At 65.1% G+C, this 57,053-nt stretch carries 49 protein-coding genes (2 of these 49 only partly in view); 27 read left to right on the top strand and 22 right to left on the bottom strand.

The window, feature by feature from the left end; genetic code table 11:
- A protein-coding gene (locus AC6H34_RS05815; protein ID WP_497538185.1) for a BTAD domain-containing putative transcriptional regulator crosses the window boundary here: on the bottom strand, positions 1 to 33 show its 5' portion. Its footprint begins 1,926 nt before the window's first position; 33 of the gene's 1,959 nt are visible here — the first part of the coding sequence; the start codon lies at positions 31 to 33; the stop codon falls past the left edge of the window.
- Positions 34 to 385: 352 nt separating this feature from the next.
- Between AC6H34_RS05815 and AC6H34_RS05810 the strand changes: the two genes are divergently transcribed.
- From AC6H34_RS05810 to AC6H34_RS05740, 15 genes are all read left to right on the top strand, one after another.
- On the top strand, positions 386 to 1,393 hold the full coding sequence (locus tag AC6H34_RS05810; protein ID WP_497538184.1) for a GlxA family transcriptional regulator: 1,008 nt from the start codon (positions 386 to 388) through the stop codon (positions 1,391 to 1,393).
- A 261-nt stretch (positions 1,394 to 1,654) separates the two neighbouring features.
- Positions 1,655 to 3,328 (top strand): ABC transporter substrate-binding protein, encoded by a 1,674-nt coding sequence (locus AC6H34_RS05805; protein ID WP_497538183.1) that lies wholly within the window; start codon positions 1,655 to 1,657, stop codon positions 3,326 to 3,328.
- A 119-nt stretch (positions 3,329 to 3,447) separates the two neighbouring features.
- On the top strand, positions 3,448 to 4,461 hold the full coding sequence (locus AC6H34_RS05800; RefSeq protein ID WP_497538182.1) for an ABC transporter permease: 1,014 nt from the start codon (positions 3,448 to 3,450) through the stop codon (positions 4,459 to 4,461).
- 3 nt (positions 4,462 to 4,464) lie between these two features.
- Positions 4,465 to 5,340: an ABC transporter permease gene (locus tag AC6H34_RS05795; RefSeq protein ID WP_497538181.1), complete on the top strand. Its 876-nt coding sequence runs from the start codon at positions 4,465 to 4,467 to the stop codon at positions 5,338 to 5,340.
- Positions 5,337 to 7,427, top strand: coding sequence for a dipeptide ABC transporter ATP-binding protein (locus AC6H34_RS05790; protein ID WP_497538180.1), 2,091 nt, complete (start codon positions 5,337 to 5,339; stop codon positions 7,425 to 7,427). The genes AC6H34_RS05795 and AC6H34_RS05790 overlap by 4 nt, the downstream gene beginning before the upstream one ends.
- A complete protein-coding gene (locus AC6H34_RS05785) occupies positions 7,424 to 8,683 on the top strand; it encodes an MFS transporter (protein WP_497538179.1) in 1,260 nt (419 codons plus the stop codon). Before AC6H34_RS05790 ends, AC6H34_RS05785 begins: the two co-directional genes overlap by 4 nt.
- 4 nt (positions 8,684 to 8,687) lie before the next feature.
- Positions 8,688 to 10,136, top strand: a complete 1,449-nt coding sequence (gene hydA / locus AC6H34_RS05780; protein ID WP_497538178.1) for a dihydropyrimidinase — start codon at positions 8,688 to 8,690, stop codon at positions 10,134 to 10,136.
- Complete coding sequence (locus AC6H34_RS05775; RefSeq protein ID WP_497538177.1) at positions 10,133 to 10,903, top strand: SDR family NAD(P)-dependent oxidoreductase; 771 nt, start codon at positions 10,133 to 10,135, stop codon at positions 10,901 to 10,903. Before hydA ends, AC6H34_RS05775 begins: the two co-directional genes overlap by 4 nt.
- Before the next feature lie 51 nt (positions 10,904 to 10,954).
- Positions 10,955 to 11,995 carry an NAD-dependent epimerase/dehydratase family protein gene (locus AC6H34_RS05770; protein WP_497538176.1) on the top strand — a complete coding sequence of 347 codons (1,041 nt, stop codon included), beginning with the start codon at positions 10,955 to 10,957 and terminating at the stop codon, positions 11,993 to 11,995.
- 31 nt (positions 11,996 to 12,026) lie between these two features.
- Positions 12,027 to 12,965 (top strand): polysaccharide deacetylase family protein, encoded by a 939-nt coding sequence (locus AC6H34_RS05765; RefSeq protein WP_497538175.1) that lies wholly within the window; start codon positions 12,027 to 12,029, stop codon positions 12,963 to 12,965.
- 2 nt (positions 12,966 to 12,967) lie between these two features.
- Positions 12,968 to 14,686, top strand: coding sequence for a thiamine pyrophosphate-requiring protein (locus AC6H34_RS05760; protein ID WP_448150919.1), 1,719 nt, complete (start codon positions 12,968 to 12,970; stop codon positions 14,684 to 14,686).
- Between the two features lie 18 nt (positions 14,687 to 14,704).
- Complete coding sequence (locus tag AC6H34_RS05755; RefSeq protein WP_497538174.1) at positions 14,705 to 16,069, top strand: dihydroorotase; 1,365 nt, start codon at positions 14,705 to 14,707, stop codon at positions 16,067 to 16,069.
- 2 nt (positions 16,070 to 16,071) lie between these two features.
- Complete coding sequence (locus AC6H34_RS05750; RefSeq protein WP_448150921.1) at positions 16,072 to 16,845, top strand: SDR family NAD(P)-dependent oxidoreductase; 774 nt, start codon at positions 16,072 to 16,074, stop codon at positions 16,843 to 16,845.
- A gap of 37 nt (positions 16,846 to 16,882) precedes the next feature.
- Entirely contained in the window at positions 16,883 to 17,656 is a 774-nt protein-coding gene (locus tag AC6H34_RS05745; protein ID WP_497538173.1) for an SDR family oxidoreductase, read from the top strand.
- 98 nt (positions 17,657 to 17,754) lie between these two features.
- Positions 17,755 to 18,201: a DoxX family protein gene (locus AC6H34_RS05740; RefSeq protein WP_448150923.1), complete on the top strand. Its 447-nt coding sequence runs from the start codon at positions 17,755 to 17,757 to the stop codon at positions 18,199 to 18,201.
- A gap of 23 nt (positions 18,202 to 18,224) precedes the next feature.
- On the opposite strand, the gene AC6H34_RS05735 is transcribed toward AC6H34_RS05740, so the two are convergent.
- From AC6H34_RS05735 to AC6H34_RS05725, 3 genes are all read right to left on the bottom strand, one after another.
- Complete coding sequence (locus tag AC6H34_RS05735; protein ID WP_497538172.1) at positions 18,225 to 19,466, bottom strand: DUF2778 domain-containing protein; 1,242 nt, start codon at positions 19,464 to 19,466, stop codon at positions 18,225 to 18,227.
- Between the two features lie 604 nt (positions 19,467 to 20,070).
- Positions 20,071 to 20,367, bottom strand: a complete 297-nt coding sequence (locus AC6H34_RS05730; protein WP_448150925.1) for a hypothetical protein — start codon at positions 20,365 to 20,367, stop codon at positions 20,071 to 20,073.
- A 64-nt stretch (positions 20,368 to 20,431) separates the two neighbouring features.
- Positions 20,432 to 21,265, bottom strand: a complete 834-nt coding sequence (locus AC6H34_RS05725) for an SDR family oxidoreductase (RefSeq protein WP_497538171.1) — start codon at positions 21,263 to 21,265, stop codon at positions 20,432 to 20,434.
- Positions 21,266 to 21,362: 97 nt separating this feature from the next.
- On the opposite strand from AC6H34_RS05725, the gene AC6H34_RS05720 reads away from it, so the two are divergent.
- Positions 21,363 to 22,265 (top strand): LysR family transcriptional regulator, encoded by a 903-nt coding sequence (locus AC6H34_RS05720; protein ID WP_497538170.1) that lies wholly within the window; start codon positions 21,363 to 21,365, stop codon positions 22,263 to 22,265.
- Here the strand turns inward: AC6H34_RS05720 and AC6H34_RS05715 are convergent.
- Both AC6H34_RS05715 and AC6H34_RS05710 read right to left on the bottom strand, forming a co-directional pair.
- On the bottom strand, positions 22,246 to 22,740 hold the full coding sequence (locus AC6H34_RS05715; protein WP_448150928.1) for a hypothetical protein: 495 nt from the start codon (positions 22,738 to 22,740) through the stop codon (positions 22,246 to 22,248). The genes AC6H34_RS05720 and AC6H34_RS05715 overlap by 20 nt on opposite strands.
- Positions 22,741 to 22,783: 43 nt before the next feature.
- Positions 22,784 to 24,190 (bottom strand): aminotransferase-like domain-containing protein, encoded by a 1,407-nt coding sequence (locus tag AC6H34_RS05710; protein WP_497538169.1) that lies wholly within the window; start codon positions 24,188 to 24,190, stop codon positions 22,784 to 22,786.
- Positions 24,191 to 24,352: 162 nt separating this feature from the next.
- Between AC6H34_RS05710 and AC6H34_RS05705 the strand changes: the two genes are divergently transcribed.
- Positions 24,353 to 24,772, top strand: a complete 420-nt coding sequence (locus tag AC6H34_RS05705) for a DUF983 domain-containing protein (RefSeq protein ID WP_448150930.1) — start codon at positions 24,353 to 24,355, stop codon at positions 24,770 to 24,772.
- 45 nt (positions 24,773 to 24,817) lie between these two features.
- Entirely contained in the window at positions 24,818 to 25,714 is an 897-nt protein-coding gene (locus AC6H34_RS05700) for a hypothetical protein (protein ID WP_497538168.1), read from the top strand.
- A gap of 31 nt (positions 25,715 to 25,745) precedes the next feature.
- Here AC6H34_RS05700 and AC6H34_RS05695 read toward each other — a convergent pair whose 3' ends face one another.
- A complete protein-coding gene (locus AC6H34_RS05695; RefSeq protein WP_448150932.1) occupies positions 25,746 to 27,203 on the bottom strand; it encodes a DHA2 family efflux MFS transporter permease subunit in 1,458 nt (485 codons plus the stop codon).
- Between the two features lie 262 nt (positions 27,204 to 27,465).
- Between AC6H34_RS05695 and AC6H34_RS05690 the strand changes: the two genes are divergently transcribed.
- Positions 27,466 to 27,789: a hypothetical protein gene (locus AC6H34_RS05690; RefSeq protein WP_497538167.1), complete on the top strand. Its 324-nt coding sequence runs from the start codon at positions 27,466 to 27,468 to the stop codon at positions 27,787 to 27,789.
- Positions 27,790 to 27,817: 28 nt separating this feature from the next.
- On the opposite strand, the gene AC6H34_RS05685 is transcribed toward AC6H34_RS05690, so the two are convergent.
- A complete protein-coding gene (locus tag AC6H34_RS05685) occupies positions 27,818 to 28,033 on the bottom strand; it encodes a hypothetical protein (RefSeq protein WP_497538166.1) in 216 nt (71 codons plus the stop codon).
- A 57-nt stretch (positions 28,034 to 28,090) separates the two neighbouring features.
- On the opposite strand from AC6H34_RS05685, the gene AC6H34_RS05680 reads away from it, so the two are divergent.
- On the top strand, positions 28,091 to 28,627 hold the full coding sequence (locus AC6H34_RS05680) for an HNH endonuclease (protein WP_448150934.1): 537 nt from the start codon (positions 28,091 to 28,093) through the stop codon (positions 28,625 to 28,627).
- A gap of 37 nt (positions 28,628 to 28,664) precedes the next feature.
- Here AC6H34_RS05680 and AC6H34_RS05675 read toward each other — a convergent pair whose 3' ends face one another.
- From AC6H34_RS05675 to AC6H34_RS05650, 6 genes are all read right to left on the bottom strand, one after another.
- On the bottom strand, positions 28,665 to 31,193 hold the full coding sequence (locus AC6H34_RS05675) for a cellulose synthase (RefSeq protein ID WP_497538165.1): 2,529 nt from the start codon (positions 31,191 to 31,193) through the stop codon (positions 28,665 to 28,667).
- Complete coding sequence (locus tag AC6H34_RS05670; RefSeq protein ID WP_497538164.1) at positions 31,190 to 32,284, bottom strand: family 8 glycosyl hydrolase; 1,095 nt, start codon at positions 32,282 to 32,284, stop codon at positions 31,190 to 31,192. The genes AC6H34_RS05675 and AC6H34_RS05670 overlap by 4 nt, the downstream gene beginning before the upstream one ends.
- On the bottom strand, positions 32,281 to 34,722 hold the full coding sequence (locus tag AC6H34_RS05665) for a cellulose biosynthesis cyclic di-GMP-binding regulatory protein BcsB (protein WP_497538163.1): 2,442 nt from the start codon (positions 34,720 to 34,722) through the stop codon (positions 32,281 to 32,283). The genes AC6H34_RS05670 and AC6H34_RS05665 overlap by 4 nt, the downstream gene beginning before the upstream one ends.
- Complete coding sequence (gene bcsA / locus AC6H34_RS05660; protein ID WP_497538162.1) at positions 34,719 to 36,917, bottom strand: UDP-forming cellulose synthase catalytic subunit; 2,199 nt, start codon at positions 36,915 to 36,917, stop codon at positions 34,719 to 34,721. Before bcsA ends, AC6H34_RS05665 begins: the two co-directional genes overlap by 4 nt.
- Entirely contained in the window at positions 36,914 to 37,792 is an 879-nt protein-coding gene (bcsN, locus tag AC6H34_RS05655) for a cellulose biosynthesis protein BcsN (protein WP_497538161.1), read from the bottom strand. The genes bcsA and bcsN overlap by 4 nt, the downstream gene beginning before the upstream one ends.
- A gap of 739 nt (positions 37,793 to 38,531) precedes the next feature.
- The gene (locus AC6H34_RS05650) at positions 38,532 to 39,569 is read right to left on the bottom strand and encodes an aldo/keto reductase (RefSeq protein WP_497538160.1); all 1,038 of its coding nucleotides are present in this window, start codon (positions 39,567 to 39,569) and stop codon (positions 38,532 to 38,534) included.
- 295 nt (positions 39,570 to 39,864) lie between these two features.
- On the opposite strand from AC6H34_RS05650, the gene AC6H34_RS05645 reads away from it, so the two are divergent.
- Entirely contained in the window at positions 39,865 to 40,911 is a 1,047-nt protein-coding gene (locus AC6H34_RS05645) for a zinc-dependent alcohol dehydrogenase family protein (protein WP_497538159.1), read from the top strand.
- Positions 40,911 to 41,804, top strand: a complete 894-nt coding sequence (locus tag AC6H34_RS05640) for an aldose 1-epimerase (RefSeq protein WP_497538158.1) — start codon at positions 40,911 to 40,913, stop codon at positions 41,802 to 41,804. Before AC6H34_RS05645 ends, AC6H34_RS05640 begins: the two co-directional genes overlap by 1 nt.
- On the opposite strand, the gene AC6H34_RS05635 is transcribed toward AC6H34_RS05640, so the two are convergent.
- Positions 41,782 to 42,675 (bottom strand): LysR family transcriptional regulator ArgP, encoded by an 894-nt coding sequence (locus AC6H34_RS05635; RefSeq protein WP_497538157.1) that lies wholly within the window; start codon positions 42,673 to 42,675, stop codon positions 41,782 to 41,784. The genes AC6H34_RS05640 and AC6H34_RS05635 overlap by 23 nt on opposite strands.
- A 90-nt stretch (positions 42,676 to 42,765) precedes the next feature.
- Between AC6H34_RS05635 and AC6H34_RS05630 the strand changes: the two genes are divergently transcribed.
- Positions 42,766 to 43,365 carry a LysE/ArgO family amino acid transporter gene (locus tag AC6H34_RS05630; protein ID WP_497538156.1) on the top strand — a complete coding sequence of 200 codons (600 nt, stop codon included), beginning with the start codon at positions 42,766 to 42,768 and terminating at the stop codon, positions 43,363 to 43,365.
- Positions 43,366 to 43,505: 140 nt separating this feature from the next.
- On the opposite strand, the gene AC6H34_RS05625 is transcribed toward AC6H34_RS05630, so the two are convergent.
- From AC6H34_RS05625 to gloB, 7 genes are all read right to left on the bottom strand, one after another.
- Positions 43,506 to 44,186: a response regulator gene (locus AC6H34_RS05625; protein ID WP_448150944.1), complete on the bottom strand. Its 681-nt coding sequence runs from the start codon at positions 44,184 to 44,186 to the stop codon at positions 43,506 to 43,508.
- 75 nt (positions 44,187 to 44,261) lie between these two features.
- Complete coding sequence (locus tag AC6H34_RS05620; RefSeq protein ID WP_497538155.1) at positions 44,262 to 46,934, bottom strand: DUF4118 domain-containing protein; 2,673 nt, start codon at positions 46,932 to 46,934, stop codon at positions 44,262 to 44,264.
- Positions 46,935 to 47,010: 76 nt separating this feature from the next.
- Positions 47,011 to 47,616: a potassium-transporting ATPase subunit KdpC gene (gene kdpC / locus AC6H34_RS05615; RefSeq protein WP_497538154.1), complete on the bottom strand. Its 606-nt coding sequence runs from the start codon at positions 47,614 to 47,616 to the stop codon at positions 47,011 to 47,013.
- A 163-nt stretch (positions 47,617 to 47,779) separates the two neighbouring features.
- Positions 47,780 to 49,831 carry a potassium-transporting ATPase subunit KdpB gene (gene kdpB / locus AC6H34_RS05610; protein ID WP_448150947.1) on the bottom strand — a complete coding sequence of 684 codons (2,052 nt, stop codon included), beginning with the start codon at positions 49,829 to 49,831 and terminating at the stop codon, positions 47,780 to 47,782.
- A gap of 12 nt (positions 49,832 to 49,843) precedes the next feature.
- The gene (gene kdpA, locus AC6H34_RS05605; protein WP_497538153.1) at positions 49,844 to 51,553 is read right to left on the bottom strand and encodes a potassium-transporting ATPase subunit KdpA; all 1,710 of its coding nucleotides are present in this window, start codon (positions 51,551 to 51,553) and stop codon (positions 49,844 to 49,846) included.
- Positions 51,554 to 51,764: 211 nt separating this feature from the next.
- Positions 51,765 to 51,851, bottom strand: a complete 87-nt coding sequence (gene kdpF, locus AC6H34_RS05600; RefSeq protein WP_448151413.1) for a K(+)-transporting ATPase subunit F — start codon at positions 51,849 to 51,851, stop codon at positions 51,765 to 51,767.
- A gap of 414 nt (positions 51,852 to 52,265) precedes the next feature.
- Positions 52,266 to 53,033, bottom strand: a complete 768-nt coding sequence (gloB, locus tag AC6H34_RS05595) for a hydroxyacylglutathione hydrolase (RefSeq protein ID WP_448150949.1) — start codon at positions 53,031 to 53,033, stop codon at positions 52,266 to 52,268.
- A 101-nt stretch (positions 53,034 to 53,134) separates the two neighbouring features.
- Between gloB and AC6H34_RS05590 the strand changes: the two genes are divergently transcribed.
- The 4 genes from AC6H34_RS05590 to AC6H34_RS05575 form a co-directional block, all read left to right on the top strand.
- A complete protein-coding gene (locus tag AC6H34_RS05590) occupies positions 53,135 to 54,637 on the top strand; it encodes an HAL/PAL/TAL family ammonia-lyase (protein ID WP_497538152.1) in 1,503 nt (500 codons plus the stop codon).
- Positions 54,638 to 54,757: 120 nt separating this feature from the next.
- Positions 54,758 to 55,615, top strand: a complete 858-nt coding sequence (locus AC6H34_RS05585; protein WP_497538151.1) for an amidohydrolase family protein — start codon at positions 54,758 to 54,760, stop codon at positions 55,613 to 55,615.
- 8 nt (positions 55,616 to 55,623) lie between these two features.
- Positions 55,624 to 56,790 (top strand): alpha-hydroxy acid oxidase, encoded by a 1,167-nt coding sequence (locus tag AC6H34_RS05580; RefSeq protein WP_497538150.1) that lies wholly within the window; start codon positions 55,624 to 55,626, stop codon positions 56,788 to 56,790.
- Positions 56,791 to 56,808: 18 nt separating this feature from the next.
- Positions 56,809 to 57,053, top strand: the 5' portion of a protein-coding gene (locus tag AC6H34_RS05575) for an RraA family protein (protein ID WP_497538149.1). The gene runs 442 nt beyond the window's last position; only the first 245 of its 687 coding nucleotides appear in the window; the start codon lies at positions 56,809 to 56,811; its stop codon lies beyond the right edge, outside the window.

Here is a 57,053-nt window from a genome sequence, read left to right as displayed (position 1 = left end):
CAAATGAAGAACTATGTCAGGCTCGGCGTCCATCGGCCTTCTTTGCCTCGAGAGGCTGGCCCAGCGGCCCAACCATGCTGTCGTGTCTCGCCAGGCTCAATACGATTTCCATACAAAGTTCGCTTGTTCGTATGAGAGCGTTCGGACTGGCCTCGATAGTTGTGCTTTATTTAGTGATGGTTTGCCAAGCGCATCCAAGTCAACAGGTGTGAGGCGCGTCTCGAGCGCGAGTCACGCTGGAATCACGGAAAGTGACGCGTACGATCCGGTGGCTTGAGGTGGCCCGCGGGGAGAGAAGGGGTCGATCATCGCCGCCCCGATATCGTCTTTCCAGATCCGCCGGGCTATTGATGATGCGAGACCCTGTCGAGACCTCGCTCGCTTCATGACACAGAGAAAGCCCGCAAACGCCCTCGAGGTCCTCGCCGCGGCCGTGGAGCCGATCAGCATAGGCATTCTTCTCCTGCGGAATTTTCCCTTCATGACCTTCGGCGCCGCGCTCGATCCGCTGCGCCAGGCCAATCGGCTCGCCGGCCGGCAGATCTTCAGGTGGACGCTGATCTCGATGGACGGCGACGGCGTCATGGCAAGCGCCGGGGTCATCATGCCGGTGGACTGCTCGATCGAGACGATGCCCCATTGCGACATGGTCATCCTTTGCGCAGGCCTGGATCATGTCAGTCACTACAGTGCCAGGCTGTTCGCCTGGTTGCGCCGGCTCCATCGGCAGGGATGCGTGCTCGGTGCCATCAGCACCGCGCCATTCCTGCTGGCGCAGGCAGGCCTGCTGGATGGGAGGCGGTGTGCCGTTCATTGGGAACTGCTGCCGCTGTTCCAGGAGGAGTTTCCCGACTGCATCGTCACCAACGAAATCTTCGCCGTCGACGGCCTGTTCATCACGTCCTCTGGCGGCACGGTTACGCTGGACATGATGCTCTATATCGTCGCGGCCTGTCGCGGACGGCCGCTGGCTGCCGCGATATCCGACCAGTTCAACCATCCGGAGATCCGGCAGCAGCACGATTTCCAGCGCATGAAGCCACAATCGCGCTTTTCCATCCGCCATGCCAAGCTGGCGGAGGTGATCACCGCGATGGAAGACAGCATCGAGAATCCGGTAGACCTGCAGGTGCTGGCACGCCGCGTGCATCTGTCCACGCGCCAGATGGAGCGCCTCTTTCTCCTGCACCTGGGCAAGACGCCGTCCGCCTTCTACACGGGACTGCGCATGGCGCGGGCCCGGGATCTCATCCTGCAGACGGACCTGTCGATCGCGACCGTCGCGCAGATCTGCGGATACATGTCGACGACGCATTTTTCCCGAACCTACCGGACGCATTTCGGCATGACTCCCCGGGCCATGCGCATCGAGGGCATACTGCCGCGAAATTGAGCACGCCAGCTGTTTGAGCAAATTTGTCGCGATCATGTCGCGTATTGTAGGCCAAATGTCGTATTAGTACGTTTCCTCATCCCTGGAAGCGACCTAGTTCTAATTCATGTGACGATCCTGCTTCGACATTTTCAGGCGGATTGTCCTGTACCGGCGAAGAATAGAATTAGAAAAAACTCAAGAAAATGCGCACCCGGAAGAAGGAGCGCAGGCACTTGAAACATAAATCCAGAATATTCCATCCAAGATGGGGGTCATCCCGTGACGAAGAACCTGCATCCACATATTCCGACATTGGTCGATGAACTCAAGGCTGGACAGGTCGGCCGCAGGCAGTTCCTGCGCGTGGCGACACTGCTGGGCCTTTCCGTGACGCTCGCCTACGAGGCGCTCGGCGAGATCGATCCTATCTCGACCGCCCAGGCGCAGGAGATGCCCAAGGGCGGCAACCTGCGCATCGGCATGCGCTGCATGGAGATCAAGAGCCCGCATCTGGCTGATTTTGCAGAGCGATCCAACGTCATCCGGCAGGTTTGCGAATATCTCACCTTTACGGGACGCGACAACATCACCCGCCCCTATCTGCTCGAGAAGTGGGAGGCGAGCGACGATCTCAAGACCTGGACGCTCCATATCCGCAAGGACGTCAAATGGCATAGCGGCCGCCCCCTGACCGCGGACGACGTGATCTGGAATCTGAAGCGAGTCAGCGATCCGGCCGTCGGCTCGTCCGTTCTCGGCCTGTTTACCGGCTATCTCGTGGAAGAATACGAAACCGGCGAGAAGGACAAGGATGGCAAGCCCAAGAAGTCCAGCCGCCTGTGGTCGGACAAGGCCATCGAGAAGGTTGACGACCATACGGTGCGCCTGAACGCCTTCGCGCCCCAGATCGCGGTGCCCGAGCATCTTTTCCATTATCCCATGTTCATCATCGATCCCGCCGAGAACGGCGTGTTCGGTCCCGGTTCCAATGGCACCGGCCCCTTCGAACTCGTGGAGTTCACCGTGGGCAAGGGCGCCAAGTACAAGGCCCGCAAGGACTACTGGGGGGACGGCCCGTTCCTCGACACCTTCGAGTTCGTCGATCTCGGCGACAATCCCGGTGCGCAGATCGCCGCCATCGCCTCGCGCCAGGTCGATGGCCTGTCGGAGGCGGACGCGGTGCAGATCAACGCCATGAAGAACTTCCCGCACGTGGCGGTGCACAAGGTCGATACGACGCAGACGGCCGTCGCCCGCATGCATCCCGACCAGAAGCCGTTCGACGACAAGCGCGTGCGCCAGGCGATGCGCCTTGCCGTCGATCACGACAAGGTCATCCAGACGGTGCTGCTCGGGGCCGGTACCCCTGCCGAGGATCACCACGTCGCCCCGACGCACCCCGAATATGCGGCGCTGCCGAAATACGGCAAGGACGTCGAGAAGGCCAAGAAGCTGCTCGCGGACGCCGGCTATCCGGACGGCTTCGAGGTGGACATGGTGACACGCCCCGATCCGATCTGGGAACTCAACACCGTCCAGGTCCTTGCCGAGCAATTCAAGGACATCGGCGTCAAGATCAACATCAAGGCCTTGCCCAGCGCCCAGTATTGGGACGTGTGGACCACGGTGCCGTTCAGCCTCACCGCCTGGGGCCACCGCCCTCTCGGCGTCATGACGCTGTCGCTCGCCTATCGCTCCAACGCGGCGTGGAACGAGTCCCGCTATTCCAATCCGGAGTTCGACAAGCTGCTGACACAGGCCGAGGGCATCCTCGATCCCAAGCAGCGCAGCGTGGTAATGGCCAAGATCGAGGCCATCATGCAGGATGACGGGCCCATCGTTCAGCCGTTCTGGCGCGTTTTCTCGACGGTGATGGACAAGAAGGTGGTAGGCTTCAAGCTGCATCCCTCGCAGTATATCTTCGCCAACGAATGCGCGGTGGCATCGGCCTGACCCCGGAGGCCCGCCGACGCGCGGGCCTGCTTCCGGATCCCAGTCGGAGGCAGGCCCCGAAATTCCTTTCCGTCAATCTTGGCCGGCGGCATCGCCCGAACCGGATATCGGCTTGTTCTATGGTTTCCTTTCTCGTCCGACGCCTGATCATGATGATACTCACCATGCTGGTGGCATCCTTCGTGGTCTTCGCCGTCTCCGAATTCACGCCGGGGAGCGTCGCCAGGAAATCGCTCGGGCCGTTCGCGACCCAGCAGCAGGTGGACATCCTGACGGAGCGCCTGAAGGCGAACGATCCCCTGCCGGTCCGTTATACGCGCTGGCTGGGCGTCCTCGTCGGCGCCATTCCGGATCCACTCCAGGATCCCGCCAGCGGTCTCAACTTCACCGATCCGCGCGGAGCGCGCTATTTCGGCAATTTCGGATATTCGACGCTCTATAAATTGCCGGTCAACGACGTGATCTGGGATCGGCTCGGCAACACCGCCATCCTGGCGGGACTGGCCTTCGCCTTCATCGTGCCGTTGTCGATCGTGTTCGGCGTGCTCTCCGGCCTGAAGGAGGGAGGAGCGCTGGATCGCACCTTGTCCGTGATCTCCATCACCTTTACCTCGATACCCGAATTTGCCTCCGGTGTGTTCCTCGTCACCCTGTTCGTCATCCTCTGGCCGCTCCTCCCGGGCACGAGCCCAATGGACACCAGCGGCGGGTGGTCGGTCGCCTCGCAGCTCGTCCTGCCGGTCGCCGTGCTCGTCATCTACGATTTCGGCTATGTGGCCCGCATGATCCGCGTCTCGATGATCGAGGTGATGGAGAAGCCCTATATCCGCACTGCCATCCTCAAGGGGCTCAGCCCGCGCCAGGTCATCCTCGGCCATGCCCTGCGCAACGCGATGATCGCGCCCTTCACCGTCCTGCTGCTGCAGCTCAACTTCCTGATCAGCGGCGTGGTCGTCACGGAACTCGTCTTCGCCTATCCCGGTTTCGGCCGCATGCTGCTCGAGGCGAGCCTGTTCGGAGACATCTCCACGGTGGAGGCGGCCACGCTCGTAACCGTCGCCGTCGCCATCGTCACCCAGTTCCTGGGGGACCTCGGCTACATGGCCCTCAATCCGCGCATCAGGGTGAAGTGAGCCATGGCTTCCGATCGCATCGAAACACTTGCCGGAAGCCAGGGCAGGCCAGTTCGCAGGACGAGCAACTGGCTCAGGATCCTTCGCTCCCGCACGGCCGTCGTCGGCCTCGTGCTGATCCTGCTCTGGATCCTGCTGGCCGTCCTCGCACCCGTCCTGCCCCTTCCGTCGCCGACCGACCAGGACGTCATGGCTATCGCCGATCCCACGCCTTCCGCAGCCCATTGGCTCGGCACCGACATCCTCGGGCGCGACATCCTCTCCCGCCTGATCTTCGGAGCGCGGACGGTGCTGGTGGTGGCGCCGCTCTCCGTCGCCGTCGCCATGACGGTGGGCATCGTCATCGGCATGCTCTCGGGCTATTTCGGCGGCATCGTCGATACGCTGGTCAGCCGCCTGTCGGATGTGATCCTCGCCTTTCCGGTACTGGTGCTCTACGTGATCCTGATCGCCAATATCGGCCCGTCTGTCCTCAACATCATCATCGCCACCACCATCGCTTCGGCACCGGGCATCGGACGCATCGTGCGAGGCCTCGTGCTGGACCTCAAGGAGCGCGAATACGTGGCCGCGGCCCGCCTCCGGGCGGAGAGCACGCTCTACATCATGGTGGTGGAACTGCTGCCCAATTGCCGGGGACCTCTCATCGTCGATGCCTGCCTGCGCCTCGGCTACACCATCATCACCATCGGTATTCTCGGCTTCCTCGGGCTCGGCCTGCCGCCGCCAAATCCCGACTGGGGCGGCATGGTGCGCGAGACCACAACCGTCATCAGTGTGTGGCCGCTGATGTCGGTCGCGCCGTCGATCGCCATCGTCAGCCTCGTGCTCGGCTTCAATCTCCTGGCCGACGGCATGCGGGAGGCCTTCAAGCCATGACAGTCCAGGAACAGCTTCAACCGGCCACTGCGTCAGGCGGCCCCCTGCTGGAAGTCCGCAACCTGCGCATCGAGTTCAGGGGGCGCGACGAGACGGTGCTCGCGGTGCCCGACGTTTCCCTTCATATCGCCCCGGGGGGGGCCTATGGCCTGGTGGGCGAATCCGGCTGCGGCAAGACGACCACGGCCATGGCGGTGATGGGTTACCTCGGCGCCAATGGCCGCGTGACGGCGGGTAGCATCCGCTTCGAAGGGCGCGAACTCGTCGGCGCCGGGCCCGAGGTGCTGCGCTCGATCCGCGGGCGGCGGATCGCCATGGTCTACCAGGAACCGATGAGCGCTCTCAATCCAGTGAAGACCATCGGCGCCCAGCTCGCAGAAGTGCCGATGCGCCACCTCGGCGCAGGCAGGGGCGAGGCCATGGACATGGCGGCCGCGATGATCGAGGACGTCCGCCTGCCGGATCCGCGCGACATCCTCAGGCGTTATCCTCATCAGCTGTCGGGCGGCCAGCAGCAGCGCATCGTCATCGCCATGGCCCTGCTTGCGCGGCCGGCACTGCTGCTGCTGGACGAGCCCACGACCGGCCTCGACGTGACCGTCGAAGCTGCGGTTCTCGACCTCATCAGCGACCTGCGCCATCGCTACGGCACCAGTCTCCTCTATATTTCCCACAATCTTGGCCTGATCGCCGCGACGTGCGACCGCGTCGGCATCATGTATTCGGGCGAGATCGTCGAGGAGGCGCCGACCGCCGAGCTCTTCCGGCATCCGCGCCACCCCTATGCGCAGGGGTTGCTGGGCTGCATTCCCGATATCCTTACCGACAAGCGTTCGCGCGCCCTCATGCCGATCCAGGGGCAGATTCCCATGCCGCAGGAGCGCCCGCAAGGCTGCTTCTTCGGTCCGCGCTGCGATCATTTCCTGGCGTCGCGCTGCGGCGCAGAGGCGGTCCCCCTGCAGGAGGCCGGCGTGCAGGGACACACCGTGCGCTGCGTGCGCTGGAACGAGATCGAGCCGCCTCGGCCAGCCGGTCATGACGACGGTTCCACGATCGCCGCACCGCAAAGCGCGCTCGATGTGGACGACGTCACCAAGCTCTATGCCCTCGGCCGGGGCGCCTCACGAACCGTCGTGGCCAACGAGGCGATCTCGCTGAAGGCGGGCAGGGGCGAGATCCTTGCTCTGGTCGGCGAGTCGGGCTGCGGGAAGTCGAGCCTCGCCCGCATCGTCGTGGGCCTCGAGAAGGCGACATCCGGCCAGATCCACTTCGCCGGCGACGACATTGCCCAGCTCGATGCCCGGCATCGTCCGAAGTCGCTGCTGCAGTCCATCCAGATGGTGTTCCAGAATCCGGACAGCACGCTCAACCCGTCGCATCCCGCCGCCTTCTCGATCCGCCGGACCATCAGCAAATTCGGTATCCGGAAGGGCAGGGCGGCGATCGACCAGCGCGTGCGCGAATTGCTGGAGATGGTCCGCTTGCCGCCCGCCGTGGCCGAGCGACGGCCAAGCCAGCTATCCGGCGGACAGAAGCAGCGTATCGCGATCGCCCGCGCTTTCGCGTCCGACCCCAGCCTCATCGTGGCCGACGAGCCCGTTTCGGCGCTGGATGTCTCGGTGCAGGCCGCGGTGGTGACGCTGCTGCTGGACATCCAGCGCGAGAAGCACGCCACGCTCGTCTTCATCAGCCACGACCTCGCACTCGTCCGGCATGTCGCGGACAGCGTCGTGGTCATGTATCTCGGCAAGGTGATGGAGCGCGGGCGGGTGGAGGAGATCTTCAGCCCGCCCTACCATCCCTACACCGAAGCGCTGCTTTCCGCCGTCCACAGCCCGGATCCCGACGCGGTCGCAAGGGAGCGCATCCGGCTGGCGGGCGAGACGCCGAGCCCGATCAACGTGCCACCCGGCTGCCGCTTCGCCTCCCGCTGCCACCGAAAGATGGGTACGGTCTGCGACACGGTCGCTCCGCCGGTGCGGACCCTTTCGGCGACGCACGAGGTCGCCTGCCATATCGAGCCCGATGTCCTGGCGGGGCTGCCACCGGTCTTCGCAAAGCCGGAACAGGATGCCCAGCCGTCATGAATATCGTGTCTCCCACGCCTCCGGGATTGCGCCAGACGCTCGCCCTTTCGCGCGAGATCATGCCCCTGATGGCCGCCATCTGCATCGCCGGGGCCGGTAACGGGCTGCTCACCACGGTCGTATCGCTGCAACTGGGAAGCGGCCGCTTCGGCGATGCCGCGGTGCGGACCACCTTGTCGGGGTTTCCCGCCGGCTTCCTGCTCGGATGCCTGGCGGCGCATGGCATCGTGTCGCGCCTCGGCCACGAGAGGACGTTTCGTGCCCTCGCCTTGCTGACGGCGCTTGCCGGTTTCGGCTTCGCCCTGGGCGAATTGCCGGTGCTCTGGTTCGGGATGCGTCTCCTCAATGGCTTGTCGATGGCCATCCTGTTCGTCGTGGCGGAGAGCTGGATCAACCTTTATGCGGGCATGCGCAACCGGGGCACGTTGTTCTCGCTCTACATGCTGATGACCTCGCTCAGCGTGCTGCTGGGGCAGTTGATGGTGAGGCTTGCCGACCCGCAGGGTATCATCCTGTTCGTTCTTGCCGGCTGTGTGGGCATTGCCGGCGTCCTGCTGTCGAAGCTGATGCGCGGCTGGCCGCTCCTGCCGCCTGCCGAAGCGACCATCGCATCTCACGTGCTACCGGTGGGAGAAGGCTTCGGATTGTGGCGTCTTGCCTGTCTCGCGCCGGTCACCGTGATCGCGGCGTTCCAGGCCGGCATGACCAACCTGAATGTCTTCGCCATGACGCCGCTCTATGGCGAGCAGATCGGCTTGCCGACCACCACCACGATCGGCCTGACGACGGCCTTCAGCATTGGCGGGCTCCTCGCCCAGCCGCCGATGGGCTGGCTGTCGGACCATTGCGACCGCCGCCTGCTGCTGGTGCTCGCCGGTGGCCTGGCGGCGCTCCTGTGCGGGCTGATAGCATTGGCCGGCAAGGACTCCCCCCTGCCGCTCTTCGTGCTCTTCTTTGCCTATGGCGCGGTGACTCTGACCATCTATCCGCTTGCCATAGCGTATGGGAATGCCCGGCTCGAGAGCCGGTTCATGGTCCTGGTCTCCGGCCGCCTGCTCCTGCTCTATTCCCTCGGCGGCGTCGTGGCCCCCCTGATATCGACCGACCTGATGGGGCGTTTTGGGCCGGAGACCCTTTTTATCTTCCTGGGCGGTGCTGCTTTCTGCGTGATGGTCGCCGCTTGTTTCAATCTGCTGCGTTCGCCGGCCCCCGCCGCTCGCGTCGAGCGCGCGCCGGCTCTCGACGTTGGGGATTAATGCTATGGTTCAGGTGTCCAGTCCTTGCGACGGTGATTTCGACCTGGTGGTCCGAGGTGGCACGGTGGTGCTGCCGGATGGCCCGGCGCGGGTCGATATCGGTATCAGGGAAGAGCGCATTGCGGCTCTCGCGCTGGAACTGCCCCGCGGACGCCAGGATATTTCCGCCGAGGGAAGGATCGTCCTGCCCGGCGGGGTGGACAGCCACTGCCATATGGATCAGCCACCCTGGGAGGGACGCTCCACTGCCGACGACTTCGCCAGCGGCACCCTCTCGGCATTGTGCGGCGGTACCACCACGGTCATTCCCTTTGCCATGCAGATGCGAGGACAGTCGCTGCGCGCAGCCGTCGACGACTATCACGAGCGTGCCCGCCCCAAGGCGCATATCGACTATGGCTTCCATCTGATCATCGGCGATCCCATGCAGCAGGTGCTGAAGGAGGAGATCCCGCGCCTGGTGGCGGAGGGTTGCACCTCCTTCAAGATCTACCTGACCTATGAAGGCCTGAAGCTGGACGACTACGAGGTGCTCGAGGTTCTCGATGTCGCGCGCAGCGAGGGCGCCATGGTCATGGTGCATGCCGAGAACGACGCCTGTATCCGCTGGCTCACCGAGCGCTTTCTCGCCGCACGCAAGACGCAGCTGCGCTATCACGGCCTCGCCCATCCCGAGATCGGCGACCGCGAGGCGACCTTCCGTGCCATCAGCCTCGCCGAACTGGTGGAAACGCCGCTCCTGATCAGCCATGTCTCCGCGGCGGGAGCCGTCGAGGAGATACGCCGTGCGCGGGCGCGGGGCCTGCCCATCCACGCCGAAACATGCCCGCAATATCTCTTCCTGTCGTCGGAAGACATCGATACCCCCGACCTCAGCGGAGCGATGTGTGTGTGCACGCCTCCGCCGCGCCACCGTTCCAACCAGCCCGAGATCTGGCGCGGCATTTTCGACGGGACCCTGGAGGTATTTTCCTCCGATCATTCCCCCTGGAATTACGCCGACAAGATCGCCGGCGGGCCAGATACGCCGTTCACGCGTATCCCCAACGGCATTCCGGGCATCGAGACACGATTGCCGCTGCTGTTTTCGGCAGGCGTCAACATGGATCGAATGACGCTGCACAAATTCGCGGAGCTGACGGCCGCCAATCCCGCGCGCCTGTTCGGCCTCTATCCGCGCAAGGGAGCGATCGCCCTGGGGTCCGATGCGGATCTCGCCATCTGGGATCCGCATCGAGAAGTGACGATCTCGAACGACATGCTGCACCACGCCACCGACCATACGCCCTATGAAGGGCGGGTGGTGCGTGGTTGGCCCGTCGTCACCATCTCGCGCGGCGACATCGTCTGGAACGAGGGTGAGGTCAGCTCGACGGCCGGCAGGGGCCGTTTCCTCGCCTGCGAGCGTCCCTTCACCCCCAGGCAGGACCTGCCGTCGGTGCTCGCCTCATGACTGCGCCGTCACTCCTTTCCGCCCGTCTGGCCGGGCGCGTCATCCTCATCAGCGGCGCCGCCAGCGACATCGGCGCGGCGACCGCGCGCAGATGCATTGCCGAAGGCGCACGCGTGGCTTGTTCGGATCTCAATGGAGACGCCGCCCGGCAATTGGCCGATGAACTGGGCGGGCAGGCGATAGGCCTGCGCTGCGACGTGACCCGGCCGGAGTCGGCCGAGGCAGTCGTCGAAGCCGTCCTGGCCGCATTCGGGCATCTGCATGGGTATGTCCACAATGCCGCAGCTCCTTCGCTCGACGGCGACGTGGTTGAGCTCGACCTTGCCGACTGGAATCGTGAGATCGAGGTGACGCTCACGGGCGCTTTCTTGATGGGCAAGCATGTCGTACCCGCCATGGCGCGGGCCGGCGGTGGTTCGATCGTGCTAGTCGCCTCGCAACTGGGCCATGTGGCGACGAGCCGCGCGGTGGCGTATTGCTCGGCCAAGGCCGGCTTGATCCATCTCGCCCGCCTCATGGCCGTGGACCATGCCGCCGCCGGCATCCGCGTCAACAGTCTCTCCCCGGGCGCGGTGAGGACGAGCCGACTGCTGCAACGCTGGCCGGATCTCGACGCCGCCGACGCGGGCCTTGCCGGCCACTATCTTTCCCGGCGCATCGGCCTGCCCGACGAGATTGCCGCAAGCGCGGCATTCCTTCTTTCCGAGGATGCCTCCTTCGTGACGGGCACCGACCTGCTCGTCGACGGAGGCTATACCGCACGCTGACGATGAACCGGGCCGGGCTCCGGGGACAAGAGGACTGACGAGGAAGCAATCATGACCCTATTGGTGACAGGCGGCGGCGGCTTCGTGATGAGCGTCGTCGCGGGCGAATGGCTGGCGCGCGACCCCGCCAACAGGGCGGTCATTCTGGATCGTGGCGCCCTGGATGCGGCTGCCGAGCGCTATTTCCAGCCCGTGCGGGATCGCCTGACCGTCATCGAGGGCGATGTGAGCGGGGACAACGCCTGGGAGGCGCTGGACGGGCTCGGCATCACGGCCGTCGTCCACGGTGCGACCGTGACGCCGATCTCCCGCGGAAGCGCGGCCGAAGCCAAGCGCCAGCCGGAAGCCGAAGATCCCGCCCGCATCGTCGAGGTCAATCTGATGGGGACCGTGCGCGCGCTTGAATGGGCGCGTCGCTCCGCCGGCTTGAAGCGCTTCGTCTATGTGAGCTCCGGTTCCGTCTATCGGCATCATGGGCCGGATTGGCAGGGCGAGCCGCTGCCTGAAGACGGCTACGTCGCCCCGCTGACGCTCTACGGCATCTCGAAACATGCGTCCGAGATGGTGGTCAACCGCTACGCAGACCTCTTCGGGCTGTCGGCCCTGTCGGTTCGGCTGTCGTCGATCTATGGCCCGATGGATCGCGTGACGGCGAGCCGAAGCTTCCGCCACGTGCCGAACCGCGTTGCCCATATGGCGCTTGCGGGCGACGTGATCCGTCCCAACAGCCTCGACGGAGCCGGCGACTACCTCATTTCGGTCGATGTCGCGGGAGCCATCCTCTCCCTGATCGATGCGCCTGCCCTGCGCTACCGGCACTACAACGTGGCCAGCAGCGTGATCTCGACCACCGGCGATTTCATTCGCTGGGCCGCCGAGAAGGTGCCGCACCTGCATTGCGAGGTCACCGCCGAAGCCGATGCCAACATCGTCCAGGATACGGCGCTGCGGGACGGCATGTGGGGCGCCTACGACATCGCCAGGCTGGAACGCGATACCGGCTGGCGCCCGCGTCCGCCGCAAGAGGCCTTCCATGCCTATATGGACTGGATTGTCCAAAACGAGCTGCAACCCGTTGTGGGGCGGCCCTGAACTTCCCGAGTTTTCTTCTTGTGAGATTGCCATGAGTAGTGATCTGAATCCTGTTGGCCTCGGGCCGGAACGTGACTTCATCGGCTATGGCCGGCATGCACCCCGCGTGGTGTGGCCGGGTGGTGCCAAGGTCGCCGTCAACCTCGTGCTGGTCTATGAGGAGGGTTCCGAATATTCGTGGCTCCAGGATGGGCGCAACGACAATTGGGGCGAGTACAACATCCCCAACTCCCCGCCTGCCCGCGATCTCGGGACCGAGACGCATTTCGAGTATGGCAGCCGCGCCGGTGTGTGGCGCCTGGCCCGGCTGTTCGACCGCTATGAGGTTCCCGTGACGGTCTCGGCCTGCGCGGTGGCGCTGCAGTGCAATCCCGACATCGTCGCCTGGATGAGGGAGAGGAGGCACGACCTCCTTGGCCATGGCTTGCGCTGGTCCGAATACTGGACGCTGAGCCGCGAGGAGGAACGCGAGCAGCTGCGCCAGGCCAACGAACTCTACCATTCACTGCTAGGCGTGCATCCGCCGGGCTGGAACTGCCGATCCTTTCCGAGCGTCAACACGCAGGATCTCATCATCGAGGACGGACGCTTTCTCTACTATTCGGATCCGTGCAACGACGATATTCCCTATTTCGTCGAGCACGCATCGGGACGCCTCCTCGTCGTACCCTATTCGAAGACCCTCAACGACAGCCGCTACCTCATCGCTCCCGGCTACAGCAATCCGCGCGATTTCGCGGAAGACTGCCGCTCGGCCATCAGCTACGTGATCGAGGATGCGGAGGAGGCGGGCGGCAAGATGCTCACCATCGCCGTTCATGCCCGCTGGACGGGGCAGCCCAACCGCACCTCGGGCCTGCGCGACGTCATCGAGTTCGTCAATCGCACGGAGGGGGCGATCTTCATGCGGCGCGAGGATATTGCGCGCTACTGGCTCGACAACCACCAATCCTTTTCGCCGAGGGGCTGAAGATGTCTTTCGGTGCAGCCGAATATGATCCGCAGCTCTCAGCTTCTGCGCCGCAGAGGCGATTGAAGGGAGCGCAGATCGTCGCCGCCATCCTCAAGCGCGAGGGCCTGAGGCAGATCATAGGCTTTCCCAACAGCGAGCTGTTCGACGCGCTGGCCGAGCTCGACATCCCGCCCGTCATCACGCGTACGCCCCGGGTGGCCGTGAACATCGCCGAGGGCTACGCTCGGGTGACCGGTGGGCGGGAGCTCGCAGCGGTCACGGTGCAGTACGGCCCAGGTGCCGAGAGCGCGTTCGGCGGCGTCGCGCAGGCCTTCAACGACCGTTCGCCCATCCTGTTCCTGCCCACGGGATATCCTCGCGGCCACGAGGCGGTAACGCCCAATTTCGAGGCTCGGCGCAACTTCCGAAATGTCACCAAATGGTGCGAGGCCGCGACGCGTATCCAGGATCTGCCCCGGCTTATGCATTCCGCACTGTCGCGCGTGCGCAACGGGGCGCCGTCTCCGGTATTGCTGGAACTGCCCGTCGATCTTCTCGCCGAACTGGAGGACGTCGATCTCTCCGACTATCTCCCCCCGCGCCGCTCGCTGCCGCAGGCCGGGACAGAGGAGATCCGTGAATTGCTCGATCGCCTCGGCAAGGCCGACAATCCCATGATTCTGGCGGGCCAGGGCGTCCTGGCATCGCAGGCTACCGGAGAACTGGTGGCCCTTGCCGAACTGCTCGGCATTCCCGTCGCGACAACGCCTAACGGCAAGAGCGCCTTTCCGGAGAGCCATCCGCTCTCGCTGGGGACGGCGGGGCGGGCTCGTCCCGCGACCGTCGATCATTTCCTGGCGAAGGCCGACGTCATCCTCGCCGTTGGTACGAGCCTGACCCGCTCTCATTACATCGTACCGATTCCGTCGGACAAGACGCTCCTTCAGCTTACGCTTGGCGAAGCCGACCTCGGCAAGGACTACCCGATCGCCCTGGGTGTGATCGGCGATGCCCGCGCCTCGCTGCGCCAGATGCGTGATCGTGTTCTCGAAACGGGTTTCGGCGATAAGGAACCGATCGCACGGCGTACCCTGATCGAGAAGGAGATCCGGAAGATCAGGGCCGCCTTCATGCAGCGATGGATGCCATTGCTCACGGCCGACAGCGTACCCATGTCGCCCTATCGCGTAGTCTGGGAGCTGATGCAGGCCGTGGATGCCGAGCATACCATTGTAACGCATGATGCCGGCAATCCGCGCGACCAGTTCACGCCCTTCTACCAGGCCGTCACGCCGGGCTTCTATCTGGGCTGGGGCAAGACCACCCAGTTGGGCAGCGGGCTGGGCTTCGCCATGGGCGCCAAGCTGGCCCGGCCGGATGCGACCGTCGTCAACATCATGGGCGAGGCGGCCTTCGGCATGGTCGGCATCGATTTCGAAACGTCGATCCGCTGCAACCTGCCGATCCTGACCGTGGTGCTACGGAACCATGTGCTGGGTGGGTATGCCGCGAGTATGCCCGTCGCGACCCGCAAATACGGGGCTAACCGCATGTCCGGCGAGTATGCCCCCATCGCGCGGGCGCTCGGTGGGCATGGAGAATGCGTTACCGATCCTGCATCGCTCGGCGTTGCCTTGCGGCGCTGTCTCGCCGAGGTTCGCGGCGGCAGGGCCGCATTGCTGGAGGTGGTCACGCATGAGGAAGGCCGCCTTGCCGGGCTGGCCCCGGAAATGCGCTGAGAAAACGGGAAGTTTGCCATGTTCGATCTGCTCTTGCGCGGTGGCACCGTCGTCAACGCCGATGCCGAGCTTCGTGCCGATGTCGGCATCACAGCGGGCAGGGTGGCGGCGCTCGTTCCGCCGGGCGAGGATGCGCATGCCGGCGAGGAAATCCCGGTGCACGGCCTGCGACTGCTGCCCGGGCTGGTCGATGCCCATGTCCATCTGCGAGAGCCTGGCATGACTCACAAGGAGGATTTCGTATCCGGCACGCTTGCCGCAGCCGCTGGTGGGGTCACGACCCTGCTCGACATGCCGACGGACGAGCCCTGGACCGCGACGGTGGCCGATCTTCGCGCCAAGATGAAATTGGCCGAAGGGCGCATCCATGCCGATGTCGGTTTCCAGGCCGTCCTGCGGCGCGGTTGCGCCGGCGTGGAGGAACTACGCAAGCTCGACCCGGTCTCCTTCGAGCTCTTCACCGCCGATGTGCCCGAAGCTTTCCTGCATGCGACAATGGATGACATCGCGCTGGCCTTGCGGAAGCTGGCGCCTCTCGACGTGCTCGTCGGCGTCTCTCCCGGCGACCAGTCCATCCTTGACGGCGAGACCGCGCGAGGCCTCGGCGTGCCCGGGGATGCTGCGGCATTCCGCGCAAGCCGGCCGCCACTCGCCGAGGCGGCGGGCATCAGCCGGGCTCTGCTCGCCGCGTCGCAGGCCGCGGCTCGCATCCACATCAGGCAGACGAGCTCCGCTCTCGGCATCCGAACCTGGCAGCGCCTGCGCGACATGGCGGATGCCAGCATCGAGACGACGCCGCAATGCCTGCTGTTCTGCGAGGAGGACTACGATCGGCTCGGCGCCAGCGTGAAGGCTTCGCCGCCGCTGCGCGACAGGGCCGACCTCGCCGTGATGCGCGAAGCGCTCCGTTCCGGGGCCATCGACATCGTTGCGACCGACCATGCGCCGCACAGTTCGGCGGAAAAGGCAGCCTCCTATCCGGCCTTCGCCGACATTCCCGGAGGCATGCCCGGCGTCCAGACCCTGTTGGTGACCATGCTGCATCTCGTTGCTATCGGTGAACTGCAACTGCAGGACCTGGTCCGGTTATGCAGCGCAAACCCCGCGGCACGCTTCGGCCTGGGCGCTCGCAAGGGGGCGATCAAGCCGGGCCGTGACGCCGATATCCTCGTCCTCGATCCAGCGGGCACAACGTCAGTCCGGCATGCCGACCAGCTTTCGAAGGCGGGTTACACGCCCTTCGAAGGCCTCGAGGTTCCCTGGCTGCTGCGAACCGTCCTCCTGCGCGGCAGGACGATCTTTGAACATGGCAGGGTCGATCCGCTCGCGACGGGAAGCATCGTGACGGCCTGCTCTCCATTCGAGTCCATGCCAGGGAGGTGATGATGGCGCTGCTCGAACACAAGGTTGCCATCGTGACGGGTGCAAGTTCGGGGCTCGGGCGGGCGATCGCACTCCGCTATGCCCGTGAAGGCGCGCGCGTCGTGCTGGCGGACAGGCACGAGGAACCCCTCGAAGGGGGCCTGCCGACCCTGGACCTCATCCGCCGAGCCGGCGGCACTGCCATCAGCCATCCCACCAACGTATCGAAATGGGCCGACATCGATTCCCTGGTCACTACGGCGGTCGAGGCCTATGGCCGGCTCGACGTGATGGTCAACAATGCGGCGACCTATACCAGCACTAATCTGGTCGAGACGTCGGAGGAGCAGTGGGAGCGCGTGATGGCGGTCAATCTCACCGGTGTATTCCTCGGTTGCAGGCGCGCCGTCCAGCAGATGCTGACGCAGGAGACCATCGACGAGGTGCGGGGGCGGATCGTCAACATCTCCTCCCAACATGGCATGGTCGCCTCGCCCGGTGACCTGCCCTACGGCGTCAGCAAGGGCGGCGTGGTGCAGATGACGCGCCAGATCGCGGTCGATCACGCCAGGGATTTCATCGTCTGCAATGCAGTCGCACCCGGCAAGATCGTCACCGGCAAGCCCGGCATCGCCAATGATCCGGAGGCACTCGACTATTCCAGGCGCCGCACCCCCTGGCCGCGCCTGGGGCGCCCGGAAGACGTGGCAGGAGCGGCGCTGTTCCTGGCCAGCGACATGGCGACCTACGTCACCGGCATCAATCTCCTCGTCGACGGCGGCTGGATGGCCGGTTAGGCCAAGCTATCGTCTCTTCTGCAAGAAAGGTTTTCCCATGCATATCGACCTGTCCGGCAAGCGCGCCCTGGTTCTCGGGGCGAGCGGTGGACTCGGGGCTGCGATCGCGGCGGGGCTGGCCGATGCCGGCGCCAGCGTCGCCGTCGTCGGTCGCTCCGCCGAGCGTCTCCAGGGAGCACTTCCGGCCATGGCACCCTCCGCGCATATCGTCGCCGATCTCGGCATGCCCGATGCGGCGGACTTGATCGCCGACCATGCCCTGGAGAAGCTGGGCGGCGTGGATATCCTGGTCAACAATTCGGGAGGCCCGCCGCCTTCTCCGGCATTGGGCGTGGCCTCCAGCGTGTGGCGGTCGCAGTTCGACATGATGGTGCTGTCGCTCATGAAGCTGACCGACCGTCTGGCACCAGGCATGGTCGAGCGCCGGTGGGGGCGCATCCTCACCATCGTCTCCTCGGGAGTGCAGGCGCCGATTCCCAATCTGGCCGTCTCCAACACCCTTCGGTCCGCGCTCGTCGGCTGGTCCAAGACACTGGCCGCCGAGCTTGCGCCGAACGGCGTCACCGTCAACCTGATCGTGCCGGGCAGGATCGCGACCTCCCGCGTGGCGTCACTCGATGGCGCGGCGGCACAGCGCAGCGGACGCAGCGTCGAGGATGTCGAGGCCGCCTCGCGTTCCCTGATTCCAGCCGGCCGCTACGGTAGACCGGAAGAATTCGCCGCGGTTGCCGTCTTTCTGGCAAGTCCCCAGGCTTCCTATGTCACCGGAACCTCCGTGCGCGTCGATGGCGGGATGATCCGCGGCATTTGACGGCCGCGATTTTTCGGTGATGCGGAATGTCGGGAAGGAGGGGAAGCGATCGTCCTCGGAGCAGGGAAGAAGATGTCCCCAACCCCGGAGATCGATCCATGATGCCTGCAACCGCCCATGCTCCCTGGAAGACTGCCGCCGTTCTCGTCGCGCGCCTTATCTTCGCCGGCCTGTTCATCATGGCTGCCGGTTTCAAGTTCTCGAACATGACCGGCACCGCCGACTTCATTGCCGCGGCGGGCTTGCCAGCAGCGCTGTTCCTGGCCTGGTGCGCGGCGCTTTTCGAATGCCTGCTGGTCCTCGCATTCCTGACCGGCGCCTGCTTCGCCGAGGCGGCGCTCCTCGCAGCCGTCTACGTCCTGTTTCTTGCTTTCGCCTTTCACGGACCTGGGCGCTGGGCCGGAAACCAGGCCGAGTTCGGCTTTTTCATCGATCACTTCACCTTCATCGCCGGCCTGCTTTTCGCCGCCGCTCATGGGCCGGGACGTGTGCTGGCTCTCGATAGGGGGTTGATCGGCAGGCGCCAGGAGGAGCAGGCGATCTGAGCCGCCCAACCCTTGCTGGAACCTCAATCGGTGCTGGAGGCGAACCACCACCAGCTGCGCTTGCTGCGCGAGGCGACCTGGCTGCCGGAGCGCGAGAGGCTCGGCACGACGGCGAGTTTGGTGATCTCGCCGCTGCGATAGGCGCGGAGGAAGCGGCTGTAGTCCTTGAAGGAGACACAGCCGTTCGAATCGCCGCGCGGCCCGAGCATATAGGTGTGGGCGAGCAGGCCCACGCGGCCGTAGACGCTGCCCCCGCCCGAAGGCGTGAGACGCAGCGCCGCGACGCCGTGGAACAACTGCTCTCGCGGCGACAGATCGTAGGTATGGGGCGGCGTCGCCCCACGGTTCTTCACATGGACGGACCCGGGATCGTCCAGCAGGCCGCCGAGCCCGGAATGGGCTTCCAGCTTCTCGCCGTTGGGCAGGTAGACCGTATGAGCGGCAATGTCGTAGATCGCCGTGCGATTGCCGAGGCTTGGTGCCGAGATGGCCGGTGCCGGGCGAGCGCTTGGTGCCGGGCGCTGCTCGGCCGGATCGAGCGAGGCGAGAACGGGACCTGGGCGCCTTATGGGGCTTTGCGGCGGCAGCGGTATCTGGGCGGTTTCCTGCTCGGACGGCGCTTCCGCGAGGGCCACATCGCGCATCGGGGGCAGGGGGATCGTTTCGGGAATGCTGCCGGTCACCGTCGTATCGGCATCGGCACTTTCCTCGACGGGAGCGTCCGGCGGCTCGGGCGCGGCGGGATTGGCGTTCACGGCCGTCACCGTGTGAATGCGCGGAGCGGCGATGTCGGGTTCATGGGCATAGGGCGTCAGGCTCGCCAGCACCGGCCCGAGGGACGGAGCGATCTGATCGGCGCGCCGCAAGGGCACTCCCTGGGCAATCTCCGCTCCATCCCGGACGACGGACGGCATGCTGCCTTGCCCGCTCGCCATCTGGTCGCGCGCGGCAGCGTCGTCGTTGCGGTTCGCCGCCGCGATCTCCTCGGCGATGATCCGGGTGGGATCGTCAGCGATCTGGGCTGAATCCGGCAGCCTGTTGGCCGCGACCACCATCCTTGGTGCGAAAGGATCCGCCGTTCGCAGATTGGGGGTTGTCGACAGCGAGGTTGCGACCACGGAAGGAGCGACCAGCGTGACTGCCGTCCAGGTCGTCGCGATCAGGCCGAAGCCGATGCCACCCATCGCCAGCCAGCGGAATCGCATCCGGCGCGACTCACGACGATCAGGGGAGGCGATGCCGCGGGACGCACGAACATAAGTCATAGAATTGTTTTCCCGGACGGGTCCATGAAAGCTCTTCGCTCCATGAAGCCATCGGCTGAGCATCGAGGTCGGCTGCTGCGAAAGGCGGTTTTGCGCGGCCAGTGAAATTCCAGTCTCGTTCGGCCGTCAGCCGACACAGGAAGTGTGCCCAATCTTGGTAACCAAACCCTTTACGCTGCGTACGAGTTTGGGGCGCCCGAGGGACGCACAGGAAATCGTTCGCCGGGATTGCCAGCGAGACGCCATGATCGGCGCGAGGTTTGGCTAATGCTTCCTTCCCGAAGGCGCCGAATTAACCATCCGACGAACAATCCACGCCTGGCATCGCCGTCTCCGGCGAGCGTGTCCGGGCCACTGTCGGGATTTCGGGTACCGGCTGCTGCTGGGGCGCAGGCCTGCGGCATTTCCGTGCAGCGGCGCGCGGGTTGTGGCACGGCTCATCCCGAGTAGGGAGCAAGCCGAATTCAGCCGCTCAGCGCCCAGTTCGGCAATGCCGGCATTGCCCGCCGGATTGGCGGCGTCGATTGGATCTCGCCCCTCGGCGGACGCCGAAGCCTCGGCCCGGTCGCTTGGCGTGGTGTAGCTGTGATCGGTTTGGGCGCGTTCAGCTTCCGGGGGTCTTGTCCGACCACAACAAGGCCTCGACCTCGCTGCGGATCGAATCGACCAGCGCCGGCGGGCCTTCCAGGGCGAGGCCGGCATTGGTTTCCGAGGTGAGGGTGATCTCGTGACCCTCGACCAGGAAGCGCAGAGTGCCGATCTCCTGGCTCAGGCCGATGTCCCAGGAACTGGCGCGGGTCTGCGCCTTGAGGCGGCGTAGCGCGGCGAGCACCCTGGCCCGCAGGGCTTCGTCGTGCTCGCGTCCCAGGACGAGGCGTTTGGGGCCTGAAATGGCTGGCAAGTCACAATTCCCTATCGGCAGGTGATGTCGATTACCCGCGAAAGGGCGGACTTGTCCAGTCGGCTTATCGATTGAGCGTGAAATGTGCGCGCATGAACGCGATATAGTCCTCCTCGCTCTTCCCGCGGCGGGCTTTGACAAAACCGCGGGCGTCATCGCCGATGAGGTAGCGCAGCCTTTCCGAGCCATCTGTCACGGCATCGAATATGCAGGCGGCAACGTCGACTGCCGTTATGCTTCGCGCCGCCGCCATGCGGGCGAAGGCGGCGTTGGTTGCGGCGACGAAATCGTCATAATCTCCTGGGGTGGTGCCGACTGCACTGTCGGCTGCCTGGCGCTCCATGAAACGCGTGGCGCCGACGCCGCCATGCGGAATGACCAGCTTCACCGCGATATTCTGCGAGGCAAGCTCATAGGCAAGAGCCTCCGAGAACCCTTCCAGCGCGAACTTGCTGGCGCAGTAGAGGGATATCATCGGCAGGGTGAAGAGGCCGGCACCGGAACTGACGTTCACGATCACGCCCGCCTTGTTGGCGCGCAGATGCGGCAGGAGTGCGCGTGTGACGTCCATCACGCCGAAGACGTTGACGTCGAATTGCTGCTGGGCCTGCTCGCGCGAGACTGATTCGAACAGGCCGTATTGGCCGTAGCCGGCGTTGTTGACGAGGGCGTCGATACGGCCGAAACGGGTGAGGCCGTCCTTCATCGCCGAGGTGATGCTGGCCTCGTCCCGCACATCGAGCCGGGCGACGAGCACGTCGGGCAGAGTGGAAAATTCGATACCATCCGCCGGGTTGCGCATGGTGGCGACGACGTTCCAACCCCTTTCGGCAAAAAGCCTGGCGGCAGCCTTGCCGATACCCGAGGAGGTGCCGGTGATGAGCACGGTCTTCTTCATATTGCGCTTCCTGTTGCCTGTGGCGCAGGAGATGGCATTCCCTGATTGATCCGATAAGACGCATATTGTTGTATGGGGAGATGCAGGTTTTCGTACAATGAAGCGTCCGGGATTGTTCGAGCTGAACGCGGTGGTCGCGGTCGCCACCCATCGCAATTTCCGAGCGGCGGCGGCTGAACTCGACATGTCGCCTTCCGCGCTCAGTCACGCCATCGGCACGCTCGAGAAGCGGCTGGGGGTGCGGCTGTTCAACAGGACGACGCGCAGCGTCTCGCTTTCGGAGGCGGGCGAACAGTTCCTGGCGCGTGTCCGGCCGGCGCTGCGGGAGATTTCCGAGGCGATGGAAGCGGCGAACGAATTTCGCGACACGCCTGCCGGCTTGCTGCGCATCAATGCATCGGACGGAGCGGGCGCGCAGTTCTTCGTGCCGGTAGTGCTGGAGTTTCTGCGCCGCTATCCCGACATGCAACTGGATCTTGTTACCGATGGGCGCTTCGTCGACATCGTCGCTGAGGGATTCGACGCTGGTGTAAGGCTGGCGGAGGCAGTGCCGCAGGATATGATCGCCATCCCCTGCGGGCCCGAGATCAGTTTCGCGGTGGTCGGTTCGCCCGCCTATTTCGAAGGCCGGGAAATCCCCGGCGTTCCCGGGGATCTCCTCGGCCATGAATGCGTGCGCGTGAGGCTGCCGAGCGGCATGCTGATGCGTTGGGAATTCGAGAGGCATGGCGAGGAGATGCTTGTGGACGTTCGCGGCGCTCTCACGCTCAACAGCCACAATCTGCTGGTCGAGGCAGCGCTCGGGGGAGCCGGATTGATCTGGACGAGCGAGTGGGCGGTGGCCGAGCACCTCGCCGCCGGCCGGCTTGTCCGCGTGCTGGAGGATTGGACGCCCTCCTATCCCGGCCTATGTCTCTATTATCCCGGCCGCCGCCATGTTCCTGCAGGATTGCGCGCATTCATCGCGCTGATACGGGAATTCAACACACGGGCGCCCTGACCACGCCTCGCCTCTCCTCGGATGCCAGCCACTTCGGCCATAGCGCCGCGAGGGCCTGACTTCGGCCGGCGCTGAATTCCGGCAACGCTGAGGAGCCGGTTCCTGCACTGTAGCGCATGTCCGTGGCGGGCGTGACGACCACCGGCTCAGCGCCGTACTGGTCGAGGGTCACGTCGATGATCCATCCGCCTGCTTCCACCCAGGCGTGCGATTCCCAACCCTGTGTCGTCTGGAAGCCATAGGGGCAATCGTCGGGGCCATCGGGCAGCAGGCGGGGCGTGCCCGAGCGCCACGTGGCTGCGAGGCCGAAATCTTCCTGCAGGACCTTCTGCAGAAAGGCGCTTGATCGCGTACTCGTCCAGCGTGAGGAGACCGACGGCATTTCGCCCCAAGCCCGATGCCATTCGAGCCAGGCCGGTTCGAGAAACCGCCGGACTGCTCCGGCGATGATGACAAGCTGCGCCTGCTCGACCATGGTGCGATTGTATGCCCATGGCCGTGCTTGTGGAATAGCCAACTCAAACGATGCCCGGCACGCCGCGCGGGGGAACCGAAAGGATTGCGGCCAGCGTGTTGAGGCCCTGGCGCAGGACTTCGCGGTTGGAGGCTGCGCCGAGGGAGATGCGCAGGGCCGCGGGCGGCGTGCCTACGGCAAAGGCCTCGCTGCCCACGATTGCAAGGCCCGCCTTGCGGGCATCCAGGCTGAAATCAGCCTCCGTCCATGCCTTCGGCAGGTTGAGCCAGAGATGATGCGCGTCGGGATCGGTGCGGAAGCCGAAACCCTGAAGGGCCGTTGCTGCGATGGCTTGCCGCGCCCGGTTTTCCCGGCGGATCGAGGCCGTGAGGCGCGACAGCGTGCCGTCCTTGATCCAGGCGGTGGCAAGTCCGGCCATCAGCGGTGGAGCCATCAGGTTTGTGACGCGCGTCTGTGCGGTCACCCGCAGTGCCCCCGCAAGGTTCGGCGCTACCACGTAGGCAATGCGGAGAGCCGGCGTGGCACATTTCGACAGGGTCGCGATATGCCAGCTCCGCTCGGGTGCGAGGGAGGCCAGGGGCGGCGGTGCCGCTTCCGGCAGGGCGCCATAGGCATCGTCCTCGATGATGGCGACGTCATATCGCCGGGCGATGGCCGCCAAGGCCTCCCGGCGCTCTCGCGAAAGGGTCGCCGTGGTCGGATTGTCCAGCGTAGGCACGCAATAGAGGGCGCGCGGCCGTGCCTCCAGGCACTGGCGCTCAAAATCGTCGGGGATCAGCCCCTTCTCGTCGCTTCTCACCGGAACGAGCCTTACGCCGCAGCGGGCGGCGACGGAACGCAGGCCCGGATAGGTCACCTCCGGCGCGGCTACCACGTCTCCCGGCTCGGCGAGGGACGAGACCACCGCAAACAGGGCGGCCTGCGAGCCGGAGGTGACGACCAGCCGCTCCAGGTCGACGGGGCCCAGGCGGGCCTTCAGGAACAGCAGGCCCGCCACGCGGTCCGCAGGCGCGCCGGCATTGTCCTGGTAGTGAAGCTGCAGGAGGGCATGCGGTAACGCCAGCACCGAGCCGATGCCGTCGCGGATCGCCTCGCGCAGGAGCGCATCCGCCGGCTGGGGCGGCATGTTCATGCTCAGATCGACGACGGGGGAGTTGTCGGGTGGAGGCGGCTCGTAGCGCGCCGTTCTCGGAACGCTCACGAAGGTTCCACGCTTGGTGTTGCCTTCCACCAGGCCTTCGCGGCGGATCTCGTTGAATGCGCGGGTCACCGTGGTGAGATCGACACCCAGCGCCTTGGCGAGTTGTCGCTGCGGCGGCAACTGCGTGCCGGGCGTGAGGCGGCCAGCCCTTATGTCCGCGGACAATGCTCGCGCTATGGCGAGGTATTTCGGCGCATCGTGTGCCAGATGGCTAGGGAGCCAGGATGCCGCAGGCGAATCGTCTTGCATTTGTATGCCTACAAATATACATAGGAGGGCAGAGATCGCTGCCGATATCAAGAGCTTCTTCGTCTGATGTGGTAGGGATCAAGCGAATCTGGAAGCAGGATACTGATATTTGTATGGAATTTCAATCCATACATTTTGTCCTGTGGATTTGGGAGACTTGCCATGGACGAACATTCTGCAGCCGCTCAATCGATCTGGCGCGTCGGGATCCGCGGCCTGTGTCCGCGGTGCGGCCGCGGCAAGCTTTTCAACGGCTTCCTCAAGCTGGCCCCGAAATGCAATGCCTGCGGACTGGACTATTCATTCGCCGATCCGGCGGATGGACCAGCCTTCTTCGTGATGATGACCATGGCATTCCCCGCCACGGGCTTTGGCATGTGGATAGAGCTGGCCTACGAGCCGCCGCTCTGGGTGCATTTCGTGACCACCTTGCCCTTCCTCCTGTTGTCCTGCGTGCCCATTCTCCGGCCGATCAAGGGCGTGCTGGTCGCCAGCCAATACATCAACAAGGCCGAGGAGGGGCGGCTGGTGCAGCCCGACGAGCCGCCGCCCAGCCGGGTTCAACTCGCGGGACGGAGCTGATAGGCTCGCCTGGTCCATCCCGTCGCGTCCGTCATGGGAAGCTCCATGTACTCCTCAGTCACCGCGCCGGTCTCGCCACGCGATTTCCATGACCGGATCTACGAGGGCGGGATCGCGCGCTTTTCCGCGCTTGAGCCGATGAAGCAACTGGTGGCCTTCACCAAGAACATGCTGGAGGAGGCCTTCGCCCCGCATGCCCCGGTGGAGATCCATCGCCATCTGGCGCATGCACGGCAGGTGGAAGTCTTCGCCGAAATCGAGAAGAACTTCGCCCGTTCGGCCGAGGTCAAGCGGCTCTGGGCCGACTTGTTCCGGGCCGCCGGTCTCGACCCGGCACGGGTGGCGCGTGACCGCCTGCACCTGCGTTTCCAGCCGCATCAGGATCCCGGCGCCAACCTGCCGCGCGCCCGCAATACCTCCACCATCGCCTTCCACCGCGACACCTGGGGCTCGAACCTCTACGCCCAGACCAACTGGTGGGCGCCGGTCTATCCGATCACCGAGGGGCGTACTTTCGCAATCTATCCGGATCTCTGGATGCGCGCCGTGCCCAATACCAGCGCCAGTTTCGACCTTGAGGCGCTGCTGGCGCGCGCCAGGACCGAAGGACGTCATGCGCTCGGCGCGGATGACGCGATTCCGCATCTGAGCGCGCCCGTGGATGTCGGAGCCGTCAGGCCGGTCGTGATCGAACCGGGCGAGGTCATCGCCTTTTCGAGTGCCCATGCCCATGCCGGCGTGCCGAACACCACCGGCTCGACGCGGATCTCGCTGGAAACGCGAACGCTCTGGATCGAAGACGTGCTGGTCGGTCGAGGCGCCTCCAATGTCGATGGGCAGGCCCCCTGGATGGCACCTGGGTGGTTCCGGCGCGCCAGCGATGGCGAGAAGCTCACCACCCTGCTCGGGTGGAACGAGCTGGAACCCTATCGGCCCGGATGACAGTCTTCCCGATGGTGCGCTCGGCGCCGGCTCACACGCCCTCTGCCGCCTCATGCCTCGAACGATGGCCGCTCATGGCGTCGCCCGCATTGAGCGGCAGTTTGGCGGAGACGGGAGCCGCCAGCAGCGAGATCGCGGTCACCGCCAGGAAGGCCACGGAGAAATCGGTGAGCGTGGTCTCCGTGCGCCCGAAGGCCAGGCGCGATGCCGTGAGCGCAAGGGCGCCGGTGCAGATGCCGAAGGAAAGCATCAACTGCTGGAACGTCGTGTAGAAACTGTTGGCCGAGGAGGTGCGGTTCGGCGGGATATCGTCATAGGCGATGGTGTTGTAGGCCGTGAACTGCAGCGACATCGAGAACCCGCAGACGAGCAGGACCGCGAAGACTCCCCAATGTGGCCAATCCGGCCTGAACATCGCGCAGCTGGCGTAGAGCAGGCTCGAGAACACGCTGTTCCAGACCAGGGTCGAGCGGAAGCCCCAGTGCCTGAGGATCGGCTTGGCCGCCGCCTTCATCAGCATGGAGCCACAGGCCGTGGCGAAGGTCATCAATCCGCTCTCCACCGCCGAGAGGCCGAAGCCGATCTGCAGCATCAGTGGCAGAAGGAAAGGCTGGGCGCCCTGGGTGATGCGCGAAAGCGAGCCCGCCAGGACGGAGATGCGGAAGCTCTTCACCCGCATGAGGGTGAGATCCAGGATCGGCTCGAACCGGTGCTGCCTGCGGGCATAGAGAATATAGGCTGCCCCGCTCACGCCGCCGATCACGAGGAGCGCGATCGCCATCGGCGCTTCCTCGATCGTGCCGCGGCTGGTCATTTCGAAGCCGAACAGCAGGCAGGCGAGCGACAGGCCGGAGAGCACGAAGCCCGCCATGTCGAAGGGCTCGTGCTTGCCTTCCTTGGTGTTGGGGATGAAGAGCTGGGTCAGGATGAGACCGACCACGCCGATCGGGATGTTGATGTAGAAGATCCAGCGCCAGTCGAGATAGCTCACGATGAAGCCGCCCACCGGCGGGCCGAGGATCGGGCCGGTCAGCGCCGGCACCAGGAGCCAGCCCATGGCGGATACGAGGTCGCGCTTGTCCACCGTGCGAAGGAGGATGAGGCGGCCTACAGGCACCATCATCGCGCCGCCCGCGCCCTGCAGAACGCGTGCCGCCACCAGCATCCACAAGCTCGGAGCCAGGGCGCAGAGGATCGAGCCGAGCATGAAGATGCCGATCGCGGAGGCGAATACGGTGCGCGCGCCGTAGCGGTCCGCGATCTTGCCGCTGGCGGGGATGAGGACCGCGAGGCTGAGAAGGTAGGAGGTCAGCGCGATGCTCATATGCGCCGGCGAGACCTGGAAGGATTTTGCCATGGTGGGCAGCGCGGTCGCCAGGACGGTGGCGTCGAGCTGTTCCATGAACATGGCGCTGGCAATGATCAGCGCGGTGGTTCTGAAATTGGGCCGAGCCGTCTGGGGCATGGCACCGAGGGCTAACTCCGACATGGAAATGACAATTCGTGCAACAGCCAGCCCAAAAAGGGAGGCTCAAAAAACAAACCGACTTTATTCCGGGAAGGATGGATAAATCGTTATAGGCCCGCTTTTGGTCCGAGGAAATGGCGAAATTAGGGTGGATCCCAAAAAATCGTGGGAGCGGCCTCGCGCCATTGTCGCAGGGGCCACCGCCGCCCTGGAAGTCCGCGGTCCCGATGGGCAAGGTTGCGTCAAAATCGGCAGACGATCAGCGCTGATCGGATGGCGTGGAATGGCCGATGCCCCCGGCGTTCCCGTCGAAAATCGACGCACGCAAAGTCCGGCGGTTGTTTCCGGCTTGATTTTTTCCTGGTTCGGGAGCCATAAGCCTAGCTGGAAGGAAGGGATGCTCTCTTCCTCGAAGCAGGAAGCCGCGTTGCAGATTCTCCGGCCCTTTTTTGCGTTCGTTCATGACGCCGCAGCCCACACGGCCTTCCCGCCGCGCATGGACTGGTGCGTTCGTGGCGAAGAGACGCGCGGAAGTGTCAACATGGACGGCCTGTTTGGGTTCCATGAAACCGCCGGCAAAGCGGTCCTCGATCAACACTTTCAATAATCCGGCGGCAGGGCAGTCCCCTCCGCCTTTACGGCAGGAGGGTTTGTACGCCCGCATCTCCCAGAACGGCAGCAAAACAGGCAGTACCGGCGCGCGTATTCGTCACGCCTGCTTTCGGTCGCGCGTTGCCCATTCTCCTGTCATCTTCCTGTCTTTTCGTTGCCGGACAACCCACTTGCCGATAGGCGGCGGGAAGGTCCGCCAGCATACGACCAATGATCCGCCGGCCGGGCAACCGGGTCATTCCCTTCCTCCAGCCGTCGTCACCCCTAGGAGCTAAAAGCGTTGAGTTGAGGTAGTCATGTCATCGCATCCCGCGCTCATATTGAATGCCGATTTCAGGCCTTTGAGGTATTTTCCGTTGTCGCTCCTGTCGTGGCAGGATGCGCTGCGTGCCGTGTTTCTCGACCGCGTGAGCGTGGTGGCGGAATATGACGCCGTGGTGCGCAGCCCGTCGACGACGATGCGCCTGCCCTCGGTGGTGGCCCTGCGGGACTACCAGAAGGTAGACCGCACCGTGCCGTTCACCCGGTTCAACCTCTTCCTGCGAGACGAATTCACCTGCCAATATTGCGGAGAGGGCTTCCAGGCCCGCGACCTGCAGTTCGAGCATGTGATCCCCCGCTCCAGAGGGGGAGCGACCTCATGGGAGAACATTGTCGCCGCCTGCGGCGAGTGCAACGCGCTGAAGGCAGACAGGATGGACATGAAGCCCATCCGCAGGCCGGCGCGCCCTTCGCCCTGGGATCTTCTCGAGGCGAGCCGGCGCTACCCGCACAACTATCTGCACGAGAGCTGGGTCGACTATCTCTATTGGGACAGCGAGCTTGTCTCCTGACATGGAGCGCCTCCGCCAGCCGGAGGCGCTGCCGGCGTCAGTAGCGACTATGCGTCGCTTCCTTCACGGCTTCGATGGCCCCGGCTGCCTCTGAATTTCCGGTCGCCGACACCGCCTCGAATACGCGGCGTGCCTCGGTGAAACGCTGCAGGTGGAAATAAGACCAGCCGCGCAGCATCAGGAGATCGGTCTGCTCCGGCGCGAGGGTAGCCCGCGTGTCGAGCGCTATCAGCGCCTGCGTGTAACGGCCGCCCTGATAGTCACTGATGATGCGTTGCGTCAGGATGGAAAGGTTGAGATCGCGCGCACGGCCAGCCGGCTGCGGTGCCTGGGTCGACGCGGCCGCCGCCTGCGAGGTCAGGCCCAACCGGAGATAGGCCAACGAAAGGCCGTAAGCCGCATCCTGCCTCTGCTGGGCCGACCCTGTCGAAAGCGCGCCCTGGAAGGCAATCACTGCTTCCGACGGGCGATCGAGCTTCATCAGGCACCATCCACCGGCGAGCCCGCCCTGGCAGCCGCCGCGACCCGTCCCCGACCCCGTGGTGGCCGTGCGCTGTCGTCGCGGAGCGGAGCGGCGACCCAGTGCTGCCGGCCGTGGTTCCGTAGCGACAGGCTGGTCCATGAAGGGCTGCATCTGCGCCGGTGCCGGGGCAACGGCCTGCGGTATCTGGATAGGCATCGTCCCGGCCGGCTGAGGCTGAGGCGCCTGAGCCGGCGCTGCCTGAGGCAGTTGACCTTGTGGCGGCGAGGCCTGGTACGCCTGCGGTGCGGGGTAGTAGGTTTGTGGAGCCGGAGCCTGATAGGCCTGCTGTGCAGGAGGTTGGTACGTCTGCTGTACCGGAGGCTGGTACGTTTGCGGGGCCGGAGCCGGATAGGCCTGGGGCGACGGCGCTGCCTGAAGGACCGGCGCCTGCGCCGTCGGCTGCGGCTGGAGCGGCGCATAGGGCTGCATGCCCGTCTGCGCCAGCTCGCGGGCGGCCGCGGGGTCGGTGAGCGCCCTGATGCGCAGCGAGCGCGGACCCCAGGCATTGACCACGCCTCGCACGACGTCGCGCCTGTTCAAAGACAGGTTGGCAATGGCGAGCCCGTAAGCCGACGGTTCGTCATCCGGTTTCCAGCTCAGCGCCGCGGCGAACCAGCGTATCGCCGTCTCGTCCTGACGGTAGAAGTGCGAGTACCAACCCAGTTGCTGCGCTGCCGCGGCATCGTGCTGCGCTGCCACCGCCGTCACCACGCGCGAGAGCACGTCGGTGGCGAGCATCGGTGGCGGCTGCTGTGCGAGGAGATTGGCGATCGTCGCCATATAACTCCTGCGTGTTCCGTCATTCGTGTCGTGCCATGGGGCAAGGATCGCCTCGGCCTCGGCCGATCGCTTGAGGCTTATCAGTGCCAGCGCCAGTCCTTCTGCGGCAACCGCCGAATTTTGGCGCTCATAGGCCTGGCGATACCAGTGCTCGGCCTGGACGGCATCGTCATGCTGGCGGAAATAGCTGCCGAGCAGCAGCGCGTCCGCGGGAGAATTGTTCGCTCCCGCGATATCCTGGAGGAGCTTGAGATCCGGCACGCTGGCGGTGACCTTGGGATCTCCGGCACCGGCCACGATCGCATTCCGGGCGAGCCCTTCCCGGATCGAGCGGAACTCGTCGCCGTCGGCGCCGGTATGGCCCAGGGCGAGAAGCGGCTCGAGTTCGTCGCGAGGCAGCAGCGTCATTGCCTTCTGCATGGTCGAAAGCCGGTCGTGCGGATCGGTGCAGGAGGTCAGGATGTAACGGTATGCATCCTGGGCTCTCATGTCGCGGTCGGTCTGCGCAAAAGCCTCTGCCACGCGCCAGAGGACGTCGACGTCGCCACAGGTCAGGAGGCTGGGCGTCGACGTCGCCAGCTCGATCACCGTCATGTACTGCTTGGCGTTCGAGGCATTGACGAGGCGCTCGCGGGTCTCGGCGACCGTGAGGCGGTCGAGCAGGTCCTTGGGCGGCGTCCAGGCGGGTTCCTTGGCCTGCCGTGCGGCGATGGCTGCGCGTGCCGCCGCGAACTGGCCCTGTGTGTAGAGCTGCCACAGGCTATCGAGCTGCGGATCCGACACGGTCGGCGCCTTGAGAGGATCATCGGGAGGCACCCAGTCCGGATAGAGCGAGCGCAGACGCTCGATCTCGGTATTCAGGCGCCGTGTGTCGCCCTGGCGAGCGAAATAGCGCAGGGCCGTCTCGTCGACCACGGGTTTGGCAGGCTCGCCCGCGGCCTGTGGCGGAGCCGGCGCCTCGGCGGCGGGTTGGACGGGCTGGGGCTGCTGGGCCGCTGGCTGGGCCGATGGAGCAGTGGGCTGAGGCGGGGGAGCGGGAGGCGCCGGAGCGGGAACCGGCGGAGCGTCGCTGTCTGTTCGGGGCGTGAGGATCTCAGCCGCCTGCGCGGAATTGAGCGGCGTTGCGGACCTGCGCGCCACCTGCACGATCTGACTGGAGGAGGAGGCGAGGCCCGGCTGATTCCACAGACCGGCAATCTGCCAGGCGACACAGCCGAACAGCGCCAATCCAAGGACGAAGGTGAGGAAGCCGGGCGTTCTCACAGGCACTCCGGAAAATGTTGAGCCACGCCCGCTAGGGCCAGGAGGTAGAGCGTGGCGGGATAGTAGACATCCAGTCTGGGGGATCGCAGCTCGGCGGGGACGGGTTTGCGGTCGAGCGCGCACTGCAGTACCGCGCCGATCATCCGGTAGCCCGGATCGTCCATGGTGCCGGTGACCTGACCATCCACGAGATTGACGATGGGCGGCGATGTCGTTCCGTCGCCCCAGGCCTTGGCCAAGGGTTCGAGGAGAGCCCGGTCGGTCACGCCGGCGCGGACGAGATAAAGCGGAATGCGCACAGCATCATAGCCGAAGCGCGGATCGAAGCCCGCGGCCGGAGCGGGCTTGGGCGATTTCAGGGATATCCAGTCCGCCGGCAGGCCGGCGTCGCCGAAGCGGGCCTCCCGCACGAGATCGTGCCCGCCGGAGACCAGGCCCTCCCAGTCGGCATTGGGAGCCAGGCGCGCGAGCACAGGCAGGGCCTCGAAGATCCAGTAGGAGAGATTGACAACGGGGCCGTCCGGCCTGTCCTGTGCACCGAATCCTTTCACGCCCGGCATGAGGATGATGCGGTTGCCGACGCGATGCAGAAGCCTCTGGCCGATCGCTCCCGCCATCCCCCGTGAGGTTTCGGTCCAGGAGGGAACCTTCCAGAGATTTCCGCCAAGGGCCAGCGCATAGGCGATGAGGATGTCGCCGTCGGCCGCGTCGTTGATGTCCGTGACATGCGGTTTGCTGTCTGGATCCCACCGCCACACCGCCAGCCCGTCGTCGCGCAGCAGCAATTCGTTGTGGGTGAACGTCCAGATGCGCGTGAACGTTTCCCGATCTTCCGCCAGCACGGCGAGAAGGAGGCCGTAGCCTTGCCCTTCGCTGTGGCTGATGTTCTTGTTGGCGGTGTCGATGACACGCCCGTCCAGTGTCACGAAACGATCGCGCCAGGGTTGCCACTGCGCGGCCGAAAGCGTGCCGGGCCTGGCCGGCTCGCCAAGCGGGACGGCGTGGGCGCCTTGCAGGGGCAGCGCGGACGACACGGTCATCGCCAGAGCAGCTAGCAGCGATATATGGCCGGACAGGCGTCGCCTGGTCATGGTGAGCTTCTCCGGCCGATGCGGGACAGGAACAGGGCGGTCGCCAGGCCAAGGAGCAGGCAGGCGGCGAAGAGCAGAAGGGCAAATGCCAGGAGATTTTCCGAAAGCCAGTTTGCCGCGATCAGCCGCAGATTGGCAAAGGTGGTGGGCTGGGTCGGGACGAAGGAGAAAGTCGTGACGGGCTGCGTCTGCACTTCGGTGAGCCGGGTGTTGTAGGTCACCAGGCGGCCGGTGAGCTGGAACCATTGCGGGCTGGCGGTGAAGGTGTTCACACCCGCGCTCAGTTCGGCGGCGCTCGGGGCCGTGACCAGCGTCCATGCCTTGTCGCCGCTCGGGCTCGGGCCCTGTGCGATCATTGCCGTGGCATCACGCGAAGGATGATAGGCCATGCCGCGGCTGGGCAGGAAACGCAGGGTCTGGCTGGAAACCTGGAAAGTCCGCTGCAGCCAGTCCTGGAATGCGCTGACATTGCCTCGCCAGCCACCGCCCTCGGTCGTCAGCGTGTCTCGCCAGCGGTCGAAGGTTTCCTGCGTGTCTGCCGGATCGGCCGCCGCGACCGGAAGCGACCCTGGTGCGGTTCCGGGAGTGTTGCCGGCGACGACAGGGCCCGACGGAATGTCCTCGTCGTGGGGTTTCCAGCCGGTGCGCAACTGTTCGTCGAGATCGAGCTGGGCCGGCACGGGATCCGGGATTTCCGGAGCTGGCGCGAAGAAGAGGGCATTGCGGTTGTCGAGGGAGGCAGCATTCAGGTCGAGATCGATCAGCCGTCCTGCCGCCACGGCCATGCGCGCAAGCATGGTTGCCGCCGCCGACATCACCTGGCTGTCGTATTTGCTGGCGACGAACGCCACCGGCTCGCTCGAGATATTGTAGGGAAAGGCCGTGCCCTGGAGCGCCGCGAGGTTGGGAAGTTGCGCGATGCGGGCAAAGTCCGGCATGACGAATTCGCTGCTGTCGAACAGGACGAAGCGGTTACTGCCTTTTGCCGGCCCGGCGGCGCATTGCGAATCCGTGGTCGTATAGAGCTGCGCCTCGAAGGTAATCCGGTTCGGCCCGGGACGGAAATGAGTCATCGGAATGCGGATGGGAAGATGCCGCAGGATCTCACCGCCGCTCGTGCTCAGCGGCGTGGTCGCGGCGATGTCCCCGTTGACGAAGACGTCGAGATGGCTGCCCGGCAAGACCTCGCCGCTATAGGCGGCATCGAGCAGCAACGTCGCCTCCCCGGAGGAGACCGAATAGAAATCCGAGGGGACGCCGACCTGGAACTCCGTCTTGAAACGACGGCCCGCGAACTCCTGCGTTGCAACGCCGAGATTGGCGAGCTTGACCCGGCTCGCCCTCAGCAGCAGTGGAGGATTGGGCGCGAACCAGCGACTCGTGTCGAGCACTTCGCGGACGCTTCCCTTCGGCCGGTCGACCAGGGCTCCTACGGCATCGACTGCCTGGGAGACGGCGGCGGCCGTCGGGCCGGAGACCACGAGAGTCGAGGGGCCGAGGGCAGGATCGTTCACGAAGGTCACGATCGGGCGGGAGGCGGCCTCTGCCGGAAAGGCGTGCAGCAGCGGCCGAATATCCTGGGCGGTGCCGATCACTGCCGTAACCGTGCCGGGGTCCACTGCATCGTTGGGGTGGTCCGTGACCAGCACCGCCAGGCTTGGCATGCCGATCAGGAGGGAAGCTGCCTGCGCAAAGCGAAGCACGGGACCGGCCGAGGCCTTGCCGCCGAGGGAAGGCGTGACGATGCGAAGATGCACCAGGCCGTTGGCGTCCGGGGCGGTGGCCGCCATATCCTCCACGCGCGAAAGGCGAGCCGCCGACTGCGAGCGGAAGTGGAGGGCGGTCGCGGTGCTGTCGATCTCCGTGCGCAACTCGTAGGTGGACGAGATGGTGCAGTCGGTACGGTGGCGCTGGACGACCTGGAGCCTGAAGAGATTGGGACCGGCTTTCAGGAGGCCGGCGGGCAGGTCCGCCGAAAGCTTGCCGAGCTGTTCCGACGCCGCGACCGGCGCGTCGAAAACGGCCTGGTTGTTGACGTACAGGGTAAGCCGGGAAGCTTCGGGCGCGACCACGACCGAAGCTTTATAGCCCAGGGTCAGCGAGGCCGGACTCACGGCCTGGTCCTTGGTCAGAACTACATTCCACGCGCGGCTGTCCGTCTCGCCTTCCAGCACGAGATGGCGGAAGGGCAACAAAGGCCGGTCGAGCGCGTCGGCCGGGGATGGCTGGGGTTTGGCGGGAGGCGGCGGCGTGGCTGCCTCAGGCGCGGGAGGCGCCTGGGCCGGCTCGGGTGCCACGGGGGTCGGGCTCGGAGGCGGTGGCATGTTGCGCCGTTCCGGCGCCATGTCGAAGGGCGAGGAAGACTCCTGGGCGTGCAGGCCGGCCATGCCCGTCAGCATCATCGCCAAAGCGAGCAGGATCGAGGCCGGCCCTCTCATGCCTTCCCTCCCGTGCTCTGCTGGGGCGCGGGGCTCGCAGCCCGCGCCGGTACGGATGTGCGATAGAGATAGACAAGGCCGCGCACGGTCTGCTTGACGGCAAGCGCGTAGAACCAGATCGTGCCGCGGATCAGGCCGGGATTGTAGCGGCGGCCCGTCTGGAAGGCGGTCCAGCGATCCGACGTGGCATACAGCAGATCGGCAACCAGGCGATGGTGAACAGGGTCCGTCGTCAGGTAGCGCACGCCTACGGTGGTCGTGCCGGCGTTGTGGTCGATTCGCCTCACGACGGCCGGCAGCGTGGGATCGCCATCCAGCGCGGACAGGGGCGTGAAGCGGATGTGCAGATGGGTCTCGTTGGCGAGGGTCGGGGCCGCGCCGACGACGCGGATGCCGGCGCCGTTGGCCGAGACGTTCTCGATCATGGCCGGGACCGTGGTGTCTCCGAAAGTCAGTTCGCAGCGCCTGTCCGCCCGGACGCGCTGGCTTGATTGCCGCTCGCCGCGCTCGGAGACGACGCCGAGCGCACACCCGGCCAGCAGAACGTTGAGGATGTTCCACATGCCCACCACGATGGTGACATCCGCCTTGTAGGGCTGTTCGATCAGGCGGAAGACCGTCATGGCGACGCCCGCGAGCAGCACGCAGAAGAAGGCGAAGAGCGGCCAGGCGATCTCGGAGAGCCGGCTTTCCTGCACCGAATCGTCCTTTGCCGTCACCCGGAATGTCGGCTTGGTCGGGTGCATGAGGACCGAGCCCAGTGCCGGCAGGAGATAGAGCGTCTGGGCATATTCGTAGAGCTCGGAAATCCATGGCCAGCGATACGAACCATAGAGATAGTTCTGCATCATCAGGTTCACGAACATGTAGGACAGGGTATAGGACAGAAATTCCTGGCCCGATGCGACGAAGATTTCCAGATTGAAGAACAGATAGAACATTGGCGCGACAAGGAAGACGATGCGCGCCAGCGGGAAGAACCAGAACAGGATGCTCGACATGTAGCACAGGCGCTGGGATATGCTCAGCCCACGCTTCATGAAGGGGCGCTGGAAGAGGAAGATCTGCACCATGCCCTGTGCCCAGCGTGAGCGCTGGCCGATGAAGCTGGCGAAGGTCGCCGGCTGCAATCCCGCGATCAAGGGCTTGTCGACATAGATGCTGTGCCACCCCCGCGAATGCAGCTCCAGCGCCGTCTCGCAATCCTCGGTGATGCTGCGGCCCTTGAAGCCGCCGACGGCCGCCAGGGCCGAGCGGCGCAGTGCTGCAGCAGACCCGCAGAAGAAGGAAGCGTTCCACTTGTCGAGGCCGCGCTGGATGATGCCGTAGAACATCTCGTTCTCCGACGGCATCTTCGTAAAGGTGCGCAGGTTGCGTTCGACCGGGTCCGGATTGAGAAAGAAGTGAGGGGTCTGCACCATGAAGAGCTTCGGATCGTCCCTGAAGAAGCCGACGGTGCAATGCAGGAAGTCGCGCGCCGGTGCATGGTCCGCGTCGAAGACGACCACGATCTCGCTGGTGGAATATTCGAGACCGTTGTTGAGGTTGCCGGCCTTGGCGTGCTCGTTGCGTGCCCGGGTGAGATAGTTCACACCAAGCCCTTCACATAATTTCTTCAGGTCCGCATGGCGTTGCTGCGCTTCGGTCGCCGCCTCGATGTTCTGGGCATTGCGCTTCTGTTCCGTACCGCCGTCGTCGAGCAGATAGACATGCAGCTTGTCGGGTGGATAGTCCATGCCCTTCGCCGCCGCGAGCGTCCTGGCCAGCAGCTCGCCGCTCTCGTTGTATGAGGGGATGAAGACGTCGACGCTGGGCAGTTCGTCGTCGCGCAGGCGCGGCGCGATCCGGGAAGGCAGCGGCGTCGCCACCACGAAGAGCGAGAGCGCCAACATGGCGACGCAGTACATCTCGGCCAGATAGACCGTGAGGCCGACGATGAAATTCTCCGGCTGGTTGATCGGGGGAAGCGTGCTCGTGGTGCGCCAATAGACATAGCGCAGCACGATCGACGTCCCAAGCGCCAGGGCTATCAGGCGCCAGACGCCGGTGGGCTTGAAGGCCTTGAGCAAGGCCATGGCGACCACGACGGCAGTGCCGGCGATGAGATGGGTCTGCTGGCTGATCGGCAGGGTCACCAGCATGAGGACGAAGAGAGACGCGAACGCCCAGAGCAGAACAGCGAAGGCCTTGGTCATGGCTGGGTTCCCTGTGGGGACGCCGGTATCAGGGGCGGCGGGGGCACGACGGGGCCGCCGCCGGGGCTGCCGGCCGCAGGCGGCGGCGGAATGACCACGCCGCTTCCGCTTGGGGCAGGAACTGGGGGAGCGGCCTCCGCGGGTTGAGGCGCCGGCGTCCGGGCAGGCGCGTGCCCGCGGCGTTTGGGTGCCCGCGCGGGGGCAGGCTGCGCCTGAACGGCCGCCGAGGGCGCGGGGCCCATCGGCGCGCCGGCGGCGCCGAGGTCAGGCGACAGGGGGCGCGGCGCCTGGGACCAGTTGCCGCTCGACAGCGAGGCGTTGACGTGCAGTCCCATCATCGCGGCTACGAGACTGCTCTCGGTCGCGCCGGGTCGGCACAGGCGAAGGCGGATCGAAACGGTGGCACGACGGTTGAACAGGGACACATCGAGATCGGGCGTCGCTATGCGCTGCCAGGCATACATGCACAACTCGTTCCCCGCTGCTCGACCGAGCGCATAGCCGAACGGACCGTACTGGTTCTGCACATAGGTGAGGGAGCGCCGGAGCGGTACTCCGGGCAGGGATGTTTGGGCTTCCGAGGTCAGCTGTTCGTCCGTGAGCGGACGGTCGCCGAGACTGCTCTCGGCACCGGCGCCGCTGTTGGCGATGCCGAATATGTCGACCCGCAATTCGTTTTGTCCCGGGGCCGATCCGTCGGTCGCGAGCGCGATCGTCTGGCGTGTCGCATTGGAGTATGCAGTCTGCACGATCGACAGGACTGCGGGGGTGCCCGGGCCCAGCGAAACAAACGCGGTCTCGATCGGCACGGTGGTGACCGCGCCCGTTTCGGTGACGATGGTGCGGGGAGCGCCGCAGCCCGCAAGGAGGATCACTGACCCTACGGAAAGTAATCTCGCGAATTTACAGAGCCATTTGTGTGTTTTTTGTGTACGATCCACGCGTTTGGATCGTTGAATTACCCAAGGATGGCTCGCTGCTCGGCGAGTCAAACCTTTGGCATCCGCAGGAAGCTCCATGAATATACCATTTCACGCAATCGAACTGTCGACGCCAAAGTGAAAAGCTAACAAAGCCTTCACGTCAATATCTTTGTGTGAGATATGAAGGCTAAAAATATGCCTGACGAAACGACATAGATATATACTAAAGATAATGCATCATAGTCTTTTATATTTTTATTATTTTACTTTAAAAAATGGAAAGCGCTTCGAGTAAGGAGCCTGCTGAAGTATGATCAGGATTCTTGATAATTTGGTCGTATAAGAATGGTGAGAATATTCGCCGTCAACATCCGCGACCGCGATATGACACAGTTCTTGATGGCAGCATGGTGGTTGATCCGGATGCTTGCCATCCAGTGTTCCTGCTCCCGGATGCAATAGCGATTTCTACTTCTTTGGTATATGGTCTCTATCCGGGCGAGGTATATAAAGTTGAGGAGTGCTACCATAGAAGGTAGTCGTCGCTTTCATCGTTGGATGAAGAGTCCCAATGCGGATCTACAAAAGAAGATGAGCCGCGTCGCCTCGCGAAAGCAGCTCGTTACAAGGTTTCAACGGGACATTCAATTCGAGCCGTTGGTTGCCCCGGTTGCTCGTTTCACCTCCAGCATCAGGGTGAGCGGGTGTCGATCAATCCCTGCTGCTTAAGATCGCTCCAGAATGCCTCCGGAATGTCCACGCCGAGCAGGTTCACATTCTCGCGGGCCTGCTCCGGTGTGACGGCGCCCGAGATCACGCTGGCGACGATCGGGTGGCGCAGCACGAATTGGAAGGCCGCCGCCTTCAGCGGCACCTTGTGGGCGGCGCAGACCGTTTCGATTCTGCGCATCTTCTCGACCACCGGGGGCTCCGCCGGCATATAGCGATAGTAGGGCGTGGGCACGCTCGTTCCGGTCGCCAGAATCCCGGAGGCGAAGGGCGCCCCGATGACGACGCCGACGCCCCGTTCCTCGCAGAGGGGGAACTCATGGTCGAGCGGCCCCTGGTCGAGCAGCGTATAGGGCATGGCCACCAGGAAGAGATCGATGTCGAACCGCTTCAGCATTTCTGGGATCGTGCCGAGGTCGTTGACGCCGGCGCCGATGCCCTTGATCTCCTTGTAATGGCGCAGCATTTCCAGCGCGCGCCAGCCGGAGCGCTCCAGGTCGAGGAAATACTGGGCGACGAGATCGGCGGAGCCGACATGGCGGACGTCGAGATCGTGGATCAACAGGAGGTCCACGGTGTTGATGCCGAGCCGCATGAGACTCTGGTCATAGGAGCGCATGATGCCGTCATAGGTATAGTCGAATCGCTCCTGGAACTTCAGGCCGCCGGCCCAGAAGGGGCCCTTGAAGTTCACGGGGTCCTGCGGACGGTTGAACACCCGACCGACCTTGGTGGAGAGCACGAATTCGTCACGGGGGCGCTGGCGCAGATTGGCGCCGAAACGAAGTTCGCTCATGCCGCGGCCATACCAGGGCGAGGTGTCGAAATAACGCATCTGCGCGTTCCAGGCGCCGTCGAAGGTGGCACGGACGTCCGCTTCGTCGAGATGTGTGAACATGTCGCCCATGGGTCCGCCTCCGAGACCGACCGGCGTGAGCGACACGGAGGTTCGACCGAGCCGGCGTGGTGCGGCGTTCCCTGGCAAGGTGGGCAGGTTCATGGTTTCCATCCCTGAGAATTCGTCATTTAAGAGGGCGTATTTGTCGGACAATGGTAGCGGCAAAAGCGCTGCTGTCCAGACCCGGGACGACTCGGATGAATTCGCAGGTCCGCTTGCTGCTGGGGTCGCGCATTGGCTCGCCCAGCCCAGGATCGATCTTTTCTAATTATCCTATATATAGTTTTATTTATGGTATATTTGAAATCCACGGCCCACGCTAATCTGTCGGATGCCGTACGAAGAAGATTTTATTTATCAACGAATTGGTGTCGTAAGACGCGGGATGGAAGCGGTGATGGAGCGGATGCTGGCGGCATTCTTGCCGGGAAATTCAACGGTCGAGTTGCGCGAAGTCGACGTACCCAGGCCAGGCATAGGCCAGGTGCTGATCCGCATGCGCGCGTCCGGCATCTGCGGCAGCGATATCCACTACATATACCACAAGCATGTCGGTGATGATCCGCGCTCGCGCTACCAGGGCGTGGTTGCCGGGCACGAGCCTGCCGGCGAAGTGATGGAACTCGGTGCAGGCTGCCGGCATTTCAAGGCCGGCGACCGTGTAGCCGTCTATCACATCTCGGGCTGCGGCTTTTGCCGGGCCTGCCGCAAGGGGTTCCAGATCTCATGTACCGATCCGCTGCGTGCCGCCTATGGCTGGCAGCGAGACGGCGGCCATGCTCCCTTCCTGGTCGCCGACGAGCGCGATCTCGTGCATCTGCCGGACAGCCTGAGCTATAGGGATGGCTGCTTCATTTCCTGCGGTGTCGGTACGGCATATGAAGGCATCCTGCGCGGCAATGTCTCCGGCAGCGATAGCGTGCTCGTGGTGGGCCTCGGGCCCGTGGGCATGGCGGCCCTGATGCTCGCCGGCGGACGGGGCGCGCATCTGCGTATTGGCGTGGACGTGCAGCAGGAGCGTATCGACAAGGCCAGGCAACTGGGCCTGATCGACCACGGCTTCGTAGCAGGCCCGAACGCCTTGGAAGCGATCAACGAAGTTACCAAGGGCGGTGCGCACGTCGCGCTCGACTGCTCCGGCAACCCGCATGGTCGTCTCCTGGCGCTGCAGGGCACGGCGAGTTGGGGGCGCTGCGTCTATATAGGCGAGACTGGACATGTGCAGTTCAATGTCAGCGACGACCTGATGCATCGCCAGCGCACGCTGTACGGATCCTGGGTCACCAGCCTGCACAATATGGACCAGTGCTGCGACGACCTTGCCGCCTGGGGCCTCCACCCGCATGATATCATCACCGATGCCTTTCCGCTTCAGAGGGCCGGCGAGGCCTATGCGCTGATGGCGGGCGGCAAGTCCGGCAAGGTCGTGATCGAGTATCCGTGATGAGCGATATCCGGCTGGAGACCGAGGCGCTGGTCGTCGACATCGCGCCGCAGGGCGGCCTGCTCTGGCGCGTGCTTGCGAAGATGGACGGCCGTGAGGTGCCGCTGCTGCGTCAGCCGCCCGAGGGCGAGGAGCGCGATCCGCTGCATGCGGCGAGCTTTCCGCTCGTTCCCTTCGGCAATCGCGTCCGGGGCAATCGCTTCAGTTTCGAAGGGCGGGACCACGAACTGGAGCCCAACATGTCCTGGGACAGGCATTACCTGCATGGCGATGGCTGGACCCGGCATTGGGAGGTCGTCGAGCGAAGGGCGGATCTCGTGCGGTTGCGGCTCGATGCGCACAGGGCGCCCGGTACCCCCTATGTCTACGAGGCCGAGCAGAGCATCCGTGTCGAGGGACATATGCTCGAGACGAGCCTCAGCCTGACCAATCGCGGCGCGGAGGCTCTGCCTTACGGCCTTGGCTGGCATCCCTACTTCCCGCTTACGCCCGGAACGCTTCTCCGGGCAGCCGCCACCGACTGCTGGGACGAGGACAGCCAGTGGCTGCCGACCGTACGCAAGCCGGTATCCGGCGACATGGTCTTCTCGACGGCCGCGCCCCTGCCACGGCGCTGGGTCAATACGCTGTTCGAGGGCTGGAACGGCGGTGCGGTCATCGACTGGGCGGAGAGCGGCCTGCGTCTCGAAATCGATGCCGACCCGCTGTTCGGGCGCTACCTGATCTTCGTGTCGGATCCGGCCTTCGATCCCGGCTACACCTACGATTTCTTCTGCTTCGAGCCGATGAGCCACAGCGCGGATGCGCACCACCACGCCGATGGCGGTGGGCTGAAGCGCCTTGCACCGGGAGAGAGCCTGGCAGGCAGGGTCAGGATGCGCTGGGGGCGCTGAGCCGCTCCCTTGCCGTCTTCAGCACGGCTTGCGTTAATTCGCGCAGCCCGGTCTCCACCGCTCGGCTCCAGTGCCAATAGAGCGGCACCGACAGCGGGGTGTCGGGTATCAACTCGATCAGCCGTCCTGCATCGAGATGCCCCGACACCAGCGAAATCGGGGTCATGCCCCAGCCGATTCCCGCCAGCGAGGCATCGACGAAGCCGTGGGAGGAAGGTATCCAATGGGTGGGCCGCGCCGCGCGCTGCCCGAAGACCTGGGCGATCCAGGCATCCTGCAACTCGTCCTTGATGTTGAAGGTGAGGCTCGGGGCAGTCGCTATCGCCGCCTCGGTGACCCCGGCGGGGAACCAGCGGTGCATGAAGGCTGGATTGGCGGTGGCGACATAGAGCTGCGTGCCGAGCGACCGGCTGCTGCAACCCTGTACCGGGCCTGGAGCGGTGCTGACGGCGGCGCTTACTTCGCCGCGGCGCAGCCACTCGGCGGTGTTGCTCTCGTCGTCGAGCACGAGGTCGAAAAGCCGCCCTTCCAGGCCGGCCAGGGCGGGCATGAACCAGGTCGCCATGCTGTCGGCGTTGACTGCGATGCGTATGGTCGGCGCCCTGGCGGCCGGAAGCACGTCGGCAAGCTCGGCACGCAGCTCATGCTCCATCAGGCCGATCTCCTCGACATGGCGGCTGAGCCGTCTTCCTGCGGGCGTGGCCATGCAGGGCTGGCCCCGGATGATCAGGCTGGTGCCCAACCTTTCCTCGAGAAGCTTCACGCGCTGGGAAATGGCCGAAGGCGTAACGCCGATCTGTTGTGCGGCCTTCTCGAAGCTGCCGGTACGGATGACGGCGGCCATGGCGTCGAGCAGGGCATAATCCAGCATAGATTAGATTCTCTAATCCAGATTTAGATAGTTTAAATTCTCTAAGTTCATTGGCTGGGCTAGTCAAATCCCGTTCTCAGGGGGATGACGATGTTCGGCGCTGCGCTTTCCGGTTTCCTGCTCGGCCTCAGCATGATCGTGGCGATCGGGGCGCAGAACGCTTTCGTGCTGCGCCAGGGCTTGAGGCGTGAGCATGTCTTTGCGGTCTGTCTGGCCTGCGCGCTCTCGGACGCGGTGCTGATCACCGCGGGTATCAGCGGATTCGGACTCGTCGGGGTAGCTGTGCCCTGGATCGAGCCGGTCATGCGCTATGGCGGCGCGCTCTTCCTTGCCGCCTACGGCCTACGCAGTTTCCGGGCAGCCTTCTTCAGCCAGGGGGGACTGTCTCCCTCGGAGGCGGTCGGGCAGGATCTCGCCCGCACGCTTGCCACCTGCCTCGCCTTCACATGGCTCAATCCGCATGTCTATCTGGATACGGTGGTGCTGCTCGGTTCGATCTCCACCCAATACGGGCCGGACAAGGCGGCCTTCGGCGCGGGCGCCGGCACCGCCTCGTTTTTGTTCTTCTTTGCGCTGGGCTACGGCGCGCGGCTGCTGCGCCCCGTCTTCGCCAGGCCGGGGTCTTGGCGAGTGCTGGATGTCCTGATCGGTATGACGATGTGCGGGCTGGCGCTGAAGCTGGCGGTATGACCGGCGGCGCGGGGTCGACAAGCCTGGAAACGACGGATTTGATGGAAGAGGCAGAGGGCGGTCGATGATCGCCGCTTCGCGTTTCACGCGCCACGTTCCACCGAGTGGCGCTCGCCGGCATGCCGCCCCTGCACCCCGGACTATTCCTCGTCCCTCAGCCGGTACCCGATCCCCGGCTCGGTCTGGATGATCCTGGGATTCGAGGCGTCCCTCTCGATCTTGGCGCGGAGCTGGCCGATGAAGACCCTCAGATAGTGCAGGTCGTCGCCATGGGCCGAGCCCCAAACGGAGGTAAGGAGCTGGCGATGGGTGACCACCCGGCCGGCGTGGCGCACGAGCATCGCGAGCAGATCGTATTCCTTCGGTGTGACGCGGATCGGCTCGCCGTCGCGGCTGACGAGGCGCTTCAGCGTGTCGATGACGAGCCCGTCGCATTCAAACCTGGTGGCGGCGCCGCTGTCCTGCGCCTTGTGGCGCAATGCCGTGCGGATGCGGGCGATCAGCTCACCGATGCCGAAGGGCTTTTCCACATAGTCGTCGGCGCCGAGGTCGAGGGCCGCAATCTTCTCCGTCTCGCGGTCGCGGGCGGAGAGCACGATGATCGGCACCTTGGACCATTCGCGCACCCGGGTAATGATGTCCTTGCCGTCCATGTCGGGCAGGCCGAGGTCGAGGATGACGATGTCGGGCGCCGAGGTCGCGATCAGCCGCATGGCATCGGCGCCATTGGCGGCATCCGTCACCTCATAGCCCGCCGCGGAGAGGGCCGGTTTCAGGAAACGCTGGATCTGGGGTTCGTCGTCGACAACCAGGATACGCATGGGTGCTCGGAAACTCTAATGTCTGAGAGGTGAGGGGCAGCACTAACCTTCAAGGCCACGCACGACACCCCCCCATCATGCCCCCACCGGCAGGCGGATGACAATGCGGGTGCCGCGCTTGCGCATCGCCGGGCTCTCGGCGGTGATGGTGCCGCCCATGGCCTCCACGAAGCCGCGGCTGATGGAAAGGCCGAGCCCCGTGCCTGCCGCGCGGCCGTCCACCTTGCCGCGGCGATAGAACTTGTCGAAGATCCGCTCTAGATCGGTCGGCGGAATCCCCTTGCCCTGGTCGGTCACCGTGACGACCACCTCCTCGCCCTCGCGCCGGGCGTAGACGGCGGTGGGGGTGTCCTCGCCGCCATATTTGTGCGCGTTGTCGATCAGGTTGAACAGGACTTGGCCGAGGAGGGTCGAATCGCCGCGGACCGGAGGCAGTTCGGCGGCGACGCTGACCTCGATAGCCCGTTCCGGGAAGGCCTTTCGCGCCCGCTCCACGGCTGCGCGGATCACGTCGGGAATATCCACCCAGTCGCGCTTCGCATTCAGGGCTCCGGCTTCGATGCGCGTCATGTCCAGCAGGTTGGAAACGAAGCGCGAGAGGCGCGCCGCTTCCTCCTCGATCGAGGCGAGAAGATCGTCGCGGCTCTCGGCGCTCATCCTGTCGCCGAGCTGGCGCAGGCTGGTGACGGCACCGGTAATCGAGGCGAGGGGCGTGCGCAGGTCGTGCGATATCGAGGAAAGCAGGGCGCCCCGCAGCTTCTCGCTTTCTTCCAGCGCCGCGGTGCGGGCGTTCTCCCGCGCAAGCTGGGCCCGGTCGATGGCGATCGCCGTCTGGTCGAGGATGGCGCCGAGAACGCGCTCCTCGGTGGGGCTGAGGGGTGGCGCATCCTTGGGCTGCTCGAAACCGAACACGCCCACGGCGCCATGGGGTGCCAGGATCGGGCGGAACTGGAAGCGTAGATTGGGCAGGGTCTCAGTGCCCTTGCCGGCGTTTTCCCGCTTTTCATAGGCCCAGCGCAGGGCCGTCATGTCGGTGGAGTCGAGGATGGTGTCGGGCGGCCACGCGGCGGAGACGGTGAGGTCGTCCTCCACCGGTATGGCTATGACGACCTGGCCATGCAGAGTCGCCTGCGCATGGGCGACGCCGGCCCAGACCACGTCGTCCACGCTCGTGATGCCCGAGAGCTTGCGCGAGAATTCATAGAGAGACTGCAGATTGGTCGCACGCCGGCCGGCGCCCTCGGCCCGGTCGCGAATGCGCCCCGCGAGGTCGCCGGTGGTCAGGGCGACGATCATGAACAGCACAAGCGCGAAGAGTTCGTGGGGTTCGGCGATGGTGAAGGTGTAGAGCGGCGGGATGAAGAAGAAGTTGTAGGCGAAGAAGGACAGTATCGCCGCCGTTACCGCACTGAGACGCCCGACGGTGAGGGCGCAGAGCAGCACGGCCAGGAGGAAGAGCATGGAGACATTGGGCAGGCGCACGAAGTGCTGCAAGCCAGCGCCGATCGCCACCGCGGCCGCGACCGCCGCCGCTGCCGCGCCAAAGGTGGTGACCGCAGGCGGCATTTCCCATCTGGCCCATCTGCGCCGTTGTGGGGGAGGGGCATCGCCCTCGCCGTCGGTGATCACGCAGATGCCGATATCGCTCGACTGGCGCAGCAGCGCGTCGGGCAGGGAGCGTCCCGTCACGCGCCGCCACCAGCCGGCCTCGCCGCGGCCGAGCACGATCTGGGTGGCATTCTCGCGACGGGCGAGCCGCAGGATCTCGCCGACATAGTCATGGCCGCTCACGCGCTGGGTTTCGGCGCCGAGGCGCTCGGCAAGGCGGAAGGTTTCGTCCAGCCGGGCCATGGCGGCGGCATCGGCGGCCTCCTGGCCGGGCCGCTCGACGGTGACGACAAGCCAATGGGCATTGAGGCCGTTGGCGAGGCGGCTCGCGGCACGCACGACCTTCTCGGACAGGGCATCAGGTCCGATGCAGACCAGGAGACGATCCGCCGTCTCCCATGGACCCTCGATGGCATTCTGCCTGAGATAGGCGATCATCTGGTCGTCGACGCGATCGGTGGTACGCCTGAGCGCAAGCTCGCGCAGGGCGGTGAGATTGCCGGGCTTGAAGAAGCCGTCCGTGGCGCGCCTGGCATTGTCGGGCAGGTAGACCTTGCCTGCCTCCAGGCGCTGGATCAATTCGGCGGGCGTGATGTCGACGACGATCACCTCGTCCGCCTTCTTGATCACGCTGTCCGGAACGCTTTCGCGCACGGTGACGCCGGTGATGCGCGAGACGACGTCGACCAGGCTTTCCAGGTGCTGGATGTTCAGGGCCGTCCAGACGTCGATGCCGGCGCCGATCAGTTCCTCGACGTCCTGATAGCGCTTGGGGTGGCGGCTGTCGGGTGCATTGGTATGGGCGAGTTCGTCGACGATGATCAGCTTCGGCCTGCGGGCCAGCGCGGCGTCGATGTCGAATTCGTCGAGCTGCCGGCCTTTGTAGTCGACGTTGCGCCGGGGGAGGATCTCGAGCCCTTCCGTCAGAACCGCGGTCTCGGATCGGCCGTGGGTCTCGACGATGCCGACGACCACGTCGATTCCGGCATCCTTCTCCCGCCGCGCCCTGGAGAGCATCGCGAAGGTCTTCCCGACGCCGGGCGCCGCACCCAGGAAGACGGTGAGACGGCCACGCCCCTCGCGACCGGCAAGGTCGAGAAGGGCGTTGGGATCGGGACGCTTTTCGACAGGTGGGGGCATGACGCCTCGGATTGGATGTGCCGGTTTTCCAACCGGCACGGCTTCGTACTGTGCCGGTCGAAAGACCCGCACACCATTATTGCGCCGTCAATGCATCGAGTGCGAGATTGAGCGCGAGGACATTCACATGCGGTTCGCCGACGATGCCGAACAGGCGGCCGGAAGTCTGGGCGTCGAGCACGCTCCTTACCTTGTCTTCAGGCAGGCCGCGGGCCTTGGCGACGCGCGCGACCTGCATGGCGGCATCGGCCGGCGTGATGTCGGGATCGAGCCCCGAACCGGAAGTGGTGACGGCATCGGCCGGGATGTCGCCGGCCACGCCCTGCTTGCGCAGGTCGGCGATGGAAGCGGCAATGCGGTCCGCCAGCGCCTTGGAGGTCGGGCCGAGATTGGAGCCCGTGGAGTTGTCGGCATTGTAGGGCTGGGCGATCGTCTTGGTGGCGTCGTTCGGATCGGTGCCCGAGGTCGCGGACGGCCGTCCCTGGAAATATTTGTCCGAAGTGAAGTTCTGGCCGATCAGGGCCGAGCCCACCACCGTACCGTTATGACTCACCAGGCTGCCATTGGCCGCCGAGGGAAAGGCAAGCTGGGCGACGCCGGTGATGAAGTAGGGATAGATCCCGCCGAGCAGGATGGTGAACAGCGCCATCATCACGATGGCAGGACGGATATGGGTCAACATGGATCTGCTCCTTTGGAGCGGTGAAACGGGTTTGCCGTGAAAGGCCGAGGCCCTCCCCGCTAGGCGGGGGAGGGGCGAAGGCAGCAAGAGGGGGCCGGATCGTCGCCGATCGGACAGGACGAGCCAGCGGGCTACATTCCATCCGTCCCGCATGGGCGCCTCCTCAAACCAGATGCAGCGTGGCCACGACGAGGTCGATGGCCTTGATGCCGATGAAGGGCACGACGATGCCTCCCAGGCCGTAGACCAGGAGGTTGCGCCGCAGTAGGGTTGCCGCGCCGACGGGCCGGTAGGTCACGCCTTTCAACGCCAGCGGAATGAGCGCGATGATGATCAGCGCATTGAAGATCACCGCCGACAGGATCGCCGATTGCGGAGAAGACAGCTGCATGACGTTCAAGGCGCCAAGCGCCGGATAGGTCGCGATGAACAGCGCCGGGATGATGGCGAAGTATTTCGCGACGTCGTTGGCTATTGAGAAGGTGGTGAGCGAGCCGCGCGTCATCAGGAGCTGTTTGCCGATGCCGACGATCTCGATCAGCTTGGTGGGGCTGGAGTCGAGATCCACCATGTTGCCGGCCTCGCGGGCCGCCTGGGTGCCCGTCTGCATGGCGACGCCCACGTCGGCCTGCGCGAGGGCGGGAGCGTCGTTGGTGCCGTCGCCGCACATGGCGATCAGGCGCCCGCCCGTCTGCTCCTTGCGGATATAGGCGAGCTTCTCCTCGGGGGTGGCCTCGGCGAGGAAATCATCGACGCCGGCCTCCGAGGCGATGGCCGCCGCGGTGATCGGATTGTCGCCCGTCACCATCACGGTGCGGATGCCCATGGCACGCAGTTCGGCGAAGCGCTCCTTGATGCCGGGCTTCACGACGTCCTTGAGGTGCACGACGCCGAGGATGCGGCTGCCATCGGCGACGCCGAGCGGCGTGCCGCCCGTGCGCGCCACCTTTTCCACGGCCTGGCGGAAGGCGGAGGGGGCCGCCTCCAGCGTGGTGCCGGCGAACTTCACGATGGAATCGACCGCGCCTTTGCGGATGGAGCGGCCGTCGATGTCGATGCCGGAGAGGCGCGTCTGCGCGGCGAAGGGGATGGTGGCAATCTTCTTGCAGGTGAGATCGGGCTCCCGCAGGCCATAGTCGCCCTGGGCCAGCGCGATGATGGAGCGGCCCTCCGGCGTCTCGTCTGCAAGGCTTGCGAGCAGCACGGCGGAGGCGAGGTCCTGCTCGCTCACGCCCGGCACCGGGATGAACTCCGTGGCCATGCGGTTTCCGAAGGTGATCGTGCCGGTCTTGTCGAGCAGCAGCGTGTCGACGTCACCGGCGGCCTCCACGGCGCGGCCGGATGTCGCCACCACGTTGAAGCGGATAAGGCGATCCATCCCGGCAATGCCGATGGCCGAGAGCAGGCCGCCGATCGTGGTCGGGATCAGCGTCACCAGCAGGGCGACCAGCACGGTGACGGAGACGACGGTGCCGGAATAGCCGGCGAAGCCCCACAGCGTCACGACAGCGATCAGGAAGATCAGCGTCATGCCCGAGAGCAGGATCGAGAGGGCGATCTCGTTTGGGGTCTTCTGGCGCTCCGCGCCTTCGACGAGGGCGATCATGCGGTCGATGAAGGATGAACCGGGCTGGGTGCTGATGCGCACCTTGATCCAGTCGGACAGCACCTGGGTGCCGCCGGTCACGGCGGAGCGATCGCCGCCGGATTCGCGTATGACGGGAGCCGACTCGCCGGTGATGGCGCTCTCGTTCACCGATGCCACGCCCTCGATGACCTCGCCGTCGCCGGGGATGAGATCCCCGGCCTCGACGATGACGATATCGCCGACATTGAGCTTGGTGGCGTCGATCACCTGGTGGTTGCCGTTGGCCGAGGTCGGAGAAGCCAGCCGCTTGGCCTTGAGATCCGACTTGGTCTTGCGCAGGCTCTCGGCCTGCGCCTTGCCGCGTCCTTCTGCGACAGCTTCGGCGAAGGTGGCGAACAAAACGGTGAACCACAGCCAGGCGGCGATCTGGGCCGTGAAGGTGATGCCCTGGCCCGTGAAGAGGTCGCGCAGGCAGAGCACGGTGACGAGCGCCGCGACGACCTCGGTGACGAAGATCACCGGATTACGTACCAGCAGCCGAGGGTCGAGCTTGACGAAGGCATCCTTGATGGCCGGCAGCACGATGGCCGCATCGAACATGGAGGGAGCAGTGGGCTTGGATGACATGATTGCCATTCCTCAGAAGGTTGTGCCGGAGAGCATCAGGAAGTGCTCGACGATCGGTCCCAGCGCGAGAGCCGGGAAAAACTGCAGGCCGCCGACGATCAGGATGACGCCGACGAGAAGGCCGACGAAGAGCGGCGTGTGGGTGGGGAAGGTACCGGCGGAGGCGGGCACCTTGGTCTTGGCTGCGATGGATCCGGCGATCGCCATCACCGGGACGACGTAGCCGAAGCGCCCCAGGGCCATCGATATACCGAGGGTGGTGTTGTACCAGGGCGTGTTGGCCGAGAGGCCCGCGAAGGCGGAGCCGTTGTTGCCGGTAGCCGACGAAAATGCGTAGAGGATCTCGCTGAGGCCGTGCGGGCCGGCATTGGCGATCTGGGACACGCCGAAGGGCAGCATGGCGGAAACCGAGGCGAAGCCCAGGATGCAGACCGGCAGGATGAGCACGGCGAGCATGGCGTATTTCATCTCGCGCGCCTCGATCTTCTTGCCGAGGAACTCCGGCGTGCGGCCGACCATCAGGCCGGCAATGAAGACGCTCAGCACCGCGAAGACGATCATGCCGTAGAGGCCGGAACCGACGCCGCCCGGCAGCACTTCGCCAAGCTGGATGAGGAACATCGGGATCAGGCCGCCCAGCGGGGTCAGCGAGGCGTGCATCGCATTGACGGCGCCGCAGGAAAGGCCGGTGGTGGCGGCGACGAAGACCGCCGTCATGGCCTGGCCGAAGCGGACCTCCTTGCCTTCCATGTTGCCGAGGCCCGGGTCGACGCCGAGATGGGCGAGTATAGGATTGCCGGAGGTTTCGGCCCAGTACACCACGCCGACGCCTGCGATCAGCAGCACGGCCATGGCCGAGAGCAGGGCCCAGCCCTGGCGGCGGCTGCCGACCATCTGGCCGAAGGTGTAGACCAGCGCCGAGGAGATCGCGAGCATCGAGAAGATCGAGAGGTAGTTGGCGAGTGCGCTCGGATTCTCGAAGGGATGCGCGGAATTCGCGTTGAGGAACCCGCCGCCATTGGTGCCGAGTTGCTTGATCGCCTCCTGGCTGGCCATCGGGCCGATGGCCAGTGTCTGCTTAGCGCCCTCCAGCGTTCCTACGTCAATGGTGCCGAGCATGGTCTGGGGCATGCCCAAAGCCACGAAGGCGATGGCGACGACGATGGCGATCGGCAGGAGCACATAGAGCGTGGAGCGGGTGAGATCGACCCAGAAATTGCCGAGCGTCGATGCGCCGGAACGGATGAACGCCCGGGTGACGGCAATGGCGAGGGCGATGCCCGTGGCGGCCGAGACGAAGTTGTGCACGGTGAGGCCAGCCATCTGGCTGAAATTGCTCATCGTCGATTCGCCGGCATAGGACTGCCAGTTGGTATTGGTTACGAAACTCACGGAAGTGTTGAAGGCCAGGTCAGGGCTGAGATTGCCAAATCCCTGCGGGTTCAGGGGCAGCCACGCCTGCAGGCGGAATATCGCATAGAGCGAGGCAAAGCCGGCGGCGCTGAACACCAGCATCGCGATCGTATAGGTGAGCCAGTTCTGTTCCTTCGCCGGGTCAATGCCCGAGAGGGCATAGAAGCCCTTTTCAACCGGGGCGAGCACCGGCGAGAGGAACGTCCTCTCACCGGTGAAGACGCGGGCCATGTAGGAGCCCAGCGGCTTGACCGCTGCGAGGACCAGGGCGAACAGAAGGATGATCTGAAGCCATCCGTTCAAGGACATGGAAATTCTCCAAAAGGGTTCGGACCAACGCGGCAATTCCCGAGCCGATCTTCGGATCGGCTCGGGAATTCGGCTCGCGGAGGGTCCGGGCGGGCATGAAAGGCAGGAAGCGGGGTCGCCTTCCCGATGTGGCGGCCCCGCTCCCGTCGCGCACCGTCGCGTCGGCGCGGGGGCGGCCGGCGGCGTTGGGCACGCAAGGACGAAGAGGCGGCTAAAAGCGCTCGGGCATCAGCAGAGTGGCGACGAGATAGGCGCCGAGGGCGAGCGAGACGACGAGGCCGAGGATGGGATCGAACATGGGTCCTCCTCACAGCCTGTCGAGGGCGCGTGCGTAGAGGACCAGAACGAACAGGCCCCCTACGCCCAGCGCCACGTAAGCGAGATCAAGCATGGCAAACTCCTACCCGGTTGGGCATGGAGAGGGTGTGCCACCAAAGCGCGTCAGGGTTCGATTCCGATTGTGGGCGCTGGGTATAAGGGAAGTGTAAGGATGTCGGGCAAGGGTGTGTGGCCTGCTGCCGTCGCATCGTAGGTCGAGAACTGGTATCGCTCCGCCAGCCGGAGGCCCAGTTCGTGCGTGTCGATGGCAATGGGCTCGACCCACAGCAGTCCGCGCCGGGCAGTGATCAGCGCCCGGTTTTTAGTGCCCCTGCATGTCGCTGCAGGAGCAGCCGGGCAAGGAAGGCCGGTGTCGTGCCCCGACGCTTCCCGTTCAGAAATTGTTCTTGCGCTCGCGCAATTCGGCGAAGACCGTTGCCGCGTCGGCGCCCTCCAGGCCTACCGCCGTGGCCACTGCTGGAACATCGGCCCGCAGAAACGGGTTCTCGCGCTTTTCCGCGCCCAGCAGCACGGGAAGGGTGAACTTGTGCTCGGCGCGCTGCGCCTCCACTTCCCGTGCGCGCTTTGCAAGCGCCTCGTTGGTGGGATCGACCGTCACGGCGAAACGGGCGTTGGAGAGCGTATATTCGTGTCCACAATAGAGCACCGTGTCATCAGGCAGGGCGCGCAGCTTGAGGAGCGAGGACCACATCTGGGCCGGCGTGCCCTCGAACAGTCGCCCACAGCCGAGCGAGAACAGCGTGTCGGCGGCGAAGAGCAGCTTCTGCTCGGGGAAATGGTAGGCTATGTGGCCCACCGTATGGCCGGGCGTATCGATGATGCCCGCCGCCAGCGCGCCCACCGAAACGCTTCCGCCTTCCTCGACCGTCTCGTCCACGGCCGGGATGCGATGGGCGTCGGCCTTGGCGGCGACAACGCGGCAGCCGTAGGACGCCTTCAGCGATTCGATTCCAGCTACATGGTCTTCGTGGTGATGCGTGACCAGGATATCGGTGAGGCGCCAACCCCGGCGCGTAAGCGCGGCTTCGATGGCCTCGACCTCGGGAGCGTCGATGGCGGCGGTGCGGCCGGTATCGGTATCGTGGAGAAGCACGCCAAAATTGTCGGTGCGGCACAAGAAAAGTTCGATCAGCGCGCTCATTTTCACTCTCGCTTGAAAGGGCAAATCCTTCTAAGCGATCGAGCGCGTGAGGTCACGCGATCAGTCTGCGTGGCAATGTCACAATCTGGGAGCCCTTGGTGATGTCCGGCGGAAGTGTGGTGATCGGTGATGGGCTCCTGACGATCGAGGCGCTCACGGCGATCGCTCGAGGACGCCGGCCGGTTGTGTTGTCCGCAGCGGCGCGGAATCGCGTCACGGCAGCCCGATCGGTGATCGAAAGGGCGATTGCGGAGAACAAGCCCGTTTACGGGCTCACGACCGGGCTGGGAGCAGGCGTCGACACCAGGCTTTCCCCCGATGATCTCGCTGCTTTCCAGAGGCGGGTCGCCTTCGCCCGCGCGGTCGGCGTCGGTAGCGAGATGCCGGCGGAGGAGGTGCGCGCGATGATGGCTGCCCGTATCGCCGGCATGAGCGTCGGCCAGACCGGGGTGTCGCTGGCAGTTGTGCAGGCCGTGGCCGACGCGCTCAATGCCGGCTTCCATCCGATCGTACCTTCCATCGGTTCGGTGGGGGCCGCGGATCTTGCCCCGCTCGCTCACATGGCGCTTGCCCTGCTCGGGGAGGGGGAAGCGGAACTGGCGGGGGAGCGCCTCCCAGGTGGCGAAGCGCTTGTGCGCGCTGGCCTGCAGCCGGTGCCGATCGGCCCCAAGGACGGCCATGCGCTGGTGGTGGCCAACGCCGCGTCGGCCGGCCGGGGCGCCCTGGCGCTCGCCGACGTCCGCCTCGCTCTCGATACGCTCGACCGCGCGGCCGCTCTGTCCATGGAAGCCTTCGGCGCCAACATTTCGCCACTGGCGGAGCCGGTGAACGCGGCACGCCCGGCACCTGGCCAGATCGAGGCCGCCAGGACGATCTTCGCCCTGCTTGTCGGCGGTCCGCTCGGGCAGAACAAGGCGAGCCGGAGGGTCCAGGACCCGCTTTCCTTTCGATGTGTGGCCCCCGTGCATGGCGCGGCGCGCACCGCCTATTTCGAGGCGGAGGCCATGGTGCTGCTCGAGCTCAATCACTCGGGAGACAATCCCGTCATCGTCGAAGGGCAGTTGCAGTCCAACGGCAATTTCGACATGACGGGCTTTACCCTGCGTTTCGAAGCACTCTCGCAGGCGCTCTCCCATGTCGCGACAATCTCGGCCCAGCGCGCCCTCAAGCTGATGTCGCCCGCCTATTCGGATCAGCCGCGATTCCTCACGCCGCTCGGCCAGAGCCGCACCGGCTTCGCCACGCTGCAGAAGGCCATCAGTGCGCTGGAAGGGGAGATTCGTGCGCGTGCCCAGCCGGCGACCCTGGCGCTCCTGCATGCGGCCGACGGCGTCGAGGACCATGCCGCCAACGCGCCGGCGGCCGTGACCAAGCTCGCGGAAAGCGCCGAGCGCCTGCTGGTGCTCGCGGCCTGCGAGATGGTCGTCGCCGCCCAGAGCATCGACTTGCGCGGCGACCTGCAACTCGGCCACGGTACAGTCCGCATCCGCGACTTCGTGCGCGCGCACGTCGATCGGCTGGAGGAGGACCGGCCGAGTGGCCCGGATGTCTCCAGGCTCGCGGAAGCGATCCGGGAAGGCCAATGGCGGGATATTGGAGAATAGCCAAGCCGATCCTTATACCCGGCATTCCGTCTCCGCCCCCGGTTGACGCTCCACTTGTCAGACCATACGATCCGGCCAACGTCAGGCCGCGCAGATGGCCATGAGTGCCGAGGAAGCCCCATGCTCGACTATCCGATCATCGACGCCCACGTGCATCTGCTCGACCCCGCGCGGCTTGGCTATGCCTGGACGCGCAACGCCCCCGGGCTGAGGCCGAAGGCTTCGCCCGCCGACCTCGTGGCCGCCGCCGCACCGGTCGAAGTGGAGCGGCTCGTCTTCGTCGAGGTCGATGTGGACGAGGGCCAGTACCTCGACGAGGCTGCCTGGGTATCCGAACTGGCCAGCGCCGATCCGCGCGTCGGCGGCGCTGTCGCCTGCCTGCCGCTGGAGCGGGGCGAGGCGATCAAGCCGGATCTCGAGAGGCTTCTGGCCTTCAAGCCGGTGCGGGGTGTGCGGCGCCTGATTCAGAACCAGCCCGACCCCGATTTCTGTGTCCTGCCCGATTTCATCGCCGGCCTCAAGCTGCTGGCGCCGCACGATCTTTCCTTCGATGCCTGCATCTTTCATCATCAATTGCCCAACACGATCCGCATGGTCGAGCAATGCCCTGAGGTGCGCTTCGTGCTCGATCATATCGGCAAGCCGGCGATCAAGGCGGGCGAGATGGATCCCTGGCGGGCAGATCTCAAGCGGCTCGCGGCGCTGCCGAACGTGCATTGCAAGATCTCGGGCGTGAGCACGGAGGCCGATCATCGCAATTGGACGCGCTCGCAGATCACTCCCTATATCGAGCATGCGCTGGAGACCTTCGGCTTCGACCGCGTGATGTTCGGTAGCGACTGGCATGTGCTGGAGCTCGCAGGCACCTATCCAGACTGGGTGCATATCGTCGACGAAATCACCCATGGCTGCTCGACGGACGAGCGGCGCAAGCTGTTCCGCGACAACGCCATCGCGTTCTATCGGCTGAACGTCTGAGGCCTGCGATGCTGGGCAAGCCGGACCTGCAGGCGAACGGCTACAGCATCGATGCCATGCGGCGGCTGGCCCGTTCGGCTCTGCCGCGTTTCGTGTTCGACTTTGCCGATGGGGCGGCCGAGGACGAATGGACGCTACGCCGCAACGAGGCGGCCTTCGACGACTACATCTTCTGGCCCAGGCCGTTGAACGGGGCAGGGCAGCGCGACCTCTCCATCACCCTCTTCGGCCGCACGCTCAGCATGCCGCTGATCCTAGGCCCGACCGGCCTTGCCGGGCTGTTCTGGCCCCAGGGCGAGCAGTGCATCGCCCGCGCCGCTGCGGGAGCCGGCACGGCCTTCTGTCTCAGCCACGGTTCGGTCTGCACGCTGGAAGATGTCGCCGCGCTCGGGGCATCCCCGCGCTGGATGCAAGTCTTCATCTATCGTGATCGCGGCTTCACGCGAGAACTCGCCAGCCGTGCCGAGGCCGCCGGCTACGATGCGCTGGTGCTCACCACGGACAATCAGATTCTCGGCAAACGGGAGCGCGACGTCCGCAACGGCTTTTCCATTCCGCCGCGCTTCGGCCCGCTGGATCTGGCTGCCATGGCGCTGAAGGCTCCCTGGCTGTGGCGCATGCGCGAGGAACTGAGGCGCATCAATTTCGGCAACTATGTTCGCGACGGCGAGAATACCGACATCAAGACCCTGGCGGCGCGGATGCAGTCCCTGCTCGATCAGGGCATGAACTGGGCGGATGTCGATACGCTGCGCGCGCAATGGAAGGGGCCCTTGATCCTCAAGGGTGTGCTGCATCCCGACGAAGCGCGGGAGGCCCTGCGTCACGGGATCGACGGCATCATCGTTTCAAACCATGGCGGGCGCCAGCTCGACGGCGCCATCGGCTCGCTGGATGCCTTGCCAGCCGTCATCGAAGCCGTGGAGGGCCGCATACCGGTGCTGGTGGATGGCGGCATCCGCCGCGGCGCCGACGTGGTCAAGGCCATCGCACTCGGCGCCGCCGCCTGCCTCGAAGGCCGCCCGCATCTTTGGGGCGTCGCGGTGGCCGGCGAAGCGGGCGTCGCCCATGTCCTCGAGACATTCCGGCGCGAGATCGATCGCGTCATGGGCCTTTGCGGCGTGCGGAGCGTCGCCGAGATCGGGCCGCATCTCGTCAGCCGCGTTTCTCATTGAAGCCAAGGATATTGAGTCATGATCGAAGACCCGCCGCTCCTCCAGATCCGCCGCAATTTCCCGCGGCCGACAGCCGAGCAAGTCGCAGCCTTTGCGGGTGTACAGACCGGCTTCGTCGTGGATGCCATGAATGGGCGCGGAGCACTGAACTACCGGATCAAGCCGATTACCGCGGCACAGTCCTTCCACGGTGTGGCATTGCCCTGCCACACCGGCGCCAACGACAATCTCGCTGCTTTCGGCACCATCCTCGCGGCCCAGCC

Source organism: Labrys sp. ALF-8 (assembly GCF_059699065.1).
The sequence above is the reverse complement of the archived record's forward strand: the minus strand, read 5'-3'. Positions and strand labels throughout refer to the sequence as shown.

What these genes read in the sequence shown, in the direction of transcription:
- AC6H34_RS05650 (WP_497538160.1), bottom strand. Translation starts at nt 39,569, where the DNA reads ATGAACCTGCCCACCTTGCCAGGGAACGCCGCACCACGCCGGCTCGGT.
- AC6H34_RS05700 (WP_497538168.1), top strand. Translation starts at nt 24,818, where the DNA reads ATGTACTCCTCAGTCACCGCGCCGGTCTCGCCACGCGATTTCCATGAC.
- AC6H34_RS05760 (WP_448150919.1), top strand. Translation starts at nt 12,968, where the DNA reads ATGTCTTTCGGTGCAGCCGAATATGATCCGCAGCTCTCAGCTTCTGCG.
- AC6H34_RS05775 (WP_497538177.1), top strand. Translation starts at nt 10,133, where the DNA reads ATGACTGCGCCGTCACTCCTTTCCGCCCGTCTGGCCGGGCGCGTCATC.
- kdpA (WP_497538153.1), bottom strand. Translation starts at nt 51,553, where the DNA reads ATGTCCTTGAACGGATGGCTTCAGATCATCCTTCTGTTCGCCCTGGTC.
- AC6H34_RS05585 (WP_497538151.1), top strand. Translation starts at nt 54,758, where the DNA reads ATGCTCGACTATCCGATCATCGACGCCCACGTGCATCTGCTCGACCCC.
- AC6H34_RS05800 (WP_497538182.1), top strand. Translation starts at nt 3,448, where the DNA reads ATGGTTTCCTTTCTCGTCCGACGCCTGATCATGATGATACTCACCATG.
- AC6H34_RS05635 (WP_497538157.1), bottom strand. Translation starts at nt 42,675, where the DNA reads ATGCTGGATTATGCCCTGCTCGACGCCATGGCCGCCGTCATCCGTACC.
- gloB (WP_448150949.1), bottom strand. Translation starts at nt 53,033, where the DNA reads ATGAGCGCGCTGATCGAACTTTTCTTGTGCCGCACCGACAATTTTGGC.
- AC6H34_RS05795 (WP_497538181.1), top strand. Translation starts at nt 4,465, where the DNA reads ATGGCTTCCGATCGCATCGAAACACTTGCCGGAAGCCAGGGCAGGCCA.
- bcsA (WP_497538162.1), bottom strand. Translation starts at nt 36,917, where the DNA reads ATGACCAAGGCCTTCGCTGTTCTGCTCTGGGCGTTCGCGTCTCTCTTC.
- AC6H34_RS05785 (WP_497538179.1), top strand. Translation starts at nt 7,424, where the DNA reads ATGAATATCGTGTCTCCCACGCCTCCGGGATTGCGCCAGACGCTCGCC.
- AC6H34_RS05640 (WP_497538158.1), top strand. Translation starts at nt 40,911, where the DNA reads ATGAGCGATATCCGGCTGGAGACCGAGGCGCTGGTCGTCGACATCGCG.
- AC6H34_RS05735 (WP_497538172.1), bottom strand. Translation starts at nt 19,466, where the DNA reads ATGACTTATGTTCGTGCGTCCCGCGGCATCGCCTCCCCTGATCGTCGT.
- AC6H34_RS05745 (WP_497538173.1), top strand. Translation starts at nt 16,883, where the DNA reads ATGCATATCGACCTGTCCGGCAAGCGCGCCCTGGTTCTCGGGGCGAGC.
- AC6H34_RS05590 (WP_497538152.1), top strand. Translation starts at nt 53,135, where the DNA reads ATGTCCGGCGGAAGTGTGGTGATCGGTGATGGGCTCCTGACGATCGAG.
- AC6H34_RS05755 (WP_497538174.1), top strand. Translation starts at nt 14,705, where the DNA reads ATGTTCGATCTGCTCTTGCGCGGTGGCACCGTCGTCAACGCCGATGCC.
- AC6H34_RS05715 (WP_448150928.1), bottom strand. Translation starts at nt 22,740, where the DNA reads ATGGTCGAGCAGGCGCAGCTTGTCATCATCGCCGGAGCAGTCCGGCGG.
- AC6H34_RS05725 (WP_497538171.1), bottom strand. Translation starts at nt 21,265, where the DNA reads ATGAAGAAGACCGTGCTCATCACCGGCACCTCCTCGGGTATCGGCAAG.
- AC6H34_RS05630 (WP_497538156.1), top strand. Translation starts at nt 42,766, where the DNA reads ATGTTCGGCGCTGCGCTTTCCGGTTTCCTGCTCGGCCTCAGCATGATC.
- AC6H34_RS05620 (WP_497538155.1), bottom strand. Translation starts at nt 46,934, where the DNA reads ATGCCCCCACCTGTCGAAAAGCGTCCCGATCCCAACGCCCTTCTCGAC.
- AC6H34_RS05685 (WP_497538166.1), bottom strand. Translation starts at nt 28,033, where the DNA reads ATGACCCGGTTGCCCGGCCGGCGGATCATTGGTCGTATGCTGGCGGAC.
- hydA (WP_497538178.1), top strand. Translation starts at nt 8,688, where the DNA reads ATGGTTCAGGTGTCCAGTCCTTGCGACGGTGATTTCGACCTGGTGGTC.
- AC6H34_RS05765 (WP_497538175.1), top strand. Translation starts at nt 12,027, where the DNA reads ATGAGTAGTGATCTGAATCCTGTTGGCCTCGGGCCGGAACGTGACTTC.
- AC6H34_RS05720 (WP_497538170.1), top strand. Translation starts at nt 21,363, where the DNA reads ATGAAGCGTCCGGGATTGTTCGAGCTGAACGCGGTGGTCGCGGTCGCC.
- AC6H34_RS05670 (WP_497538164.1), bottom strand. Translation starts at nt 32,284, where the DNA reads ATGACCAGGCGACGCCTGTCCGGCCATATATCGCTGCTAGCTGCTCTG.
- AC6H34_RS05740 (WP_448150923.1), top strand. Translation starts at nt 17,755, where the DNA reads ATGATGCCTGCAACCGCCCATGCTCCCTGGAAGACTGCCGCCGTTCTC.
- AC6H34_RS05625 (WP_448150944.1), bottom strand. Translation starts at nt 44,186, where the DNA reads ATGCGTATCCTGGTTGTCGACGACGAACCCCAGATCCAGCGTTTCCTG.
- AC6H34_RS05665 (WP_497538163.1), bottom strand. Translation starts at nt 34,722, where the DNA reads ATGAGAGGGCCGGCCTCGATCCTGCTCGCTTTGGCGATGATGCTGACG.
- kdpB (WP_448150947.1), bottom strand. Translation starts at nt 49,831, where the DNA reads ATGTCATCCAAGCCCACTGCTCCCTCCATGTTCGATGCGGCCATCGTG.
- AC6H34_RS05695 (WP_448150932.1), bottom strand. Translation starts at nt 27,203, where the DNA reads ATGTCGGAGTTAGCCCTCGGTGCCATGCCCCAGACGGCTCGGCCCAAT.
- AC6H34_RS05710 (WP_497538169.1), bottom strand. Translation starts at nt 24,190, where the DNA reads ATGCAAGACGATTCGCCTGCGGCATCCTGGCTCCCTAGCCATCTGGCA.
- kdpC (WP_497538154.1), bottom strand. Translation starts at nt 47,616, where the DNA reads ATGTTGACCCATATCCGTCCTGCCATCGTGATGATGGCGCTGTTCACC.
- AC6H34_RS05645 (WP_497538159.1), top strand. Translation starts at nt 39,865, where the DNA reads ATGGAGCGGATGCTGGCGGCATTCTTGCCGGGAAATTCAACGGTCGAG.
- AC6H34_RS05690 (WP_497538167.1), top strand. Translation starts at nt 27,466, where the DNA reads ATGGCCGATGCCCCCGGCGTTCCCGTCGAAAATCGACGCACGCAAAGT.
- AC6H34_RS05705 (WP_448150930.1), top strand. Translation starts at nt 24,353, where the DNA reads ATGGACGAACATTCTGCAGCCGCTCAATCGATCTGGCGCGTCGGGATC.
- AC6H34_RS05810 (WP_497538184.1), top strand. Translation starts at nt 386, where the DNA reads ATGACACAGAGAAAGCCCGCAAACGCCCTCGAGGTCCTCGCCGCGGCC.
- kdpF (WP_448151413.1), bottom strand. Translation starts at nt 51,851, where the DNA reads ATGTTCGATCCCATCCTCGGCCTCGTCGTCTCGCTCGCCCTCGGCGCC.
- AC6H34_RS05790 (WP_497538180.1), top strand. Translation starts at nt 5,337, where the DNA reads ATGACAGTCCAGGAACAGCTTCAACCGGCCACTGCGTCAGGCGGCCCC.
- AC6H34_RS05680 (WP_448150934.1), top strand. Translation starts at nt 28,091, where the DNA reads ATGTCATCGCATCCCGCGCTCATATTGAATGCCGATTTCAGGCCTTTG.
- AC6H34_RS05750 (WP_448150921.1), top strand. Translation starts at nt 16,072, where the DNA reads ATGGCGCTGCTCGAACACAAGGTTGCCATCGTGACGGGTGCAAGTTCG.
- AC6H34_RS05770 (WP_497538176.1), top strand. Translation starts at nt 10,955, where the DNA reads ATGACCCTATTGGTGACAGGCGGCGGCGGCTTCGTGATGAGCGTCGTC.
- AC6H34_RS05580 (WP_497538150.1), top strand. Translation starts at nt 55,624, where the DNA reads ATGCTGGGCAAGCCGGACCTGCAGGCGAACGGCTACAGCATCGATGCC.